This window comes from Pandoraea anhela (genome assembly GCF_902459655.1).
Taxonomy (GTDB): domain Bacteria; phylum Pseudomonadota; class Gammaproteobacteria; order Burkholderiales; family Burkholderiaceae; genus Pandoraea; species Pandoraea anhela.
In genome coordinates this window covers 1-51,207 of the sequence record NZ_CABPSB010000027.1, presented here as the reverse complement: position 1 = coordinate 51,207, position 51,207 = coordinate 1, and the positions used below count along the sequence as shown (strand labels likewise).

Genomic DNA, 51,207 nt, shown 5'->3' with positions numbered 1-51,207 from the left:
AGGGGTGCCGACCTGTCCAATCAGCCTGTACCGCAATATGACGGCCAAGTCGTCGCCGGCATGAACGGGACGCAGACTGGAGCCATTTCTGGCTTAACCGGTGCCGCCGCCAATCAAGCGCAGACCGCAACTGCGGCAAGCAACATTGCACAGCAGCTCGCGGGCGGTTCGGCCTATCAGACCAAGAACCCATACACCGGCAACGTGACCGCTTCGACGGCTGCCAGCGCGTACGCCGATCCGGCGAACAATCCCTATCTCGCGGCGACGGTTGCAGCATCCAACAAGCAGATCACGGATGCGTATCAAAACACCACGGCACCCACCACGCTGGCCCAATTCCGCAATGCCGGCGCATTCGGCGGAAGCGCGCAGGCGCAGGCAACAGGGCAGAACGAGCAAAACCTCGCGACGGCACTCTCGAACAACACCGCGGGCATGTACAACTCGGCCTACAACACGGCCGCGGGCGTAGCGACGCAGAACGCCGCACAGCAGAATCAGGTCAACCTCGCGAATCAATCTGTGGGGACGGCTGCGAATCAGGCGAACAACAGCCAGAACAGCTCGAACTACTACAACTGGCTCAACGCGCAACAAGCGGCGCTGACGGGCGCGTCGAATGCGAACAACGCATCGTCGAACCTCTACCTCGGGCTGGCGCACGGCGGGCAACATCGGCGGCGCAGTCGTGCCTATGCTCTTCGCTGGACCGGAATTGCTGCCGCAGATTGCCGCCGGCGGCGCTTATGGCGCCAGTCAAGGGGCGTTGAACGACACGGGCATACTGCCTGGCGCTGTGGAAGGCGCCGGACTCGGCGCACTCGGATACGGCGCCGGCCAGCTGCTGGGCGCTGGCATTAACGCTGCGCGTCCGCTGGCGTCGCGAGCGTGGTCAGCAGTGCGTGGCGGCGAGCAATCAGCCGCGGGCCGAATCGCTGGCCAGCTTGGCGATGATCTCGCCCCGACGATCGCCGCACTTCGCTCGAACTCCGATGAACTGATTCCGGGCAGTCTGCCGACAGCCGCCGAGGCGGCGAATAGGGTACCGTCACTGATCGGGCGAATGTCACCCCGCACACTTGGGAAGACGTGCCGGAGGGGATCGAAATATTTCGTGTGAGCCAATATTCACGAGGTTATTGGCGTATCAGCGTGATGAGATACCACCAGAAATACCACCGTCAGTGCGCGGCTTGCACCGTACCCGAATCAGCATCCTCCACCAAACCGCCGCGCGCCGCTGCAACCTGTTTGGCGATCCACTGCTGAACCTCAGACTCCAGCCAGCGACTGGCATAGCCGATGTTCACCGGTCTCGGAAATGTGCCGTCCTTCACGCGCTTGTAGATTGCGGTCTTCCCGAAGCCGACTTGATCTACCACGTCTTTCAGTTTCAGTAGGCGTTCCACGTTGTTTGATTTTTCCATCGTTATGACACCTCGTCTAAGGCCACGCGATTACAGATAGGCAGAATGCCGGGCGGCCCATGCTAGGTGAACCGCTGCGTGTGAGTGACCCGTCGCAGGACGCGCCGGAGCCGAGCGCCAGTTAGCCATTCAGAGGGGGCGTTTGGGAGCCTTTCGATATGCGAAGTGGCAGCTTTCCACGATGCTCGTGTGCCCACTTAATGACTTCTCCGGCAAACCAACGAGACTGGGAGTGAGCAGACCCTCCAGGTCGAAAGGGGCGCGGGAAGCCCGGCTGGGAAATGACTCGCTGTTTCACTGCCGAGGCTGGCAATAACATCCACTCAGAGATTTCCTCAATGCTCCACAGCCTGTCCCGCAGTTCGAGTTGGGGGCGCGAAAGCAGTGTTATGAGCGTATCAAGTCGGGACAGGATTGCTTCGGTATCAATGGTGGGCTTGTCGGGCCGAGGCGCTACTGTCACTTGAGTGCGTGATTCGGCCGGGTTATGAGCAGGTGAGAGAAGGTTGGGCGAAGCGTTCGGTGTGACTTTGCCCGCAGGCTTTGCAAGCCAAGCATCGATATCCTCTTCCAGCCACGCAGTACGATTGCCGAAAACAAAGAACGGCTTTGGAAGTACTCCCGCCGCGACCATTCGATAGATAGTGGTCCGGCTAAGAGACAGTTTTTCGGCAACCTGTTTCACACTCAATGCTTTCATCGGAGTTACCCCAACGGACAAGCGGCACTAGTTGATTGAAAGTCGTTGGCAGGTCGATCGTCTGCGGTTCCGTCATCGATCCGACTATGTTGACGGAGGCGCTTCCTGCGTTTGCAGTTGGTCACCCCACCACTGCATCATTTCGCGCCGTTCTTTCAAATACTCAGCGTGCACATAGGCCGCTGTGACTTGATTTCTTTCCGCATGGGCGAGTTGCCTGTCAACGACGTCCCTGGAAAAACCGTTTTCACGAAGTGCAGTAGCAGCTAGGCCTCGGAATCCGTGCCCGGTCATCTTGCCTTTGTAGCCCATACGATAGAGCGCGAACAGCATGGTGTTGTTTGAAATGGGGCCGCCACCTTGGACGCTATAAAAGACGTGAGCCCTATGCCCATTAATTGTTCGCAGTTCTTCGAGAATCGCGATAGCTTGTCGCGATAGCGGAACGATGTGCGGCTCGCGCATCTTCATCCGCTCCGATGGGATACGCCACTCGGGGCTTTCACCCGTCGAAAACTCTGACCACTCTGCACGAATCATTTCCATCGTGCGTGCAAAGGTGAGGGCCATGAACTTGAGTGCTAGCTTGGTCACGACGTCGCCTTGGTACAGCTCGATGTCACGCAGGAGGTGTGGGATCTCCGATGCTTTGACTCGGGCCATGTGCTTTACGCCAGGGCTTTTCTTCAGGATCGTTGCCGCATCAATATCAGCGGCGGGATTCCTTGAGCATCGGCCAGTCATAATCCCGTACTGAAAGACGGCACGCGAACGCTGAAGCACTCTGATGGCGGTTTCGCGAACACCTCTAGCCTCGATTGACCGAACAATTTCGAGCATATCTGGCGCCTCAATTGATGAGATTGCTCGTTGGCCTATGCGTGGAAATGCATCGATCTCCAGTGACTTGAGTACTTTCCCGGCATATACAGCAGTCCAGCCAGGCCGCTGATTTTCGTACCATTCGCGGGCTACAGCTTCGAACGTCGATGCGGCAGCAATAACGCGAGCTCGCCGCATCTCTTTCTTCTGCGTTGACGGGTCTGTCCCGGCGGATATCTTTCGTCTGGCGGCTAAGCATGCCTCGCGTGCTTCCGCTAAAGACGCCTCGGGATAAACGCCAAACGATGCCACTTTTTCTTTGCCGTCGAACCGATATTTCATCCGCCAGTATTTCGACCCATTGGGCATCACTTGCAGATACAGACCCTTGCCATCGGCTAGACGATAGGGTCTTTCTGCCGGCTTTGCCTTCTTGACTTGGAGGTCGGTGAGTGGAGCAATGACTTTGGGCATATGGGGGTATCAATCATTGGGGGTATCGCTCGATCTCCCCATTGATACCCCAAAAAATTCTGTGCGCTGCTGGGAGTTGTTGGGCAATGATGGCAGAAAAAAGCCCCGACAGGCAAGGCTTTGCGGGGCTTTTTAGTAATCCTTGGGTAACGTTGGTTGCTTCATTGGTCCCCCCGACAGGAATCGAACCTGTATCTAGCGCTTAGGAGGCACTCGTTCTATCCATTGAACTACAGGGAGAGACTGGATTCCATCCAGTAGCGCGATGTCCTTTGAAATCAAAGGCATCGCCTTATTCCACGGGGCTTTCCGGCTGATTGCGATACCCCTATAGTATCACTCCAGATCACTCCGCAACCTGCCGTTTCACGTCGCCGTTGCTACACTTTTGCTACAGCAAGGAGGGTGGCAGTGGCATCGATTGTGCAGGTAGGAACGCGTTGGCGCGCTCAAGTCCGACGCGAGGGCAAGAGTATAGCAAAAACAATTCGGACGAAGGCGCAGGCAACTGAATGGGCTTGCGAAATTGAGGTGGCAGTGAATGAGGGTAGGGATCTCGACAGAGTGTCGATGAAGACGCTGGTGTCCACCGTCATTACGCACTATCGGGAGTTGCGAGCGCCGCGTGCTCAAGCGTTTCCGCCACCCATTGATTTAGACTTTGCCCGTGCGCGGCTGCCGCGATTGCAGCCGCCTCGTGAGTCTTCGGCGTCAGGCGAACAACGAATTTTCCGGAAAACTGCTTCTGCGGCTCGATGCCACGTCGCGCACATTCCTCAAGAAAAATTTTCAACGAAAGTTCGCCTTCGGCGCGCAGTCCCGAAACATCGGCGGCATAAAAATCTGCACCGCCATTCAGACCAACAAACTCCCCTCTGAACATGTCGATTTCTGGGCCATAGGCGATGACTGCCTTGTGCCCTTCGATGATCATGATGTTGTTCATGGTTTCACTCCGTTTTCCTCAAGCCACTTGCGAATTGATGCGACTGCGCCCTTATCCATATCGGGAGACGGATGAGGTCGGTGTAGCACCTTGACTTGTTTGAACAGATAGACCGCGACGCGGGATCCTTCTCGTTCGTCCAGCTCTCCGCCAAGGTCATGGAACAGCGCGACGACGTCGCCCCACTTCACGTTAGCCGGCGTTGGGCGAGAGAAAAGCAGATCAAGAGTTCGTCTTGATTTGGATTTCATGTGGCTTATGGTATTAAAAAATAGTATCAAAGTCAACGGTGCAACGGCCGAGTTGCCGGCGCGTGCGCGTGTCACTGGTGCTGGTAGATCTAGACGGGAGGGTCAGTATGAGGCAGCGAATCGGTGAAATTCGACGCTGAGCGCGCCATCGCCGATGGTTATTTTTCGGAGCGGGTCACTGAAGCGTTACTGAGATTGAGGATGCGGGGAGGTGCTTTCGGGTGGTCGGGCGGCGGTGAGGGCTATAGAGTCAGACCGATCCCGTCGAATGTCGTCCGGATCCTAAGTGCCCTGAGGTCTCTCGCCCTGAGATGAAGTTGAGCCACTCGATGCAGGAGGGGCCTTGCCGGGCCATCGTCGTATCAGGTCCGACGCATAGAAATGATGCTCAGGTGACGTGCAGAAGGTCCATGCTGGGTGTTGTGGCGGCTCTTCTTGGGGGGGGGCGCGAACGGGGCAAGCGTCTTGCCCCATGCCGAGCGTCAAGTTCCAATACGCATCAGGATCGCTTAGGGGCAGTTGCAACGGCAGGCGTCGGGCCGCCGGCGCGTCGACGCCGATGACGCCGATGACCCGATGGGGCGGTGACGTGCGGCGAAATCCCTTGCCACGCCGCCCCTCGCGAGTTGGGGGCCGAAGCCGGCATCGAGACGACGACGGTTTCCTATCGCTTGCGCGAAACTCCGGCATGCACGGTCAGTGAAGACCGTCGGAGATGGCTGGGTCGTGCGGTCACACCACGCCGTCGGCGCGCAATTGCGCAATCCTCGTCGCATCGAACCCGAGGCGCTCGCGCAGGATGTCATCGCTGTGCTGGCCGAGTGTCGGCGGGGCGCTGCGGGCGACAGGCGGTGTCTCACTCATCTTCATCGGACTCGCGACGACCCTCGCCATGCCGCCCGACGCATGCGGCAGCGAGACCTCCATACCGCGTGCCTTCACCTGCGGATGGGCGAACACTTCCGGCAACGTATTGATCGGCCCACAGGGTACGCCCGCCGCTTCGAGTTTGGCGATCCAGTCGTCCTTGCCGAATTTGCGCACCATCTGCGCCAAAAGCGGCACCAGCACCTCCCGGTGACGCACGCGAGAAGGATTCGTCGCGAACCGTTCGTCGTCCGCCCATGCCGGTTCTTCACCGACTTCCACGAACTTGCGAAACTGCCCGTCGTTGCCCACGGCCACGATGATCCAACCGTCGTCGCCCGTCTGGAACGTCTGATAAGGCACGATGTTCGGATGCGCATTTCCCCAGCGCACCGGCGCCTCACCGCTCGCGAGATAGTTCGTGTTCATGTTGGCGAGCATCGCGACCTGAGTGTCGAGCAACGCCATGTCGATGTACTGCCCCACGCCCGTGCGATCACGATGGGTGAGGGCGGCCATGATGGCGATGGTCGCGTACATGCCCGTCATCAGGTCGGCAATGGCGACGCCCGCCTTCTGCGGACCGCCACCCGGCAGCGCATCCCGTTCGCCCGTAATGCTCATGAAGCCGCCGATGCCCTGCACGATAAAGTCGTAGCCCGCGCGCGATGCGTACGGGCCGTCCTGGCCAAACCCCGTCACCGAGCAGTAGACGAGATCCGGCTTGATCTCGCGCAGCGACGCATAATCCAATCCGTACTTCGCCAACTGCCCGACTTTGTAATTCTCGACCACGACATCGCTCTGCGCGGCCAACGCCTTCACAATGGCCTGCCCCTCGCCCGACGAAATGTCCAGCGTGAGCGAACGCTTGTTACGGTTGGCCGCGAGGTAGTACGCCGCTTCCGCAGTGTCGCGCCCCTCGGCGTCGCGCTGGTAGGGGGGACCCCAGCGACGCGTGTCGTCGCCGGCGCCGGGACGCTCGACCTTGATGACGTCCGCCCCCAGGTCCGCCAGATTCTGGGTGGCCCACGGGCCCGCGAGCACGCGCGAAAGGTCCAGTACCCGGATATGACTCAGCGCGCCCATCGTTGTCTCTCTCCTCGGTTGCGTCCGTCGTGTGACGGAGGGGTGCCGCTGATGCAAAACGTTGTTTTGCATTGCGGAACTTGTGGCCGAGAGTCTACGTCCGTCGGCTGGTGCATGACCAGCGCCGTTTCGCACTGCGGTTAGCGGCGCAACGCTGTGGATAGATCGATTTCCCGTATAATCAAAAGTTTGCAAAATACCCGCCAGGCTTAGCTCGCCCGGTCCCCACGCTCCCAAGCACGCTATGAAAGTCGCAGACATTCGGGAAAAATTCCTAAACTTCTTCGAGTCGAAGAGGCACACCATCGTGCGCTCGTCGAGCCTCGTGCCGTCCAATGACCCCACGCTGCTGTTCACGAACTCCGGCATGGTGCAGTTCAAGGACGTCTTCCTCGGACTCGAATCGCGCCCCTACACGCGCGCGACCACGGCCCAGCGCAGCGTGCGCGCCGGCGGCAAGCACAACGACCTCGAGAACGTGGGCTACACCGCCCGCCACCATACGTTCTTCGAAATGCTGGGTAACTTCTCGTTCGGCGACTACTTCAAGCGCGAAGCGATTCAGTACGCGTGGGAATTGCTGACGACCGTCTACCAGTTGCCGAAGGAAAAGCTCTGGGTCACCGTCTATAAGGAAGACGACGAAGCCTACGACATTTGGGCCAAGGAAGTGGGCGTGCCGACCGAGCGCATCATCCGCATCGGCGACAACAAGGGCGCTCGTTACGCCTCGGACAACTTCTGGCAGATGGCCGATACCGGCCCGTGCGGTCCGTGCTCGGAAATTTTCTTCGACCACGGCCCGGACGTGTGGGGTGGACCGCCGGGATCGCCGGAGGAAGACGGTGACCGCTACATCGAAATCTGGAACCTCGTGTTCATGCAGTTCAACCGCGACGAGCAGGGCAACATGACGCCGCTGCCCAAGCCGTGCGTTGACACCGGCATGGGGCTGGAGCGTATTGCAGCGGTGCTGCAACACGTTCATAGCAACTACGAGATCGACCTGTTCCAGCACCTGATCAAGGCTGCCGGTCGCGAGACGGGCGTGACCGACCTCACGGCGAACTCGCTCAAGGTGATCGCCGATCACATCCGCGCGTGCTCGTTCCTGATCGTCGACGGCGTGATTCCGGGCAACGAAGGCCGCGGTTACGTGCTGCGCCGTATCGTCCGTCGCGCCATCCGTCACGGTTACAAGCTCGGCTGCAAGACGCCGTTTTTCTACAAGCTCGTGCCGGACCTCGTGGCCGAGATGGGCGTCGCTTATCCGGAACTGGCTCAGGCACAACAGCGCGTGACGGACGTGCTCAAGCAGGAAGAAGAACGCTTTGGCGAGACCATCGAGAACGGCATGGAGATTCTCGAGGGCGCGCTGGCCGATCTGGCCAAGCGCGGCGTGACCACGCTCGACGGCGAACTCGCGTTCAAGCTGCACGATACGTACGGCTTCCCGCTCGATCTGACGGCGGATGTCTGCCGCGAGCGCAGCATCTCGGTCGACGAGGCCGGTTTCGACGCCGCGATGGCGCGTCAGCGCGAACAGGCGCGCGCTGCCGGCAAGTTCAAGATGGCAACAGCCCTCGAATACACCGGCGACAAGACGCGCTTCGAAGGCTACGACAAACTCGCGATCGAAGGCGCGAAGGTCACGGCGCTTTACGTCGACGGCACCAGCGTCGGCAAGCTGTCCGCCGGCCAGCAAGGTATCGTGGTGCTTGACACCACGCCGTTCTACGCCGAGTCGGGCGGTCAGGTCGGCGACCAGGGGGTGATCGTCGCGGGCGGCGCGCGTTTCGGCGTGTCGGACACGCAGAAGATCCAGGCCGACGTTTTCGGTCACTACGGTGCGCTCGAGTCGGGCGAACTGAAGGTCGGCGACGCCGTGACCGCCCAGGTGGACGCCGTGCGCCGTGCGCGCACCGTGCGTAACCACTCGGCGACCCACCTGATGCACAAGGCACTGCGTGAAGTGCTCGGCGGCCACGTGCAACAGAAGGGCTCGCTCGTCGACGCCGACAAGACGCGTTTCGACTTTGCTCACAATGCGGCGATGACCGCCGACGAAATCCGTCGCGTAGAAGACATCGTGAACGCCGAAGTGCTGGCCAACGCCCCCACGCAAGCCGCGCTGATGTCGTTCGACGACGCCGTGAAGGGCGGTGCCATGGCCCTGTTCGGGGAGAAGTACGGCGACGAAGTGCGCGTGCTCGACATCGGGACGTCGCGCGAGCTGTGCGGCGGCACGCACGTCTCTCGCACGGGCGATATCGGCCTGTTCAAGATCGTGATGGAAGGTGGCGTGGCTGCCGGTATCCGTCGCGTGGAGGCGATTACGGGCGACAACTCGGTGCGCTTCGTCCAGAAACTGGACGATCAGATCAACGAGGCGGCCGCCGCGCTCAAGACGCAGCCTGCCGAATTGACCCCGCGCATCGCGCAGGTGCAGGAGCAGGTCAAGTCGCTGGAGAAGGAACTGGCGGCGCTCAAGTCGAAGCTGGCGTCGAGCCAGGGTGACGAACTGGTCGAGAAGGCTGTCGACGTGAACGGGCTTAAGGTGCTGGCCGCGCAACTCGAAGGCGCCGATGCCAAGACGCTGCGCGAGACGATGGACAAGCTCAAGGACAAGCTCAAGCACGCCGCCATCGTGCTGGCAGCCGTCGAAGGCGGCAAGGTGACGCTGATCGCCGGTGTGACCGCTGACGCTACGGCCAAGGTCAAGGCGGGCGAACTCGTCAACTTCGTCGCGCAGCAAGTCGGTGGCAAGGGCGGTGGCCGCCCGGATATGGCGCAGGCGGGCGGTACCGATCCGTCGCAATTGCCGCAGGCCCTCGCCGGCGTGCAAGGCTGGGTCGCAGGCAAGCTGTAACGATTCATCGTGTCGGCATCGCCTGGCGTGACATGGGTCGCGACAGGCCGACCGACTCGGATGGAAACGAGCAAAACGCGCACTTCGGTGCGCGTTTTGCCTTTCCGGCGCCGCATGCACGTGAGACGATCTGGCGGTGCCGGCAGCACGGTTTCGTTTCGAGAAACGATGCGCCGGGGGTTGGCGTGAGTGTTGCAAACGGCGCGTCCGATTGCCCTGCGGCGCGCAGGGGAACCGTCGCATCCGGCAATGGTTTGCATGTAAAGTATTCGGTACGTTGCGCGCGCACAAGCAATCTACGGTGGACGTATTAAGAATCGCTGCGCGCCTGTCGTTTGTGCGAACGCGTTCTCGTTCGCTTTCCTCCGCCTGCGGACCCGTCATCGCCATGCCAGCCACACTCGCCAGCCCCGACCCGGTTTCTTCGAAGTTGCACTCGCCCTCGCCTGAGCGGGCGGCATGGCGTATTGCCTTGTCTTGCATGCTGGCGTTGTCGATCGCCATGGGTATCGGACGATTCGCTTTTACGCCGATGCTGCCGCTCATGCTGCACGAGCGCCTCACCGACATTCAACACGGCAGTTGGCTCGCGTCGCTCAACTATGCGGGGTACTTCGTCGGGGCGCTCTCGTGCATGTGGCTGCATTTTTCTCCGACGCGCCTCATTCGTTTCGCGCTGGTCGCGACCGTCGCGCTGACGCTGGCGATGGGCCTGCTCGACTCGTTTGCGGTGTGGGCCGTCGTGCGCACACTTGCCGGGGTGATGAGCGCGTGGGCGATGGTGTTCTCGGCCGGGTGGGGCTTTCGCAAGCTGGCAGAATTGCGCATGCCGAGTCTGGGGGGCGTGATGTTCGCCGGGCCGGGCGCGGGCATCGTCGTGACGGGGTTGCTCGCGAGCCTGAACGAGGCGCTCGGCTGGCCTGCGCGCGGCGGCTGGTTGCTGTGCGGCGTTCTCGCATTGCTCTTGCTTGCGGTGATCTGGCGCACGTTCGTGGCCGATGCTCCCGATGCCCCCGGCGCTGAAAAATCGACGGGCCCCGATAAGCCTGCTGCGGCATCCGTCGTCCATCATGGCAGCGGTGAGAGCGTGATCCCCGTCACCCTCCTCTACAGCTTCGCCGGGTTCGGCTACATCATTACCGCGACCTTCTTGCCGGTGATCGCGCGCCAGGCGTTGCCCGGCTCGCCGTGGCCCGATCTTTTTTTCCCGCTGCTCGGCCTTATGGTGATTCCGGGCGCCATCATCGGTGCACGCGCGCCGCTCACGTGGGACAACCGCCTGTTGCTCGCGGTCTGCTACATCATGCAAGGACTGGGCGTCGGGATCGGCATCGTGTTTCCGAACGTCGCGGGTTTCGCGTTGGGCAGTGTGCTCGTGGGGCTGCCGTTCACGGCGATTACGGTGTACACCGTTCGCGAATGCCGACGCCTGCGTGGGGACAACGCCAATGGCCTGATCGGTCTCGTGACGGCATCCTACGGGATCGGGCAGATCGTCGGCCCGTTGGTGGCCGCACCGCTCGTCGCAGCGACCGGCGGCTTCACGACAGCGCTCCTGTGTGCGAGCGGGGTGCTGGTGCTCGGTGCTGCCGGCTTCGTGTGGGACTGGCGGCGCTCGCTCGAACACGCGCCCTGAGTCGTATCGGCAACGCCCCACGATGCGCCCCGCTGGGATGTCGGCGACATCCGCTGCGGGACTTTCCCAGAGAACATCGATGTCTTTTACCCTGAAGGCCGGCAAAAAAGCCGCCACGGCGATGCGCGACGAGGAACGCCGCATGCGCGTCGATCTTGCCGCCTGCTATCGTCTCGTCGCCCTCAACGGCTGGGACGACCTCATCTACACCCATATTTCCGCGATGGTGCCGGGCGAGCCGGGGCACTTCCTTATCAATCCCTTTGGATTGACGTTCGATGAGGTGAGCGCGTCGAATCTCGTGAAGATCACGATGAACGGCGAGATCGTGGGCGAGAGCGAACATCCGGTGAACGTGACGGGCTTTGCGCTGCACGGTGCGGTGCACGCGGCGCGGCCTGATGCCGTATGTGTCATGCATCTGCACAATACGGCGGGAATCGCCGTATCGATTCAGCCGCATGGCCTGTTGCCCATCTCGCAGCACGCGTTGCGTTTTCACGAGCGCATCGGGTATCACGATTACGAAGGACTGGCCTTCTCGCCGTCTGAGGGCGAACGGCTGACGACGTCGCTCGGCACGCATGCGGCCATGTTGCTGCGCAATCACGGCACGTTGACGCTCGGCCGCACGGTGGCGGAGGCGTACGTGCTGATGGCGACGCTCATCAAGGCGTGCGAGATTCAGCTACAGGCGCTTGCGGGCGGCGCGGCACCGAATCTGCCGAGTCCGGCGGTGCAGGACAAGACAGCCGTTCAACTGGAAGACGGCGGCGCGATCGAGGGTGTGCTGGAGTGGCCCGCGCTGCTGCGCAAACTCGATAGAATAGACGCCTCGTTTCGTGATTGACGGCGCGGTATCGTGGAACGTTCTCGATATGTCGAACGTTACCGAATCCGGCGCCGCCATCGAGAACGAGCGGCAACGCTGCGGATCATGCTGATGAGCGTGCGTAGCGCGGCTGACGTCTGATTCAGGATTCCAAGAACGACACAAGGAGATAGATCGCAATGCCAACGTTTCACGTCGAGATGTTCGAGGGGCGCACCGTCGAGCAAAAGCGCGCGTTCGTCAAAGCCGTCACGCAAGCGGCTGTCGAGACGATCGGTTGCACGCCAGAGTCCGTCGATATCATCATCACCGACGTCAAGCCGGAGAACTGGTCGACGGGCGGCACGCTCTGGTCGGATCCGCGTTGAGCGGGACGGCCGACGTCAGTCCGCCGAATTGCGGTAGGCCGGCGCTTCTCGCCGGACAAGTCTGAGACGGGGGCGCTTGCGGAGTCCCCGTCGCTTTGAAGAGGTCGTTATGTCGCAAGTCCCGTCCGTATCGAACATCCCCGCCAACGCAGCAAGCGCTGCCACCGCTACCGCCATCGACGGTGCGCTGCAAACGCCACAACACTTTGCGTCGGACAACTACGCCGGTATTTGTCCCGAAGCGATGCGCTATCTGGTGGAGGCGAACGCTAGCGGTCACGAAGTTTCTTACGGCGACGATACCTGGACGCAACGTGTGTGCGACGGCATTCGTCAACTGTTCGACACGGACTGCGAGGTGTTCTTCGTCTTCAACGGTACGGCGGCGAATTCGCTGGCGCTCGCGTCGCTGTCGCAGTCCTATCACTCGGTCATCTGCCATGAACTGGCGCACGTCGAGACGGACGAGTGCGGTGGTCCGGAGTTCTTCTCCAACGGCGCGAAACTGCTCACCGCGCGCGGCCGCGAGAATAACGGCAAGCTCACGCCGGATGCCGTCGAGTCCGTCATCAATCGTCGTTCCGACATCCACTTTCCTAAACCGAAGGTCGTCACGCTCACCCAAGCCACCGAAGTCGGCACGGTGTACACCGTCGACGAGATCAAGGCGATTTCGGCGGTTGCCAGGCGCCGAAATTTGCGCGTCCATATGGATGGTGCGCGTTTTGCGAATGCCGTGGCAACGCTGGGCTGCCATCCGGGCGATGTTACGTGGCGCGCAGGCGTGGACGTGCTCTGCTTCGGCGGCACGAAGAACGGCCTGCCCGTAGGCGAGGCGGTGGTTTTCTTCAATCGCGCGCTGGCGGAGGATTTCGCGTACCGGGTGAAGCAGGCCGGTCAACTGGCGTCGAAGATGCGCTTCATCTCCGCCCCATGGCTCGGCATGCTGGAGAACGATACGTGGCTGCGCCATGCGCGCCACGCGAACGACATGGCGCAATTGCTCGCAAGCCGAATTCGCGACGTGCCCGGGGTCTCGGTTATGTTCGAGACGCAAGCCAACGGCGTATTTGCAGAACTGCCGGCGCATGTGATCGAGGCGCTGCGCGCCAAGGGCTGGCGCTTCTACACCTTCATCGGCGCAGGCGGGTGCCGTTTCATGTGTGCATGGGATACGCGACCGGAGACGGTCGAGCGTCTGGCCGCCGACATTCTTGCCTTGAGCACGAAAGCCTGAACCTTTTCGCGCCGGCCCGGATCGCTGCCCGACGTCGAGCCCGACCTGATGCCTGACGTCGGCGCCTCTAATGACATCGACATCGACATCGACATCGACCATCGATCGTCAACCTACCCGACATTACGCCTGACGCGGCGCGGGCACGGTCGGTGTCAGGAACCGGTGCGCCAGCGTGTGGTAGAACGACGGCGCAATCGCCCGCGAAACCTGCGTGGACAGCAGAGCGACGGCCATGAGCGGAATCACCATCTGATGACCGTCGATCATCTCCATGACGATCACGAACGACGTGATGGGCGACTGCGTGACCGCCGCCAGATAGCCGACCATGCACAGGGCAGCCATGGCCGGCAGCGGCACCACCGACGTGACGTGCGCCATGACGTTGCCCAGCCCCGCACCAATCGCGAGCGATGGCGCGAAGATGCCCCCCGGAATGCCGGAAAGGTACGACACGCACAATGCAGCGAATTTCAGCACGGCGTATAGCGGGGAGAGCGTCGCGTGCGATTCGAGCAGGCCGCGCGCTTCGGCGTAGCCGCTGCCGAATGTCGTGCCTCCCGAGACGACGCCGATCACTGCAATCGCAAGACCGCAAATCAACGCGAAACGCACCGGATACGTGCGGCGCATATCCACCAGCGGCTTGGGCATCCAGCGCGGCACATTGAGCATCAGCCAGCCGAACAGGCCGCCGGCCACACCGGTGAGCAAACTCGCTGCAACGAGCACCGGAATGAGCGCCCACCGGAATTCGCTGATCGCCTTGATCTGACCGAAATACAGATAGTTGCCTTGCAGGCCGAGCGCTACGACGCCGGAGAAAATGATGGCGGTAATGAGCGTGCCGCTGTTGCGCGCAACGAAACTGCGACTCAGTTCCTCGATGGCGAACACCACCCCTGCGAGAGGCGTGTTGAACGCCGCTGCCAGACCTGCCGCTGCGCCGGCCAACGTCAGCTGGCGCTCGATGTGTACGCTGCTGCGTCGATAGCCGTGGCGCATGGCGTACATGAGCGAGGCGCCGATCTGGACCGTCGGGCCTTCCCGTCCGATCGTGAAGCCGCACAGAATGCCGAGAAACGAGATCGCGATCTTGCCGAACATGATGCGCAGCGTCAGCAAAGACTTCGACAGACGGGAATCCTGAAGCGTGGCGATGACCTGTGGAATCCCGCTTCCCTCGGCCCCCCGGAAAAACTTCTGCGTGAGCCAGATGGCCAACGCCGCGCCGAGCGGCGTGACGATCAGCGGCAGCCAGAAGCCATGCGAGAGCATGCGCTGAAAGAGCTCGAAACCGAAATCCACCAGCTTGGCGTATGCCACGGAAACGAGGCCCACGAGGACCGCGCCGAGCCAGAACACGCCGTAGTTGTGCCAGAGGCGTCGCGAGCGACGCACGCCGCGTTGCGTCAGGCGAGTCGACAATGAGGCGCCGGGTGTGGCGGCAGGCGAGTCGGACGGTGGCGGCGAGGTCGGAGGTGAGGCGGGCGGTGAGGCGGGAGGCGAATTCGGAGGCGAGGTGGACGAAGTTGACGAAGTGGACGAAGTGGACGAAGTGGACGAAGTGGACGAGGTGGACGAGGGCGGTGAGTCCGAGGCAGAGGGCGCAGCGCAGGGCACAACAGCGGGCGCAGAAGAGGGCGCAGAAGAGGATAGGGGAGCGTTCGGCGGAATGTCGGACACGGGCCGGGGCGAAAATTGAAAGACGTTCGTCGATTATACGCCCGGGCATTCCTGGGCTTGGTCCGAAGGCGTCTCGGAATTTACCGAATGTGCAGCGCGTCATGAGTTCATTTAAGATGTTCCCATTCGCTGAAGAACGATCATGAACGAACTCATTTTTTGTCCTCGCTGCGCCTCGGCCCTCGATTCACGCGAAGTTGCCGGGCGCATTCGTCGCGCGTGTCCCGACAACGCGTGCGGTTTCGTCCACTGGGACAATCCGCTGCCGGTGGTCGCGGGGCTCGTCGAGTACCGTGGACAGATTCTGCTGGCACGCAACGCAGCCTGGACCGAAGGCATGTTCGCGCTCATTACCGGTTTTCTGGAGCGCGACGAAACCCCTGAGGACGGCGTTCGCCGTGAGATCAAGGAGGAGACGAATCTGGAGGCCGACGCGATTTCGTTGCTCGGCGTCTACGAGTTCATGCGCAAGAACGAACTGATCATCGCCTACCACGCGGTATGCGACGGCGATATCCGTCTCTCGGAGGAGCTTGCCGAATTCCGGCTGGTGGCGCCGCATCAGGTGCGTCCGTGGCGCGCCGGCACGGGCCACGCCGTGGCCGAATGGCTGCGCCGACGCAATCTGCCCGTCGAATACGTCGATTCCGCCCGGCTATCGATTGCCGAATAGCGTGCTAAGCGTGCTAAGTGGGCCAAGCAAGCCATACCGCGGCCCGGCGCCACGACTACGGTAGAATCGCGGCTTGCGGGGCGAACCCGGCAAAAGAGATTCGAACGAGACCGAAGAGAGGGACATGAGCATGGAATTCCAGAAAGAAGTCGACGCGAGCGGTCTGAATTGCCCGCTGCCGATCCTGCGTGCAAAGAAGGCGCTGGCCGAGATGCAAAGCGGTGAAGTGCTGCACATCATCGCCACCGATCCGGGCTCCGGGCGCGACTTCAGCGCGTTTGCCAAGCAGACCGGTAACGAACTGCTCGAGTCGCGCGAAGAGGGCAAGACGTTCCACTTCTGGATGCGTCGCCGCTGATCGCGCGGCGGCCTCGCCATGCGCTGCCGCCGCCGACATCCACGAACGCGCGGCACGGCAGACGAAAAAAACCGACGGACATGCCGTCGGTTTTTTCATGGGAAGTGCCGATCGTTACGCCAGATCGCCGTGCACTTCGTCTTGCAGGTACTTGCGGAAAGCGTCTTTCAGTTCCGGGTGACGCAGTGCAAACTCCACCGTCGCCTTCAGATATCCCAGCTTGCTGCCGCAGTCGAAGCGCTTGCCGTTGTAGCGATACGCCAGCACGACTTCATCGTGCATCAGCTTCTGGATGGCGTCGGTCAACTGAATCTCGCCGCCCGATCCCGGATCGATCTCGCGGATGCAATCGAAAATGCGCGGGCGCAGCACGTAACGGCCGACCACCCCCAGGTTCGACGGTGCGTTCTCGGGTGCCGGCTTCTCGACGATATCCGTGAGCTTGACGATGGCCTTCTCGCCCCAGTCGGTACCCTTGACGATACCGTACGAGCGACTTTGCTCGATGGGGATCTCTTCCACGCCGATGATCGAGTTGTGATAGTGGTTGTACAGATCGACCATCTGCTTGAGCACGGGCGGCCGACCGTCGAGCAAGTCGTCGGCAAGGATGACCGCAAACGGTTCATCGCCCACGAGCTTCTCTGCACACAGCACGGCATGGCCGAGACCCAGCGCCTTAGGCTGACGCACATAGAAACAATCGATGTGCGCCGGCTTGATCGAATGCACCACGTCGAGCAACGCCTGCTTGTTCTTCGCTTCGAGTTCCGCTTCGAGTTCGAAGGCCGTGTCGAAGTGATCTTCGATGGCGCGCTTGTTGCGGCCCGTGACGAAGATCATCTCCGTGATGCCGGCGGCCACCGCCTCTTCCACGGCGTACTGAATCAGCGGCTTGTCCACGACCGGCAGCATTTCCTTCGGGCTCGCCTTGGTTGCCGGCAGAAACCGGGTGCCGAGGCCCGCGACGGGGAAAACGGCTTTGGTCACAACGGTTTTCATTGGTATCTCCCTGATCAATTTATCGCGTCTCAGGCGGGCAAGCGCGCGAGCTGTGCCTGCAACTTCCCGAGAACGGCTTCAAAGTCGACCAATCGTTGCTTCTCAAGTTCCACCACATTGGCGGGTGCGCGCGCCACGAAGCTCTCGTTAGACAGCTTGCCGTGACATTTCGCGATCTCGCCTTCCAGACGCTTCACTTCCTTGCCGAGGCGCTCGCGTTCCGCGGCGACATCGATTTCCACCTTGAGTGCGAGCTTGTTCGGGCCCACCACGGCCAGCGGCGCACCTGCGGCCTGCGCGTCGAGCGTGGCTTCGTCCGCCAGCACCTGCACTTCGGAGAGCTTGGCAAGCGTTTGCAGATACGGCGCAATCGACGTCAGGAACGGCACATCGCCCGCGACCAGCAGCGGCACGCGCTGTGCCGGCGACAGATTCATCTCGCCGCGCAGATTGCGGCATGCATCCACCGCCGCCTTCAACTGCTGCATCCACGCTTCGTCGCCTTCGTCGATCTTGCTCATGTCCGCGACCGGATACGGCTGCACCATGATACTGGCATCGCCCGGCGCCTTGTCGGCAGGATAACGACCGGCGAGCGGCGCAACCTTTTGCCAAAGGGCTTCGGTGATGAACGGAATGATCGGATGGGCCAGACGAAGTACCGTTTCGAGCACACGCAGCAACGTGCGACGCGTAGCGCGCTGTTGCGCGGGCGTGCCGTTCTGGATCTGCCACTTGGCCAGTTCGACGTACCAGTCGCAATACTCGTCCCACACGAACTTGTAGATCGTGCTGGCGATGTTGTCGAAGCGATAGTCCGCGAAACCCTTGGCCACATCGGTTTCCACGCGCTGGAGCAACGACACGATCCAGCGGTCGGCGCGCGAAAAATCGAGCTGGCCTTCAGGGCCGCAATCGCCCACGCACGGCGCCAGGCCGCAGTCGTGGCCTTCGCAGTTCATCAGCACGAAGCGCGTGGCGTTCCACAGCTTGTTGCAGAAGTTGCGGTAGCCTTCGCAGCGCGCGAGATCGAAGTTGATGTTGCGGCCGAGCGTCGCCATCGAGGCGAACGTGAAGCGCAGCGCATCGGTGCCGAACGGCGCGATGCCCTCCGGGAACTCCTTGCGGGTCTTCTTCTCGATGCTTGCCGCTTGCTTCGGGTTCATCAGGCCCGTGGTGCGCTTGGCGAGCAGGGCGTCGAGCGACACGCCGTCGACGATATCGATCGGGTCGAGCGTGTTGCCCTTCGATTTCGACATCTTCTGACCTTCGGCGTCGCGCACGAGCCCGTGCACGTACACCGTCTTGAACGGCACCTTGCCCGTGAAGTGCGTGGTCATCATGACCATGCGCGCGACCCAGAAGAAGATGATGTCGAAGCCGGTCACGAGCACCGACGACGGTAGGAAGTGCTTCAGTTCCGGCGTCTCCTGCGGCCAGCCGAGCGACGAGAACGGCACCAACGCCGACGAGAACCACGTGTCGAGCACGTCTTCGTCGCGCTTGAGCGCGCCGGTCGAGCCGGCGGCGCGCGCCTTCTCGATGGCTTCGTCTTCCGAGCGTGCGACGAACACATTGCCGTTTTCGTCGTACCACGCCGGGATCTGGTGGCCCCACCAGAGCTGACGCGAGATACACCAGTCCTGAATGTTTTCGAGCCACTGGTTGTACGTCGTCGTCCAGTTTTCCGGGACGAACTTGATTTCGCCGCTGCGCACGACGTCGAGCGCGGTTTCCGTGATCGACTTGCCGGGATGGAACGTGCCTTCGGGGGCCGGCTTGCTCATCGCCACGAACCACTGGTCGGTGAGCATCGGCTCGATGATCGTGCCCGTACGGTCGCTGCGCGGCACCATCAGCTTGTGCGGCTTGACCGATTCGAGCAGGCCGAGGGCGTCCAGATCGGCCACGATCTGCTTGCGGGCGTCGAAACGATCCAGACCACGGTACTTCTCCGGGGCGTTATCGTTGATCTTCGCGTCGAGCGTGAGGATGTTGATCTGCGGCAGGTTGTGACGCTGACCCACGGCGTAGTCGTTGAAATCGTGCGCTGGCGTGACCTTCACCACACCCGTGCCGAACTCGCGGTCGACGTAATCGTCGGCGATGATCGGGATTTCGCGATCGCACAGCGGCAGTCTGGCGGTCTTGCCGATCAGCGCCTTGTAGCGCTCGTCTTCCGGGTGAACCATCAGCGCGGTGTCGCCCAGCATGGTCTCGGGACGCGTGGTCGCGACCGTGAGCGTGCCCGAGCCGTCGGCGAGCGGGTAGCGGATGTGCCACAGCGACCCTTCCTCTTCCTCGCTGACCACTTCCAGATCGGACACGGCGGTGAGCAGCGTCGATTCCCAGTTCACGAGACGCTTGCCGCGATAGATCAGCCCCTGCTCGTAGAGCGTGACGAACACGTCGCGCACGGCCCGGGACATCTTCTCGTCCATCGTAAAGTATTCGCGGCTCCAATCGATGGAAGCCCCGAGACGGCGGATCTGGCGCGTAATCGTGCTGCCGGACTGCTCTTTCCACTCCCAGACGCGCTCGACGAACGTCTCGCGGCCCAGGTCATGGCGAGACACCTTCTTGGCGTCCAGTTGGCGCTCGACGACGATCTGCGTGGCGATGCCCGCATGGTCGGTGCCCGGCACCCACAGGGTGTTGGCGCCCTTCATGCGGTAGTAGCGCGTCAGACCGTCCATGATCGTCTGGTTGAACGCGTGCCCCATGTGCAGCGTGCCGGTGACGTTCGGCGGCGGCAACTGGATGCTGAAATCTTCACGGGCGTCGTCGAAAGTCGGCCGGGCATAGCCGCGGCGTTCCCATTCGGGGCCCCAGTGGGCTTCGACGTCCTGCGGCTCGAAGCTCTTGGCAAGCGTATTGTCGCTGTCGCTCATGGATTGAATGGACCGTGTAATGCGTGAAACCCCGAATTATAAAAGATTCGGTGCCATTTCCGCGCCGCGGCAGGATTTATAATCGGGCTTCACTCGAATTTCGCTCCCGACATGCCCGATCTGCTCGCCAATCTGAACCCCGAACAACTGGCCGCCGTCACGCTTCCCGACGAGCCGGCCCTCATCCTCGCGGGCGCGGGTTCCGGCAAGACGCGCGTGCTCACGACCCGCATCGCCTGGCTGATCCAGCAGGGGCACGTCGGTCCGGCGGGCATTCTGGCGGTGACCTTTACCAACAAGGCGGCCAAGGAAATGCAGGCCCGCCTGGGCGCGATGCTGCCGATCAGTACGCGCGCCATGTGGATCGGCACCTTCCACGGGCTGTGTAACCGCATGCTGCGCGCGCATTTCCGCGATGCCGGGCTGCCGCAGAGCTTTCAGATTCTGGATCAGTCCGACCAGCTCTCCGCCATCAAGCGAATGATGAAGGCGGCGAATGTCGACGATGAGAAATTTCCGCCCAAGAATCTCCAGTATTTCATCAACAACGCCAAGGAACAGGGGCTGCGACCGCACGAGGTCGAGGCCAACGACGCCTTCAACCAGAAGTTCGTCGAGCTGTACGCAAGTTATCAGGAGCAATGTCAGCGCGAGGGCGTGGTCGATTTCGCCGAATTGCTGCTGCGCTGCTTCGAACTGCTCAAGCACAACGAGCCGCTGCGCGTGCACTATCAGTCGCGCTTTCGCCACATCCTGGTCGACGAGTTTCAAGACACCAACAAGCTTCAGTACGCGTGGCTCAAGATGCTCGCCGGCGCGAACGCCGCCGTGTTCGCCGTCGGTGACGACGATCAGAGCATCTACGCGTTTCGTGGCGCCAACGTTGGCAATATGGCCGACTTCGAGCGCGAGTTCCGCGTTCGTCACCTGATCAAGCTGGAGCAGAACTATCGCTCGCACGGCAACATTCTCGACGCGGCGAACGCGCTGATCTCGAATAACGCGCGGCGGCTGGGCAAGAATCTGCGTACCGACGCCGGGCACGGTGAACCGATTCGTGTGTATGAGGCCGCGACGGATTTGCAGGAGGCGAGCTGGCTGGTCGAGGAGATCAAGGCGCTTGTCGCGCAGGGGCTCTCGCGGCAGGACGTCGCCATCCTTTACCGCAGCAACGCGCAGTCGCGGGTCATGGAGCATGCGCTCGTGGGCGCGGGCATCGCGTACCGCGTGTACGGCGGACTGCGCTTTTTCGAGCGTCAGGAAGTCAAGCACGCGCTGGCGTACCTGCGGCTGATCGAGAACCCGAACGACGACACCGCGTTCGTGCGTGTCGTCAACTTCCCGACGCGAGGCATCGGCGCGCGCTCCCTGGAGCAACTGGCCGACGCCGCCCGTCTCTACAACTGCTCGATGTATGCCGCCGTGCCTTATATGACGGGCAAGGCGGGGACGAATTTGCTGGCTTTCGTCCGGATGATCGAGCAGATGCGTCACGACACCGAGCGCCTGACGCTGCCGGAAGTGGTGACGCATGTCATCGACGCGAGCGGCCTGATCGCGCATTACCAGACGGAGAAGGAAGGGCAGGACCGCATCGAGAACTTGCAGGAACTGGTGCATGCCGCCACGGCCTTCATCGCCGAGGAGGGCTATGGGCTGGACGCGCCCGCGCGTCTGATCGCATTGCGGCCGGCGCTGCCCGGTGCGCCCGATGTGCTAGCGTCGCCCGATGGTGTGGTCGATGCCGACACGCCGGTCGAGATGACGCCGCTGGCGGGGTTCCTGTCGCATGCGTCGCTCGAAGCCGGCGACAATCAGGCCGAGGCGGGGCAGGACGCCGTGCAACTGATGACGGTGCATGCGGCCAAGGGGCTCGAATTCACGGCGGTGTTCGTCACCGGTCTGGAGGAGGGGCTGTTCCCGCACGAGAACAGTGCGCTCGAACTCGACGGCCTGGAAGAAGAGCGACGTCTGATGTACGTGGCGATCACGCGTGCCAAGGAGCGTTTGTACCTGTCGTTCACTCAAAGCCGCATGCTGCACGGCCAGACGCGTTACAACGTGCGGTCGCGCTTCTTCGACGAAATTCCCGAGACAGTGCTGAAATTCCTCACGCCGCGTGCGCAACCGGGCGCGCGTCTGGGGCAGGCCGAGCCGGCCTGGGGCCGGGACTGGTTCGCCCGTCCGCAAACGAGCGCTCCCAAGGACGAGTGGGCGGCCACGAAACCGGAGAAAGCGCTGGCGGACCGTTCGCGCGCGTCGGAGACGGGCTTCAAGCTCGGGCAGGGCGTGTTCCACACCAAGTTCGGCGAAGGCAAGATCATCGGACTGGAAGGCACGGGCGACGAGGCGCGGGCGCACGTGAAGTTCGGCCGTCACGGCGAGAAGTGGCTGGCGCTGGCCGTCGCCAAGCTTCAGCCGATCGAGTGACGAACGACTAACGGCGGCGGGGCTGGTGCGCCGGCACTGCCGTTGCATGAGGTGGTTGTCGTGCATGCCGCACATCTCACCGCAGCGCCGAACGTGAAGAAGGGCACCCTGGGGTGCCCTTCGTTTTTTCCGCTGCGCGGCGCGAGACTCACGCCTCGGGCGGCGCGACGTTCGGATCGATAGCGCCGATCTCCTGCACGCCGAAGCAGCCGCGATAGCTCGCGTAGAACGAGCAATAGACGATGGCGGCGAACAGCAGCGACAGCGGCCAGATCACCAGCATCGCGTATTGGAAGATGCCCAGCACGGCCATGATGACCATGAGGATCATGGACGACACCATCGCGAGCAGCATCACGCACAGGCCGTAGACCACGAACGCGCGGAAATTGCGCGTGCATGCCGTCCAGCTGAAGAAGATGGCTTTGACCGGCGTAATGTCGTGCCATGCCACCAGCACCGGTGCGAACCAGAACAGCATGGCCACCGGAATGTAGGCGACGGCGAACGCCATGGCGGCGACCATGCCGGCGGTGCCGTTCATGACTTCGTCGCGATTCACGTTGCCGTCGAACAGCAGTTTGTTGATCAGATCGCTGCCGTTGAACAGCGACGAAATCAGGTACGCGACCACCGTCGCCGCCATATAGTAGCCGCCGAGGATCAGCAGCCGGCGGGCGATTTCCTTGCCGTGTCCGCGAAAACCGTCGAGCAGCACTTGCGGCAACACCTGCTTGTTCTTGATGATGTCGCGACAGGCGGCCATGAAACCCACCGACAGGCCCGGGACGAGCACCAGCGAGATGAGTCCGCCGATCACCGGAACGAAGGAGATCACCAAAGTACCGAAGAGGTAGGCGAACAGCAGGCTCATGATGGCGAGCGGGTTTTTGCGGAACAGCCAGATGCCCTGGCGCAGCCACACATAACCACTCTTCGGCGGGACTTCAAGCAATTGCATAGGGTTTGAATGACTCCGATTGGGGTCGGGTTACAGCCAGGGAATGGAAACGGCTTCGATGCGTTTGCGCAGGATTCGTTCGAAATGCCCCGGATCATGCGGCTTGAGCATTTCGGCCGCTCGCGGCAGGTGGAAATCATACAGGCGCGACACCCAGAATCGCAGCGCGCCTGCACGCAGCATATCGCGCCAGTGTGACGCCTCGATCGCGGTGAGCGGACGCACGGTTTCGTAGGCACGCAACATGGCGTGCACGCGGGTGTCGTCCAGCGTGCCGGTCGCGAGATCGCAGCACCAGTCGTTGACCGTCACGGCAAGATCGAACAGCCACTTGTCGCAACCGGCAAAGTAGAAGTCGAAGAAGCCGCCCAGGCGCGGCGAGCCGTCCTGGGCCGTATCGAACAGTACGTTGTCGCGGAACAGATCGCAATGGCACGGGCCGGCCTGCATCGCGGAGTAATCGCTTGAGGCGAAGAACGCTTCCTGATGCGCCATTTCGCTTTCCAGCAGCGCGCGCTCGGCGTCGCTCAGGAACGGCAGCACGGCGGGCGTGGCTTCGCGCCACCACGGCAGGCTGCGCAGATTGGCCTGTTCGAGCGTGAAGTCGCGCCCGGCCAGGTGCATGCGAGCGAGCATGGCGCCCACATGCGCACAGTGTTCCGGCGTGGGGGCCAGTTCGGAGCGTCCGGAGAGCTTGGTAACGATGGTCGCCGGCTTGCCGTTCAGCTCACCCAGAATTTCACCGGAACGATCCGGAATCGGATCGGGCACCGGCACGCTATGATGCGCGAGGTGCCCCATCAGTTGCAGATAGAACGGCAGTTGCGTGGCCGTGAGCTTCTCGAACAACGTCAGCACGAACTCGCCGCGCTCGGTGGTCAGGAAATAGTTGGTGTTCTCGATGCCCGAGCTGATGCCCCGGAAGTCGAGAACTTTCCCCAAATCGTAGCGTCGCAGCCACTGTTCGAGCTGCTCGGGCGAGACGGAAGTGAAAACGGCCATGCGTGCGTTGAGTGGATGAGACTCAGACAAACGGCCCGTGCACGTGCAGCGGGCCGCTGGTTCGAGACAAACAGGAAGCTGGCGCGCCGCAATGAGACGCGCGAAAGAGTCAGATTACCAGAGACGTCAGAACTTCAGTCCGACGGACGGCAGACGGTCGTTTTGCGATGTGTTGTCACGTGCGCGCGGCGAGTTGTCCGGCGGCGTGGTCAACTGGTAGTTGGTGCCGAAACGGGAGTGGACGTCGATCTCCGTGGGCTTGCCGCGATCACGGTACTCGGTCACGGTGGTGCCCTGGTCGTTGACGTAATAGCTCGGCTTGCGTTCCTGATTGACGTCGACCGACTGGTTGCTGCTGGCGGCGGCACGGGCATCGGCCTCGCGTTTGGCGGCTTGAGCGGCGGTCTCCTTGCCTTCCTGGGCGAAAGCCTGACCGGCGAGCAGCAGACCGGCACCGATCAACAGGGGCAGGGCACGGGAAAAGCGCGTTTTCATCATTATTCTCCGAGGGCGGGAACGCATCTGCGACGCACAGGCGGGGCCGACGCGTCGCAGTGGCATCCAATGTGTGACCATTCTATCAAACGTGCCCCGCTTCGCATTGTGGAATCGCGTTGAATGCGCCGTGGTTGCTCGCCTGCATGACGGCGGTGGGTCCTCAGTGAACGTTCCGTGACAGCGCTGCATTCCGAAATGTCGATGCTTGAGGGGGAGCTCGGACGGCGGGATCAGGCCGTAAGTCGACGACGTGAACGAGTATTCTCATATTTCTGTGAGTTATAAGAAAATAACGAATCGGTAGTTTTCATCGATGACGCCTTCTGGCACCCTGCAACGTTGTCTCAATGGGTGGCCAGGTGCCACCCATCTGCATTCTGGAGTCCGAAAGTCATGTCGTCTTCCGCCGCATCGGCCGGTCTGAAAACCGCGCCGCCTTCCCCCTCTTCCTACAATGCGCGCCCGCTGACGGTCGCGTTGGTGCTTATCGTCATCGGTATCGCCTACCTTCAGGCGACCGTCGGGCCGAAGCAGGCTGCGCTGGCGGGCGTCGGCGCACTGCTCGGCGTCGCGCTCTATCACGCCGCGTTCGGTTTTACTTCGGCGTGGCGCGTGTTCATCGCGGATCGTCGCGGGGCAGGGTTGCGTGCGCAGATGGTGATGCTCGCCGTCGGTGTTGCCCTGTTCTTCCCGGCGCTGGCCGAAGGCACGTTGTTCGGCAACAAGGTGGTCGGCCTCGTCTCGCCGGTCGGTGTGTCGGTCGCGTTCGGGGCGTTCATCTTCGGTATCGGCATGCAGCTCGGTGGCGGTTGCGCGTCCGGCACGCTGTATACCGCAGGCGGCGGCAACACGCGCATGATCGTCGCGCTCGCGGCCTTCATCGTCGGCTCGGTCGTGGCGACGGCGCATTTGCCCTGGTGGGAGTCGCTGCCGCACATCAAACCGGTTTCGCTGGTGAAGGCATGGGGGTTGTGGCCGGCGCTCGTTGCCAATCTGGCGTTGTTCGCTGCGATCGGTGGGTTCACGTTGTGGGCGGAGAAGCGCCGGCACGGTCGCGTGGTCGGGGTGCCGATGACGCGCAGCGCCAAGGGTACGCCGGCACTGCTGCGCGGACCGTGGCCGTTGCTGTGGGGCGCCCTCGCGCTCGTGTTGCTCAACTATGCGACGCTGGCGCTGGCCGGTCGTCCGTGGGGGGTGACGTCGGCCTTCGCGTTGTGGGGCGCCAAGGCGTTCATGGCGCTGGGTGTGGATGTCGCGTCCTGGCCGTACTGGGCCAAGCAGGTCAACGTGCTCAAGGCGCCGGTCTCGCAGGACGTGACCACGGTCATGGACCTCGGCATTATTCTGGGCGCCTTGGTGGCGGCGTCGCTGGCCGGCAAGTTCGCGCCGGTGTGGAAGATTCCCGTGCGTTCGCTGATCGCGGCCGTCGTGGGCGGTTTGCTGCTCGGCTACGGTGCGCGTCTGGCATATGGCTGCAATATCGGCGCGTACTTCAGCGGCATCATCTCGGGCAGCCTGCACGGTTGGCTGTGGCTGGTGGCGGCCTTCTTCGGCAATGTGTTCGGCACGCGTCTGCGGCCGTTGTTCGGTCTGGAAGTCGAGACCACGCCGCGCGAAAGCGGCTGCTGAAGCCCGCGTGCCAAGGCGGACGCCCGCCCGTGCGCAGACAGGAACGGCGCTTGCGATCGTCTCGCAGCGCCGTTTTGCATTGAGCGACATCGAGCAACTATATCGAGCAACGACATCGAGCAACGATATCGTGCAACGACGTCGGGCATAGCGATCAGAGATAGAACATCTTCTCGCTGGTTTCCGTCTCGGGTTCGATGTGCCCGTCGTAGAACGCGAACACGGCTTTGAGGATTTCGTCCGGGTCGTCGATCACTTGCACCAGATCGAGGTCCTTCTCACTGATGAGGCCCATCGGCAGCATCGACGAGCGCACCCAGTCGAGCAACCCTTTCCAGAATTCCGACCCCACGAGAATCACCGGTACATGGCGTGATTTCTGGGTCTGGATGAGGGTGAGCACTTCGGACAGTTCATCGAGCGTGCCGAAGCCGCCGGGCATGATGACGAAGGCGTCCGAATTCTTCACGAACGTGACTTTGCGCGTGAAGAAGTGACGGAAACGCAGAGATATGTCCTGCCACTGGTTGCCTTTCTGTTCGTGCGGCAGTTCGATGTTCAGGCCGACGGTCGGCGACGCGCCGCCATGCGCGCCCTTGTTTGCCGCTTCCATGATGCCGGGACCGCCGCCGGAGATCACGGCGAAGCCGTTATCCGAAAACTTACGGGCGATGGTCATCGTCAGTTTGTAGAACGGCGATTTGGGCTTGATGCGCGCACTTCCGTAGATGCTCACGGCCGGCCGGATCTCGGACAGGTACTCGGTCGCCTCGATGAACTCTGCCATAATCGTGAACATCTGCCACGACGCGCGGGCCTTCTTGGCGGTGGCGCGCTCATGGTCTGCCAACATGCGCAGACTCGGTATCTCTTTTCTTCTCTTGGTCATATGTCGGAACAGCAAAGTCTGGAAGGTAAGACGCTCTTATTGGTCGATGGTTCGAGTTACCTCTATCGAGCCTATCACGCCCTGCCGGATTTGCGCGGCCCCAGCGGCGAACCTACGGGCGCGCTGCACGGCATCGTCAATATGCTGCGCCGCATGCGTAAGGACGTTCATGCAGAGTACAGCGCTTGCGTTTTCGATGCAAAGGGCAAGACGTTTCGCGACGACTGGTATCCCGAGTACAAGGCGAATCGTCCCGCCATGCCCGACGACCTGCGCGCCCAGATCGAACCGATTCACGAAGCGGTACGCGCGATGGGCTGGCCGTTGCTGATGATCGACGGCGTGGAAGCGGACGACGTCATCGGCACGCTCGCGAAACAGGCCGCCGAGCGCGGCATGCGGGTGGTCGTCTCGACCGGCGACAAGGATCTCGCTCAACTCGTGAACGACCGTGTGACGCTCGTCAACACGATGACGAACGAAACGCTGGATGCCGCTGCCGTCACGGCGAAGTTCGGTGTGCCGCCCGAGCGCATCGTCGACTACCTCACGCTCGTGGGCGATACCGTCGATAACGTGCCGGGCGTCGAGAAATGCGGCCCGAAGACGGCCGTCAAATGGCTCACGCAGTATGGCGATCTCGACAATCTCGTGGCGAACGCTGCCGACGTGAAGGGTGCCGTCGGCGACAATCTGCGCCGCGCGCTCGACTGGCTGCCGATGGGGCGCAAGCTCGTGACGGTGGCGCTCGACTGCGACCTCGCGCCGCAGGTCACGTCCATCGAAGCCAGTCTGCAAACGCAGCCCGAAGACGCGGAAGTCCTGCGCGATTTCTTCTCGCGTCATGGTTTCAAGACGTTGCTGCGCGAAGCCGAGGCCGCCGTGGCGACGCAAGCCGGAGAGCCGGCGCCCGCGCCTGCCGCCGACACCCTCGAGCGTCAGTACGAAGCGGTGCTGACCTGGGCGCAGTTCGATGCATGGATGAAGATCATCGAAGCCGCCGAACTCACGGCGTTCGATACCGAGACGACCTCGCTCGACGCGATGCAGGCGCAACTCGTGGGCCTGTCGTTCTCGTGCGAACCGGGGCGCGCCGCGTACATTCCGGTCGCCCACCGCGCGCCGGGAGACGTCGAGCAATTGCCGCGAGACGAAGTGCTGGCGCGCCTGAAGCACTGGCTCGAAAGCCCGGACCACAAGAAGGTCGGGCAGAACCTGAAGTACGACGCACATGTGCTGGAGAACTACGGCATTGCGTTGCATGGTATCGCTCACGATACGTTGCTCGAATCCTATGTGCTCGAATCGCATCGCAGCCATGACATGGACAGCCTGGCGTCGCGTCATCTCGGCGTGACGACGATCAAGTACGAAGACGTTTGCGGCAAGGGCGCGAAGCAGATCGGCTTCGACGAAGTGAGCGTGGAGCGAGCGACCGAATATGCGGCGGAAGACGCCGACATCACCTTGCGTCTGCATCGTGCGCTGTATCCGGATGTCGCCCGCGAAGGCACGCTCGAATTCGTCTATCGCGATATCGAATTGCCCACGGCGCGCGTGCTTCAGCGTATGGAGCGCAACGGCGTGCTGGTCGACACGGCGCGTCTGGCCGCGCAAAGCGACGAAATCGGTCGCAAGCTGATCGCGCTCGAGAGCGAGGCCTACACGCTCGCAGGACAGCAGTTCAATCTGAATTCGCCCAAGCAGATCGGCGATATTTTCTTCACACAATTGCAACTGCCCGTTGTCAAGAAGACCGCAAGCGGCGCGCCGTCGACCGACGAAGAGGTGCTCCAAAAGCTTGCCGAGGACTATCCGCTGCCGAAGGTCCTGCTGGAGTATCGCGGGCTCGCCAAGCTGAAATCGACGTACACCGACAAGCTGCCGAAGATGGTCAATCCGTCCACGGGGCGCGTGCACACGAACTATGCACAGGCGGTGGCGATCACGGGGCGTCTCGCGTCGAACGATCCGAATCTTCAGAACATTCCCGTGCGCACGGCCGAGGGCCGTCGGATTCGCGAGGCGTTCGTGGCGCCGCCGGGCAGTCAACTGGTGTCGGCCGACTATTCGCAGATCGAGTTGCGCATCATGGCGCATATCTCAGGTGACGAAAGCCTGCTGCGCGCGTTCGCCAACGGCGAGGACATTCACCGCGCGACCGCCGCAGAGATTTTCGCGGTCACGCCGCTGGAGGTGTCCTCCGAGCAGCGTCGCTACGCCAAGGTCATCAACTTCGGTCTGATTTACGGGATGAGCGCGTTCGGCCTTGCCGCAAACCTCGGTATCGAGCGTGACGCCGCCAAGCAATACATCGATCGCTACTTCATGCGTTATCCGGGCGTGGCGCGTTACATGGATGAGACACGCAAGAGCGCCAAGGCGCGTGGCTATGTCGAGACCGTGTTCGGCCGCCGCCTGTGGCTGCCGGACATCAACGGCGGCAACGGGCCTCGACGCCAGGCCGCCGAGCGCGCCGCCATCAATGCGCCGATGCAGGGCACGGCGGCGGACCTCATCAAGCTTTCCATGATTGCGGTGCAGCGCTGGCTCGACGATAGTGGCTTGCAAACGCGACAGATCATGCAGGTGCACGACGAACTCGTGCTCGAAGTTCCGGACCACGAACTGGCGGAAGTGCGCAAGCGTTTGCCGGAGCTGATGTGCGGTGTGGCGAAGCTGAAGGTGCCGCTCGTCGCAGAAGTGGGCGTCGGCGAAAATTGGGAGCAGGCGCACTGAAAGTGCAGGGCCCAAGCGTCAAGTGCGCGTAAGGATGTCTTTCTTGGCACGCTCAGGGCGGTACCACGATCGAGTTCACGCAATAACGGAAATAGGGTGTCGGGTATACCCTAAGTTCGTACTCTGCGGTATGGTGATTGCTATCGCCGGTCGCGCTGATAGCCGACCGGTCGGACGGTTTTCCAAGTACGGGGGAGTGATCGTGAGTGTGCATCGTATCGTTGTGGTCGGCGGCGGCGCCGGTGGTCTTGAACTCGTCACGCGGTTGGGTGACAAGTACGGGCGTGGCAAGGACGTTAAGGTAACGCTGGTCGACCGTTCGCTGTCGCACATCTGGAAGCCGTTGCTGCATGAGGTGGCAGCGGGTGTCATGGACACGGCAACGCATCAACTGTCCTATGTGGCGCAGGCGAACTGGCACCACTTCGAGTTCGCGACGGGCGAGATGATCGGTCTGGATCGGGCGGCTAAGACGATTCGTCTGGCGGCGGTCCCGGCGGCGGCCGACGAAGGCGAGGGCGATCTGTTGCCGGAGCGCACGCTGCCGTACGACACGCTCGTGCTCGCCATCGGCAGCACCACCAACTTCTTCGGCGTGCGCGGCGCGCAGGAAAACACCATCGCGCTCGACACCGTCGAGCAGGCGGAGCGCTTTCGTCGTCGTCTGATGGCGGCTTGCGTGCGTGCGCAAAACGCGGCCGATGCGCCGGCGCAGGGCGATTCGACGTCGGCTGCGGGGGCTCACTCGGGCGGCGCTTTGCTGTCGCCGCCGGCGGCGCAACGTCCTAAGGTGAATCTCGTCATCGTTGGGGCGGGGGCGACCGGAGTGGAGCTCTCGGCGGAGTTGCGCAATACCGCGGAAGTATTGCGCTCGTACGGATTGAAGCTCGATCCGCGCAAAGACGTGCGCATCACCATCATCGAATCGAGTCCGCGTATTCTCAAGGCGCTGCCCGAGCGCGTGTCGGGGGCGGTTGCAGGATTGCTTACCAAGCTCGACGTCGACATTCTGTGCGGCGATTCAGTAGCCGAAGTGCGTCCGAACGAGGTGACGACCACGAGCGGCAAGGTTCTGCCCGCCGATATCACCGTGTGGTCGGCCGGCATTACGGCACCCCCGGTGCTCGGCACGCTGGGGCTGTCCGTCAACCGTCTCAATCAGATCGAAGTGCTGCCGACGCTGCAAAGCAAGACCGATCCGGATATCTTCGCGTTCGGCGATTGCGCGAGCTGCGAGTGGCCGGAGCACGGCTTCGTGCCGCCGCGCGCGCAGGCAGCGCATCAGCAGGCGAGTTTTCTGGTGAAGGCGATCGATGCGCGTCTGAAGGGGCAAAACCTGCCTACGTTCACCTATCGCGACTTCGGGTCGCTCGTCTCGCTGGGCAAGTTCAGCGCGGTTGGCAATCTGATGGGCGGGTTGATCGGCGGCAGCATGTTCATCGAGGGGCTGTTCGCGCGGGTCATGTACACGTCGCTTTATCGGATGCACGTGGCGGCGCTGCACGGTGTCTGGCGCATGATGCTCGACACGGTGGCGAATCGTCTGCGTCGCTCTACGGTACCGCGCGTGAAGCTTCACTGACGCGCCGCCGTCGCCCGTCGTCGGTATTGTCGGTATTGTCGGTATTGTCGGACGGCCGGACCGCAAGGGTTTTCTGCCTTTGCGGTTCGTGCGGCGCGACGCTTGCTCGGCCGCGACCGGTCCCGTCCGCAGGTTTCCCTCCCCCCCCCCGATCCGGTTTCTCTCGCCGCACGCCGTCCTCGCTTTCCCCCTTTTCACGGCGCCTCACAAGTTTTCAGACAGTTCCGAGCGTGAAAGGGCTGCTGTCCGAGTGCACACGGCTTCCCTCTCTAGTAATATCCGAACGTCCGGCCTCGGGTCGGCGGCGCATCACACTTTTCCTTTTTGGCCGCATCCCTGACCATTCTTTCATCGACGCTTTCTCTGGAGTGCGACATGTCGCAAGCGGATCTGGATAGTCTCGTGCCCGAAGTGGCGCCGCGCAATCGCCGCGATTTTCTGAAGACCGCCGTTGGTTCGGCGTTTGCGCTGGCGGTGTTGCCGGTGGCTGCCGAAACGATCACCACGGACACGCAAGGGTTGGACGCGGGTGAGCATATGCTCGATGTGCCCGGTATCAAAATGCCGGTGTACTACGCGAAGCCCGCCGGGAAGACCCATCTGCCGACGATCGTTGTCGTCTCGGAGATCTTTGGCGTGCATCAGCATATCGCGGACATTTGCCGTCGCTTCGCGAAGCTCGGTTATCTGGCGGTCGCGCCGGAACTGTTCGCGCGCGCGGGCGATCCGCAAGCGCTGGGCACGATTGCCGAAATTCAGTCGCAGATCGTTGCGAAGACGCCGGACAAACAGGTGTTGAGCGATATCGACGCGACGGTGAAATGGGCGGTGGCGAATGGTGGTGACGAGAAGCGTCTGGGCATTACTGGCTTTTGCTGGGGTGGACGTGTCACTTGGCTGTACGACGCGCACAACCCGAACGTGAAAGCGGCGGTGGCGTGGTACGGGCGTATCGTCGGCGACAAGAGCGAGTCTTTCCCCTACAACCCGATCGACATCGCGGGCAAACTGCACGGCCCGCTGCTGGGGTTGTACGGCGGCAAGGATACGGGGATTCCGGTGGCAGGCGTGGAGCAGGCGCGCGAGGTGCTGGCAAAGGGCAACGCGGCGTCGAAGGGCTCCGAACTGAAGGTCTTCCCGAATTCCGGGCATGCTTTCTTCGCGGATTACCGGCAGAGCTACGTCGAGGCAGACGCCAAAGAGGGCTGGGCGCTGGCGCAGGATTGGTTCCGCAAGCACGGTGTGGTCTGACCGGCTTCCGCGTTGGTGGGCCGGTGGGGGCGGCGGCTCGGGGTGAGTCGATGAGCCTTTGCATCGGCCGCGCCCGCGTCCCGGAAAAGGGTCGGCGGGCCGCTGAACGACGTGGGGTCCAGTGCGTCGGCGGCGCGTGACGGCGAGCAGAGGGAACTGCCGCCCCTATGTCTCTGTGCCCGTTCGTTCCTTTGCCTCTTTGCCTCTTCGTCCCTTTGTCCCTTTGTCCCTTCGCCCCTTTGCACCTTTGCACCGCATGGGCCGACGGTTTGCCTGACGCGGTAAAAGCTGGTTAAATCGCCGGCTTGCCTGCGGGAGAATCACCATCGACGCCATCTTTCTTTTCATCGTTATCGCCACGCTGGCTTCCGGCGTATTGAGCCTGTTCGGCGCGGCGTCGTTGTCGCTCGGCCTGCTCTCGAAGCTCATCGACAAGATGGTCAGCTTCTCGGCGGGGGTGCTGCTCGGCACGGCGCTGCTGCATTTGCTGCCCGAGAGCCTGGAGTCGCACGTCGACGCTCATGTCATCACGCGCTGGTTGTTAGGCGGATTGCTGGGGTTCTTTCTGCTGGAGAAGCTCGCATTGCTGCGTCATAGCCACCATCACGAGGGAGACGGGCATCATCACGAGCATGGGCATGACGCGCACGAGGCGGGCAAGGGCGGTTGGATGATTCTGGTCGGCAGCGCGATCCATAATTTCGCCGACGGCGTGGTAATCGCGGCGGCGTTCCTCACGGATCCGCGCCTGGGGGTAGCGGCGACGGTATCGATTACGGTGCACGAAGTGGCGCACAAGCTCGGCGACTTCATGGTGTTGCTCAATGCCGGCTTCAAGCGCCGCAAGGCGCTGGTGCTCACGCTTGCCTCGAGCCTGACGGCGCTGCTGGGCGGCGTGCTCGGCTACTTCATGCTCGATCGTCTGCAAAGCCTGATTCCGTACCTGTTGGCGCTCGCTGCAAGCAGCTTTATCTACATTGCCGTGTCCGACCTGATGCCGCAGATGCAGCGTCGTACGTCGCCGCGCGATGCGCTGCCGCAGATCCTGCTGATCGCCGTGGGACTCGCGTTGGTCGTCTGGCTCAATGGTCACGATCATGAGCACGGTCATGGACATGACCGCGACAACGGCGGTAGCGCGCTTGCGCTGTCGGCGGTGGCGGCAAGCGTAGGCGAGACTTCGACGGGCGCCGACGCAAAGCGCTGACGGCCTCGGCAATTTGGGTGCTTCGGGCCTTTCGGGCCCGTTGTGTCTTTTGTGTCCTTGTGTGCTTTTTGCTCTTTGTGTCTTTTAGGTCTTTGTGCCTCTTAGGCCTTTGGGGCCCCATTGATCGTTTGGGGCCTGCTTGCAGTTCAGGCAGTTTCGGCCATACGAGATCGCGTCGCCCGAGCGCGTCTGCCGCCGCGAGTATCGATTCTCAACAAAAAAGCCGCTTCGATGACGGTCGAAGCGGCTTTTTCGTGGCCGGTCGTTGGCGACGGCTACGTGATTCGTCCCGAGGGCGACACCCGTAGCGTTGTCCTTCGACGATCGGGTTTTACGGCTGCGCGCCCGTCGCTACCGGGCGGCGTTTGTCGGCGCACCACTCGCTCCACGATCCAGGATAGAGGCTGGCGCCGTGCAGGCCGGCGACTTCCATCGCGAGCAGGTTGTGGCAGGCTGTGACGCCCGAGCCGCATTGCGAGATGACGCGTTCGGGCTGGCGGTCATGGCCAATGACCTGCACGAACGCTTCCCGAAGTGCGGCCGCGGGCTTGAAGCGTCCATCCGGCCCGAGATTGTCTTTGAAGAAGCGATTGGCCGCGCCCGGGATATGGCCGCCGATCGGATCGAGCGTTTCGTTCTCGCCGCGATAGCGGTCGGGGGCGCGCGCGTCGATGACCAGGCGCTCATGCGATGTGAGGTTGCGCTCGATCGCTGCGGCATCTGCGGTCGTCGCCAGCGGCTCTCCCGGGGTGAAGTCCCCAGGGGGCGGCTCCTCCGGCGGGGCGGCGTCCAGCTTGAAGCCTGCGGCTTCCCAGGCTTGCAGACCGCCGTCCAGCACCGCGACGGATTCATGCCCCAGCCAGCGGAGCAACCACCACAGGCGCGCTGCGTACATGCCGCCTTGCGCGTCGTAAGCCACGACCTGCTGGCCTTTGGACAAGCCGCACGCGACGAGATGACGCACGAGCGTGTCACGATCGGGGAGCGGGTGGCGGCCGTTCTTGCCGGTCGTCTTGCCGGAAAGGTCGCGTTCGAGGTGCGCGTAGAACGCGCCGAAGAGATGGCCGCCCACGTAGGCGGCTTCGCCTGCCGTCGGGTCAGCGAGATCGAATCGGCAGTCGAAGATGACCACCGGGGCGCCGCCATCGGCGGCGGTTTGCATCAGCGCGTCGAGATTTTGCGGACTGATGAGCGTGGTGAAATGCGTGTGAATCATGACGTCTCCGCAAGCGAGCGTGGGGGAATCGTTCGGCGGCGATCAGGCGGAGGGTGACGGTCGGCGAAGCGCGGTCATGCCGCTCGCCACGATGAGCAGCATGCCGATCCAGCCGGCCAGCGCAGGCCAGTCGCCCCAGACAAGCATGCTGATCAGTGTAGCGAAGATTACGCCCGAGTATTGGAGATTCGCGGTAACGAGCGTGTTGCCCAGACTGAACGCCCGGGTGAGCGCGGTTTGCGCAATGAGCGCCGCAATACCGACACCGAGCATCAGCCCGGCGCCATGCCAGGTAAGCGCATGCATTCCGTCGATCGCTACCCACGCGAGGCCCAGCAGTACACCGCCGGTCGAGAAATAGAAGACGATGCGCCAATCGGGTTCGCCCGCGCGGCCCAGTTCCTTGACCTGCATGTAAGCCACGGCCGAAAACACGCCTGAGACTACCCCGGCGACGCCGCCCCCCCAAGCCTGACTGTCGATCGTCGGCTGCAACAGCAGTGCAACGCCGACGAACCCCGCGAAAATGGCCGCGACCAGACGAAAGTCGGTGCGCAGGCTTCCGCGAATGGCGGCGGTCCCCATGACGATCAGGGAAATCCAGATCGGCGACATGTAGTTGAGCGTCATCGCCGTGGAGAGCGGCAGTTGCGTGAGGGAATAGAACCAAAGCCCGAGGGAGACCACGCCGGCCACGCTGCGTTTGATGTGCGAACCCAGATGCCGCGTGCGGACCGACTGCCCTCGCGCACGTGAAATCGCAAGCAGGACGATGACGCCGATAAGACTGCGATAGAGCACGATTTCGCCGGTGTTGTACTCGCTTGCCGCCAGTTTGATGAAGAGCCCCATCAACGTGAACATGAAGGCGGAGACCAACATCCAGAGCGATTGCATGGCGAGTTGTGGCCGATGACGGCGAGAAAGGGGGCGGGCGCAATAGCGCAAACGAACGCGTTTTATGCCGTGCGCAGATGACTGTGCGGCACAAACGCCTCGTCCACGGTCATATCGTAAGCATGGCGACGATTCTAACGAAAACGGCGGGCACATGGCCCGCCGTTCAGCGAATATTTCGGCAAATATTTAATTCAGTCTCGCCCAAACCACAACGGGGCTGATGGGCGTCTGAGGTGCGTCAGTGGGCTTCACCGGCTTCTTGAGTGAGATTGCCGGTGTCTTAGCCTCAGAAGTCGCCCATTTGACGACGCAGGAACTCGTGGAAGTGCTGCATGCCGTCTTCCATCGGGCTCTGGTAAGGCCCGACTTCGGAGACCCCGCGCTCGAACAGGGCACGGCGGCCGGCGTCCATGCGTTCGGCGATCTCGTCGTCCTCGCGCGCCGTTTCCATATACGCGGCACGCTCGGCCTCGATGAATTCGCGCTCGAAGAGCGCGATTTCCTCCGGGTAATAGAATTCGACGATGTTGGTCGTCTTCTGCGGACCGCGCGGAATCAGCCACGACACCACCAGCACATGCGGATACCACTCGATCATGAGATGCGGGTAGTACACCATCCAGATCGCGCCGAAGTCCGGCGGCACCCCTTCGCGGTAGCGCAGCAGCACGTCGTGCCACTGGCGGTAGATGGGGCTGCCCGGTTTCGCGAGGCCTTCGTGAACGCCAACGGTCTGGACGCTGTACCAGTCGCCGAACTCCCAACTGAGGTCTTCGCATGAGACGAAACTCCCCAGACCCGGATGGAACGGGACGACGTGGTAGTCCTCGAGGTACACCTCGATGAACGTCTTCCAGTTGTAGTTACACTCGTGCACTTCGACGTGATCGAACATGAAGTTCGAAAAGTCGAGATGGTGCTTCACGCCAAGCCGTGCGAGATCCTTCTGTACGTCGCGGCCTTCGGCTTCGAACAGCAGCCCATTCCAGCGTTGCAGCGGGAATTTGCCGAGGTTCAGGCAGGGCTTTTCCGGAAAATGCGGCGCGCCGAGCAGTTCGCCCTTTGTGTCGTAAGTCCAACGGTGAAGCGGACACACGATGTTGGGCGTATTCCCGCGCCCATTGAGCATGACCGCCTGTCGATGGCGGCAGACGTTGGAAAGCAGTTCGATGCCGTTATGCTCGCCCGCGCCATTGCGGACCAGCATGCGGCCTTCCTGCTCTGCCGGAAGGGCGAAATAATCGCCGGCTTCCGGGACCATCAATTCATGGCCCACGTAACGCGGGCCGTGCTTAAAAAGGACTTCACGCTCGCGGGCGAGGAGCGCCTCGTCGAAATACGTGTAGACCGGCAGTTGGCTCGAGGCCGGTTTCAGTTGCAAAGCGCTGCTTAGATTGGACATTCCCACTCCCGTCTAGCTTGAAAGCAGTGAACAACCCAACCATCGAAAAATCGATTTAGGGGAACCGACGATTATACCCGGTCTAAGCTTCCGGGGGCTGCTAAGTCCATGATTTACGTTAAATAATGTCCGAAAATTGTCAGTGCGAGCCGTTTTGAGGCAATTTACGCTCTGCGAGCTAGTGCGCTTTTGCCGTAAAATGGAACATTCGACCCGAATTTTGCGTTTATGGCCAAGACTGCAAAGTCGCAAGACGCGGCACCCGACGTGCCGCAAGACCTGCCCGAGACCTACGAGGCTGCGCTAGCCGAGCTGGAAACGCTCGTCGGGCGCATGGAGGGCGGTGATCTGGGACTGGAGGACTCGCTTGGCGCCTACCGGCGCGGCGCCGTGCTGGTGAAGTACTGCCAGGGCCTGCTCGAGAAGGTGGAGCAGCAGGTGAAGGTGCTCGAAGGCGAGACGCTCAAGCCGCTCGACGCGACGACGCGCGACGAGTTTTGAGCCGCTCGCCCCGGATTCGGCAACACGGCAAGACGACCCACGACCCACAGCGTTCCCGCGACACCGGGGCGCTTCAATAACACGCACGGCCCAAGGGGCACGTGCAGGACGAAGACGATGGCGGATCAGAATATCAAGGCCTGGATGCAGGCAGTGCAGGCCCGTGTGGAACAGGCGCTCGACGCCGCGCTGCCGCAGGCTGCCGATGGCGGCTCGGCACGCCTCAACGAATCGATGCGTTACGCCGTGCTCGGCGGCGGCAAGCGGGTGCGTCCGTTGCTGTGTTTCGCTGCGGGCGAAGTCACGCAGGCGAGCGAAGCGGCGCTCGACCGTGCCGCATGTGCCGTCGAAATGATTCATGCCTATTCGCTGGTGCACGACGATCTGCCGTGTATGGACGACGACGATCTGCGCCGCGGCAAGCCGACGGTGCACGTGCAATACGACGAAGCGACCGGGCTGCTCGCCGGCGACGGTCTGCAAACCCAGGCGTTCGCGTTGCTGGGGGAGGCCACGAGCGATCTGAGCGCCGCGCAATCGCTGGCGCTGGTGCGCGAACTGGCGCTGGCCTCGGGTGCGCTCGGCATGGCGGGTGGACAGGCGATCGATCTGGAAAGCGTCGGCATCAAGCTCACCCAGGCGCAACTGGAAAACATGCACCGTCTGAAGACCGGGGCGTTGCTGCGCGCGTCGCTGCGCATGGGCGCGATTTGTGGTCGTGCATTGTCGGACGACGAAACCGTTGCGCTCGATGCGTATGCGGCGGCCGTCGGCCTTGCTTTCCAGGTGGTGGACGACATTCTCGATGCGACGGCCGACTCGGCCACGCTGGGCAAGACGGCAGGCAAGGACGCCGCGAACGACAAGCCGACGTATGTGTCGCTCATGGGGCTCGACGGCGCCCGCGCGTACGCCGAGAAGCTGCGTGCGCACGCGCATGCCGCGAGCACTTCGCTGGGTAATGCGGAACGTCTGCGTGCGCTGGCCGATTACGTGGTCGATCGCATCAACTGATGGGTGTAGGCGGGCGGTTCGCCGCAGAAGCGGCGAAAATGCCGGCCTGCATTGCAAGATCATTCATGGTTGTCTGAACGGTCCCGGCGGCACGTCAATCATGTCAGGCGCGTCAGTTGGGCGTAAATCTGGCGTGAGTGGTGTTGGCGGGACGGTATGCAGTAGGAATTGAGCAAGGGGCAAGGAGGGTCGGCGCGATCTCCCCACAGAACGCACCGGCAGGAGATCGGGAAACGCTCACAGGGGGAGCGGCCCGGTAAGGAACGCCTATATATGGAACGACGATGTACGAACTTCTAAATACTATCGATGACCCGGCCGATCTGCGGCGTCTGGAGCGTCGTCAACTCGCGCCGCTGGCCGAGGAGCTGCGCGCTTTCGTGCTCGAGAGCGTGTCGCGTACGGGCGGCCACCTGTCGTCCAATCTCGGCACGGTCGAGCTGACGATTGCGCTGCACTACGTCTTCAACACGCCGGAAGATCGCATCGTCTGGGACGTGGGGCACCAGAGCTATCCGCACAAGATTCTGACCGGCCGTCGCGACGCGATGGGCTCGCTGCGTCAGCTTGGCGGCATCTCGGGTTTCCCGAAGCGTGACGAATCGCCTTACGACACGTTCGGCACGGCGCACTCGAGCACGTCGATTTCCGCCGCGCTCGGTATGGCGCTCGGCGCACGCACGAAGGGTGAGAACCGCTTCGGCATCGCCGTGATCGGTGACGGTTCGATGACCGCCGGTATGGCGTTCGAGGCGATGAACAATGCGGGTGTGCACGAAGACGTGCCGCTGCTCGTCATCCTGAACGACAACGACATGTCGATCTCGCCGCCGGTCGGTGCGCTCAACCGATATCTGGCCCGCCTGATGTCGGGGCGTTTCTACGCGGCGGCGAAGAAGGGCGTGGAAAAGGTGCTGAGTGTGGCCCCGCCGGTGCTGGAACTGGCGCGCAAGTTCGAAGAACATGCCAAGGGCATGGTGGTGCCGGCCACGATGTTCGAGGAGTTCGGCTTCAACTACATTGGCCCGATCGACGGTCACGACCTCGACTCGCTGATTCCGACGCTCGAAAACATCAAGAATCTGAAAGGGCCGCAATTCCTGCACGTCGTCACGCGTAAGGGATACGGCTATAAGCTCGCCGAGGCGGATCCGGTGCTGTATCACGGTCCGGGCAAGTTCAATCCGGCCGAAGGCATCAAGCCGAGCGCGAGCAGCAAGAAGACCTACACGCAGGTGTTCGGCGAGTGGCTTTGCGATATCGCCGCCGTGGACAAGCGCATCGTGGGCATCACCCCGGCCATGCGCGAGGGTTCGGGGCTCGTCGAATTCGAAAAGCGTTTCCCGGATCGCTATTACGACGTCGGCATCGCCGAACAGCACGCCGTTACGTTCGCGGGCGGTATGGCGACGGAAGGTCTGAAGCCTGTCGTTGCGATCTACTCGACGTTCCTGCAACGCGGTTACGACCAGTTGATCCACGACGTCGCGTTGCAGAATCTGCCCGTCGTCTTCGCGCTGGATCGCTCGGGCCTTGTCGGCGCCGACGGCGCCACGCACGCCGGCGCTTACGACATTCCGTTCATGCGCTGCATTCCGAACATGGTCGTGATGACCCCGTCGGATGAAAATGAGTGCCGTCAGATGCTCTACACCGGCGTGCAGATCGACGGGCCGTCGGCGGTGCGTTACCCGCGCGGTGCGGGCACGGGGGCAGCCATCGAGCAAACGATGACGGCGCTGCCGATCGGCAAGGGTGTCGTGCGTCGCGAAAGCGAAGCGCAACCGGGAAGCCGCGTCGCGATCCTGGCATTCGGCAGCATGGTTGCGCCGTCGCTGGCCGCCGCGCAGCAACTCGACGCCACCGTGGCGGACATGCGCTTCGTCAAGCCGATCGACGATGAACTGATTGCGCGTCTGGCACAGACGCACGATTATCTCGTGACGGTCGAAGAGGGCAGCATCATGGGCGGCGCAGGTTCGGCCGTGGCGGAATCCCTGTTGGCCAGTGGGGGTAATCGACCCATACTACAATTGGGCCTGCCCGATCGTTTCATCGATCATGGCGACCCGGCACTGCTTCTGTCGGGGTTGGGTCTCGACGCCGCAGGTATCGCGAAGTCGATCTGCGAGCGCTTCGATCTCCAGCCGGCAGGCGCCTCGAAGGCATCCGATCAAGTGACGACGAAGCTCGTCGCCTGAGCCGCCCGGAAGTCCTGAGTGTCTGAACGATCCGGCGCAAACGCCGGATCGTTTCGTTTGGCATACCGCATTCTGCATCCCGTGCCGGGGGCCCCCGGCACATCCCCGGTGGCACTCGCCATAGGTGCGTGAGTCGCGCAACGGGTGTGTTTTGTCCATTGCCTCCCCCCAGTCGGCTTGCCGGCAAAGAAGGAAATCAGATGAACCAGATGAACCCCGCTTTCGTTATGCCGGACGTACAGAGCAGCGTCGACACCCGGCAGATTCCGATTCAGCGCGTTGGTGTGCGCGGCGTGCGTCATCCGCTGTCGGTGCGTCTTGCCGATGGCGACGTGCAGTCCACCATCGGCTTGTTTAATCTCGACGTGCATTTGCCTGGCGATCAGAAGGGCACGCACATGTCCCGCTTCGTGGCGTTGCTCGAAGCGAATCGCGCGCCGCTGGACCTCAAGGGCTTTCGCGCCATGCTCGACAGCATGCTGGAAAAGCTCGAAGCCGAAGCCGGTCGCATCGAAGTGACATTCCCGTACTTCATCAACAAGACGGCGCCGGTGTCCGGTGTCCAAAGTCTGATGGACTATGAAGTCACGCTCACGGGCGACGTACGCAATGGCGAGACGCGCGTATGGCTCAAGGTGCTCGTGCCGGTCACGAGCCTGTGCCCGTGCTCGAAGAAGATTTCTCAGTACGGTGCGCACAATCAGCGTTCGCACATCACTATCGAGGCCGAGATCGCCAGCGACATCGCCGTCGAGGAGCTGGTGCGTATGGCTGAGGAAGAGGCGTCGTGCGAGTTGTGGGGGTTGCTCAAGCGCCCGGATGAGAAGTATGTGACCGAGCGCGCCTATGAGAATCCGAAGTTCGTGGAGGATCTGGTGCGTGACGTGGCGACGCGTCTGAACGATGACCCGCGCATCGCTGCCTACGTACTTCAGGCCGAGAACTTCGAGTCGATTCACAATCACAGTGCCTACGCAGTGATTGAGCGCGATAAGCGCGATAAGCGCCTTGCGGCGTAACAGGTTGTTGGGTTGACGGGGTTGACTCGCTGCCGGCCGGCGTCGGTCGACAACAAAAAACCGCTCCTCGGAGCGGTTTTTTTATGGGCGTCTGCCTGCTGCACGGGGAGTGCGGCAGGCGCCAGTGACGCTGAGTGAGCGCGCCTGAATCAGACGCTTCGTACGATATCGGCCAGGTCCCAGCGCGGGCGCACGGTGTAGGCGTACTCGCTATCGGCTTCGTCCGGCCAGTGCTTGAGGCGCATGGCGCCGGCGAAGGCGATCATCGCGCCGTTATCCGTGCAGAACGCGAGGTCGGGATAGTGCACGCGATAGCCGCGACGGCGTGCCGCTTCGGTCAGCCCTGCACGGAGTTGCGCATTCGCACCCACGCCGCCGGCCACCACCAGCGTCTTCATGCCGGTTTGCTTGAGCGCGGCCATCGATTTGGCGACGAGCACTTCGACGATGGCGTCGACGAACCCGCGTGCGAGATCGGCCTTTTCCTGTTCGCAGACGTTACCGCCGAGATTGCGCACTTGCGTGAGCACTGCGGTCTTCAGGCCGCTGAAGCTGAAATCGAGGTTGCCCGAATGCTTCATCGGTCGCGGCAGATCGTAACGGCCCGGTGTGCCGAAGTCGGCCAGTCGCGAAACGGCGGGGCCGCCCGGGTAGCCGAGTCCCAGGAGCTTGGCCGTCTTGTCGAAAGCTTCGCCTGCGGCATCGTCGAGCGTCTCGCCGAGCATGGCGTACTGGCCGAAGGCACGAACTTCCATCAGTTGTGTATGGCCACCCGAGACGAGCAGCGCGACGAACGGGAAGGCCGGGGCGTCCGGTGCGAGCAGCGGAGACAGCAAATGGCCTTCCAGATGGTGCACACCGACAACGGGGCGCTCGAGCGCGAATGCCAGCGCGTTGGCCACGCTCGCGCCGACGAGCAACGCGCCCGCAAGGCCGGGGCCCTGTGTGTAGGCGATGGCGTCGACGGCGCTAAGCGCCTTGCCCGCCTGGGCCAGCACTTCCTCGGCCAGCGGCAGCGCGCGACGAATGTGGTCGCGCGACGCCAGCTCGGGCACTACGCCGCCATATTCGCGGTGCATGGCAATCTGCGAATGCAGCGCATGCGAGAGCAGCCCGGCCTCGGTGTCGTAGAGGGCGAGCCCGGTTTCGTCGCAGGAGCTTTCAATGCCTAAAACCAGCATGGCGGGAGGAGAGGCGCGCAGCGTCAATAGAGATGGATAACCCGCAAGTATACCAGTCGACCCCATCGACTGCCGGTTACAATGCGCGCCATGGAAAAGTTCGATGTAGCGATCGTGGGCGCCGGTGCGGCCGGCCTGATGTGCGCGGCCGTGGCCGGGCAGTTGGGGCTGCGCGTGGTGCTCATCGATCATGCGACGCGTCTGGCGGAAAAGATCCGCATTTCGGGCGGCGGGCGCTGCAATTTCACCAATATCAACGCCGGGCCGGCGAATTACCTGTCGGAGAACCCGCGCTTCTGTCGTTCGGCGCTGGCCCGTTATACGCCCCGCGACTTTCTGGATCTGCTCAAGCGGCACCGTATTGCGTGGCACGAAAAGCATCGTGGGCAGCTCTTCTGCGACGAAAGCGCTGAAGACATCATCGAAATGCTGCGAAAGGAGTGTGCGGCAGGCCATGTGCACTGGCGTATGCCTTGCGCAGTCCATACAGTGGCACATACGAATGCGGGCGGCGCGCATCCCTATCATTTGACGACAGATGCCGGACATATCGCGGCTAAACGCCTTGTCGTCGCGACGGGCGGCCTGTCGATTCCGAAGATCGGGGCGACGGACTGGGGTTATCGCCTCGCCCGCCAGTTCGGGCTGGATATCGTCGAGCCGCGTCCGGCGCTCGTGCCGCTCATGTTCGATGCATCGACGTGGGCGCCTTTTGCCGGCTTGTCGGGTTTGTCGCTGGAAGTCGAAGTCGCCACCGGAAAAGGCCAGGACGCCGGCAGTTTTCTTGAGGATCTGTTGTTCACGCACCGCGGTCTTTCGGGGCCCGCGATCCTCCAGATCTCCAGCTACTGGACGCCGGGGCAGCCGATTACGCTGGACCTCGCGCCTTCGTCCGATATCGAGGCGGCGCTGTTCGAGGCGAAGGCGACGTCCAAACGTCAATTGAGCAATCTGCTGGCGCAATGGGTGCCGGCGCGCCTCGCGGACGCCTGGGTGGCCAACAGCGGTCTGCCGCCGCAGGCGCGCGTGCAGGAACTGCCGGATAAGGCGCTGCGTGCGCTGGCGCAGGCGTTTTCGGGCTGGACACTCAAGCCCTGTGGTTCGGAAGGGTGGCGCAAGGCGGAGGTCACGCGAGGCGGCGTCGACACCCGGGCGCTGTCGTCGGCGACGCTGGAGGCGCGCGCGCAGCCGGGCTTGCACTTCGTCGGGGAGGTTGTCGATGTCACGGGGTGGCTGGGGGGCTACAACTTCCAGTGGGCATGGGCGTCTGCCGTGGCGTGCGCGCGGGCGATGTCCGAGAGCATTCAGACGGCCAGGGCGAGCGAAGGCGCGGCTTGACGTGTTTTGGGACGATCCCCTCGCGAACGTCGGGGGGACGCAGGCGGGCATCGGTAGGCGTGAAAGGCCACGCACTGTCATAGACGGCCACTCGTGCGCTGTGCTACGCTCTCTCCTTCGTGGAGACGGCGCTATTCTGGCGGCATCAGTCGTTTCGGCGGGCGCTGAGCACGGCTTCGAGGCGCCTCCGACGTATTGTCCGGAGGATTGCGCCCGACACGTCATCGGTCGCGGGGGTCGATGCCGCTTGCGCGGTGGCGATTCGGGTCTCCGACGAGCCCGCTTGTGATCGCGTGTGTGATCGTTTCCCCAAGCGGGTTTTTGTGCTTTGTGCTCCCGCGTAATTCTGCGCCAGCTTACCGGCAGCGGCTTGGGCAGGACTCAGGCATACCGCCGCCGTCCTTTTCTTTGGGACGGCATGCACTACACTGAAACGTAATCGAATTCCGGAACCCCTGCTCATGAGTCTGAAAGAACGCATCAACGAAGACATGAAGACGGCCATGCGCGCCAAGGCCGCCGATAAACTGGGGACCATCCGTCTGCTGCTTGCCGCCATCAAACAAAAAGAAGTCGACGAGCGCATCACGCTCGATGACGCGGCCACCGTGGCCATCGTCGACAAGCTGATCAAACAACGCAAGGATTCCATCAGCCAGTTCCAGGCTGCCGGTCGGACCGATCTGGCCGACAAGGAGGCCGCGGAACTCGAAGTGCTCATGGTCTACATGCCGCAGCAGCTCTCGGCGGACGAAGTCGCGCAGGCGGTCAAGGCGGCAGTGGCCCAAACGGGGGCCGCCGGTCCGCAGGACATGGGTAAGGTGATGGGCGTGCTCAAGGGCCTACTGGCCGGTCGCGCCGACATGACCGCCGTGTCCGCGCAGGTGAAGGCGGCGTTGGCTGCGTAATCCAGTGGTGCGGTTCGTGACTGTCGCTCGCGCGACGGCCCGGCACCGCGCTGCGATGGCATCGATCCAGTGATTCCCCAGTCGTTCCTGCAGGACCTGCTCAACCGCGTCGATATTGTCGAGGTGGTGGGCCGTTACGTTCAGTTGAAGAAAGGCGGGGCGAACTTCATGGGGCTGTGCCCCTTTCATAATGAGAAGTCGCCCTCATTTACGGTAAGTCCCACCAAGCAGTTCTATCACTGCTTCGGGTGTGGCGCGCACGGCAGCGCGATCAGCTTCCTGATGGAGCATGCCGGGCTCGGATTTGTCGAAGCCGTCGAGGAATTGGCCCGAAATGTCGGGCTGGATGTGCCGCGTGAGGCGCCGATGCCGGGCGCGCCGGCACCTGCCGCGCAGCGAGCGCAAACCCTTGGGCTGGTCGACGTGATGACGCGCGCGTGCGACTACTACCGCAAGCAGTTGCGCGGCGCACCGGTGGCCATCGAGTATTTGAAGCGACGTGGGCTCACGGGGGAGATCGCCGCGCATTTCGGACTGGGCTATGCCCCCGATGCTTGGCAGAACCTCGACGCCGCGTTCGAGAATTACCGGGACGATCAATTGCTCGATGCCGGTCTTGTCATCGACAGCGAGAAGGGCGAGGCGGGCAGCACCAAGCGACGCTATGACCGTTTTCGCGACCGGATCATGTTCCCGATCCGCAATACGAAGGGGCAGGTGATCGCGTTCGGCGGACGTGTTCTCGACAAGGGCGAACCCAAGTATCTGAATTCTCCCGAAACGCCGCTTTTCAGCAAGGGCAGCGAGCTTTACGGGTTGTTCGAGGCGCGTATCGGTATTCGCGATGCGGGGTACGTGCTGGTCGTCGAAGGGTATATGGACGTGGTGGCGCTCGCGCAGCTGGGCTTTCCGCAGGCGGTCGCCACGCTGGGCACTGCCTGCACGCCGATGCATGTGCAAAAGCTGTTGCGCCAGACGGAAACGGTAGTGTTCAGTTTCGACGGCGACGCGGCCGGTCGCCGGGCGGCACGCCGTGCGCTCGAGGCCTGTTTGCCGCACGCGGACGACAACCGCAGTTTCAAGTTTCTGTTCTTGCCGAGCGAGCACGATCCGGACAGTTATGTGCGCGAGTACGGCACGCAGGCGTTCGCGGAAGAAGTCTCGCGCGCCATGCCGATGTCGCAGTTCCTGATCGGTGAAGTGATTGCGGGCAAAGAGATGCACCAGCCGGAAGGCCGCGCGCGGGCGTTGTTCGAGGCAAAGCCGTTGTTGCAACAGATGCCGGCGAACGCGTTGCGCGGTCAGATCATTCACGCGCTTGCCGAACGGGTCGGCAGTTCGGTGGAAGAAGTGGCCGAGTTGTGCGAGTTGCATATCGGTGCGGCACGCCGCCAGAACGCATGGGACAAGGCGCCGGCCAAGCGCGAGAAGCGTCGGGTCGTGGGCACCGAGCACCGGGCATTGCAGAACCTCTTGATGTTTCCGTCGTTGGGAAACGAATTGACGGAAGAAGAGACCAAGATTTTGCGGGAGATGAGTCAGCACGGCGAGATTTTCGCGGAAGTGCTGACGCTTTGCCGTGAAATGGGCGCAGAGGCCGACTTCCGCTATCTGTCGGACCGGCTGCGAATTTCGCCGAACTGGGCGAGTTTCGACGACATCGTTCGCGAAATCCTCTCGTTTGAGGAAAATGCGCGTGATCTGATGCTGTTCGACCCGGAAGACGAGGCACAGGTCGAGCGTCGTGAGGAGCAGATTGCGCTGCGACTCACCGAGTTGCGCAGCGCGATCCGGCGCCTGCATTACGACCATTTGTGCGAAGCACTGGAGACGATTTTCAAGCGGGCGTCGTTGACGTCCGATGAATTGCGCCACGCTCAGGCGCTGTCGCGCGAACGCGACGAATTGAAGCGATGGCTGGCTACGGCTGGCACAGGAGGCGCGCGAAGTTGAGGTAAGCCCGCGTGCTATAATGGAAAGTTTTCAGTGGGCTGTTTTCTGGCAAGCGAGATCGCTATGGCAAAGATGACAACGACCAGCGGAAAAAAGACGGTTATCCCTTCACCGAAGGCAAAGCGCGCGACGAGCGCGGCGGCGGCATCTGGTGGAAAGGGGGCGTCTCGATCTGCGAAAGCTGGCGTTGCAGGAAAGGCCGGTGCGGTGTCGCAAGCGACGAAGAAGACAGCCAGCCAGGTAAGTTCGGCGAAACGTACTACGCAAACCAAGGCAGCCGCCGGTGCCACGAAGGCGACCGGCAAGACGGCTGCGAAGGTGACCGATGTCACCAAGCGCAAGAGTGCGACCGCCACGACGGTGGGGGCTGCGAAGGCAGTCAGGCCGACGGTGAAGTCCGAGCCGCCCGCCAAGGTCAAAGCGACCGGGGCGGCAACGGCCACGAAGGCGACGGCAGGCGGGAAACCGCAGGCCCGACAACCCGCTGAAAAAAGCGCGAAGAGCGCAACCACCGCCAAGGCTTCGAGCCTGGCGGGCCGCAGTACACCTGCGACGAAAGCCCCACGCAAGACCGGGGCTTCCAGCAAACCGGAGGCAGTGGTGGAGGTTACGCCGGCAGCAGTTGAGCCGGTCGTCCCAAAAGCACGCGGCAGAGCCGCGAAGACCACGGCCCCGGTGGAGCAGAACGTCGCAGCGAATACTAATGATCAACCCGTGAACGAAGATCAGACCAAAGTGGAAAAGCAGAAGGCGCGTGATCGCCGGGCAAAAGAGAAAGCACTGCTCAAGGACGCATTTTCCTCGCACCAGCCCGGAACGGCCGAGGAACTTGAGGAACGTCGCGGCAAGCTGCGGACACTGATCAAGCTGGGCAAGGAACGAGGCTTCCTGACCTTTGCAGAGATCAACGACCACCTTCCTGACGACGTGGTGGAAGGCGACGCGCTCGAAGGCGTGATCGCAACGTTTAACGACATGGGCGTTGCCGTCTATGAGCAGGCGCCCGATGCCGAGACGCTGCTGCTCAACGACAATGCGCCGAACGCTGCAACGGACGACGAAGTCGAAGAGCAGGCGGAAGCGGCGCTGTCGACGGTCGACTCCGAGTTCGGCCGCACGACCGATCCGGTGCGTATGTACATGCGCGAGATGGGGACGGTCGAACTGCTCACGCGCGAAGGGGAAATCGAGATCGCGAAGCGCATCGAAGAAGGCCTGAAGCACATGGTGCAGGCCATCTCCGCATGCCCGACGACGATCGCCGAGATCCTGGCAATGGCCGAAAAGGTCGAGCGCGAAGAAATGCGCATCGACGAAGTGGTCGACGGCCTGATCGATCCGAACGCGGAAGCCAACGCGGCAGCCGCCGCCTCCGATGACGAAGACTTCGACGCCGATGCGGACGAAGACGAGGAAGAAGAGGAAGAGGAAGACGGCGACGACGAGGAAGACGGCGGCGGCAGCGGCGGCGGCGCTTCGGCGGCGCAGGTCGAGCAGCTCAAGCGCGATTCGCTCGCCAAGTTCGCCGTGATCGCCGACTGGTTCGGCAAGAGGCGTCGTGCGTTCGAGAAGGAAGGCTATCAGTCCAAGCCGTACGTGAAGGCTGGCGAAGCGATCCAGACCGAGCTGATGACGATCCGCTTCACGGCGCGTACCGTCGAGCGTCTGTGCGACACGCTGCGCTCGCAAGTGGATGAAGTGCGCAACATCGAGCGCGCCATCCTGAACATCGTGGTCGACAAGTGCGGCATGCCGCGCGCCGATTTCGTGTCGCGTTTCCCCGGCAACGAAACCAATCTCGACTGGATCTACACCGTTGTCGCCGACAGCAAGGCATACAGCTCGGTGGTCGAGCGTAACGTGCCGGCCGTGCAGGAATTGCAGCAAAAGCTGATCGACCTGCAAGCGCGTGTGGTGCTGCCGCTCGCAGAGCTCAAGGATGTCAATCGCAAGATGTCGGAAGGCGAGCGCCGTGCCCGCAAGGCCAAGCGCGAGATGACCGAAGCGAACTTGCGTCTGGTGATTTCGATCGCGAAAAAGTACACGAACCGTGGCCTGCAGTTCCTGGATCTGATTCAGGAAGGCAACATCGGCCTGATGAAGGCGGTGGACAAGTTCGAATACCGTCGTGGTTACAAGTTCTCGACGTATGCGACGTGGTGGATCCGTCAGGCCATCACGCGTTCGATCGCGGACCAGGCGCGTACCATCCGTATTCCGGTGCACATGATCGAAACGATCAACAAGATGAACCGGATCTCGCGTCAGATTCTGCAGGAAACCGGTGTCGAGCCGGATCCGGCGACGCTGGCCGAGAAGATGGAAATGCCCGAGGACAAGATCCGCAAGATCATGAAGATCGCGAAGGAACCGATCTCCATGGAAACGCCGATCGGTGACGACGACGATTCGCATTTGGGCGATTTCATTGAAGATACCGGTACGGTAGCCCCTGCGGACGCCGCATTGCATGGTAGTATGCGCGACGTCGTGAAGGACGTGCTCGACTCGCTGACGCCGCGTGAAGCCAAGGTGCTGCGTATGCGTTTCGGTATCGAGATGAGCACGGACCACACGCTCGAGGAAGTGGGCAAGCAGTTCGACGTGACGCGTGAGCGTATTCGTCAGATTGAAGCCAAGGCGCTGCGCAAGCTGCGTCACCCGAGCCGTTCCGACAAGCTCAAGTCGTTCCTCGAAGGCAATTGATTGCTGCTGAGCGAGCGCCGGTAGTTGAGGGCCGTTAGCTCAGCGGTTAGAGCAGGGGACTCATAATCCCTTGGTCGCTGGTTCGAACCCAGCACGGCCTACCAAAGAAGTAAGAAAGCCCCTGACGGTGACGTCAGGGGCTTTTTGTTTTGTAATCAATGGTTTGTGTTCGTAGTTTGCGCGCTTCTTTTGAGTGGAGATGTGTTGGTCGTATCGCTGCACGCAGGACCGTATCCGTAAATATTGCCTCGTCGGTACAGTTTCGGTACAGTAGGCGCAGTCAGTCACAGACGTGCTCACTTATGGCAACCATCGTCAAAACGGAATCCGGAACCTGGAAGGCCGTCATTAGGAAGCGGGGATTTCCAACGACCATCAAGACTTTTCGCCTAAAGCGGGACGCTGATGATTGGGCTCGTCGTACCGAAGACGAAATGGTGCGGGGAATGTTTGTGCAACGAGCTCCGTCTGTGTATTGACCCAGTGAAAACCTGCTCAAGTCATAATCGAGGAAAAGACGATGAGCAAGGCGATGGAAGAAGACAT

41 protein-coding genes, 2 tRNA genes and 1 pseudogene are annotated in these 51,207 nt (G+C 62.3%); 25 read left to right on the top strand and 19 right to left on the bottom strand.

Annotated features, from left to right (window positions below; all coding sequences use genetic code 11):
• The coding region (locus tag PAN31108_RS26540; RefSeq protein WP_174995130.1) for a hypothetical protein at positions 1 to 864 on the top strand (864 nt) is incomplete at its 5' end.
• A gap of 320 nt (positions 865 to 1,184) precedes the next feature.
• Here PAN31108_RS26540 and PAN31108_RS24190 read toward each other — a convergent pair.
• From PAN31108_RS24190 to PAN31108_RS24160, 7 genes are all read right to left on the bottom strand, one after another.
• The gene (locus PAN31108_RS24190; protein ID WP_150671303.1) at positions 1,185 to 1,430 is read right to left on the bottom strand and encodes a helix-turn-helix transcriptional regulator; all 246 of its coding nucleotides are present in this window, start codon (positions 1,428 to 1,430) and stop codon (positions 1,185 to 1,187) included.
• A gap of 121 nt (positions 1,431 to 1,551) precedes the next feature.
• Positions 1,552 to 2,130, bottom strand: coding sequence for a helix-turn-helix domain-containing protein (locus tag PAN31108_RS24185; RefSeq protein WP_150671302.1), 579 nt, complete (start codon positions 2,128 to 2,130; stop codon positions 1,552 to 1,554).
• Positions 2,131 to 2,214: 84 nt separating this feature from the next.
• A complete protein-coding gene (locus PAN31108_RS24180; RefSeq protein WP_150671301.1) occupies positions 2,215 to 3,426 on the bottom strand; it encodes a tyrosine-type recombinase/integrase in 1,212 nt (403 codons plus the stop codon).
• Between the two features lie 165 nt (positions 3,427 to 3,591).
• Positions 3,592 to 3,666 (bottom strand) — tRNA-Arg (locus tag PAN31108_RS24175).
• A gap of 355 nt (positions 3,667 to 4,021) precedes the next feature.
• On the bottom strand, positions 4,022 to 4,372 hold the full coding sequence (locus PAN31108_RS24170; protein WP_150671300.1) for a type II toxin-antitoxin system HicB family antitoxin: 351 nt from the start codon (positions 4,370 to 4,372) through the stop codon (positions 4,022 to 4,024).
• On the bottom strand, positions 4,369 to 4,623 hold the full coding sequence (locus PAN31108_RS24165) for a type II toxin-antitoxin system HicA family toxin (protein WP_150671299.1): 255 nt from the start codon (positions 4,621 to 4,623) through the stop codon (positions 4,369 to 4,371). Before PAN31108_RS24165 ends, PAN31108_RS24170 begins: the two co-directional genes overlap by 4 nt.
• Positions 4,624 to 5,355: 732 nt before the next feature.
• Positions 5,356 to 6,579 (bottom strand): CaiB/BaiF CoA transferase family protein, encoded by a 1,224-nt coding sequence (locus PAN31108_RS24160; protein ID WP_150671298.1) that lies wholly within the window; start codon positions 6,577 to 6,579, stop codon positions 5,356 to 5,358.
• Positions 6,580 to 6,823: 244 nt separating this feature from the next.
• On the opposite strand from PAN31108_RS24160, the gene alaS reads away from it, so the two are divergent.
• The 5 genes from alaS (at position 6,824) to PAN31108_RS24135 (ending at position 13,521) form a co-directional block, all read left to right on the top strand.
• Complete coding sequence (alaS, locus tag PAN31108_RS24155; RefSeq protein WP_150671297.1) at positions 6,824 to 9,448, top strand: alanine--tRNA ligase; 2,625 nt, start codon at positions 6,824 to 6,826, stop codon at positions 9,446 to 9,448.
• Positions 9,449 to 9,836: 388 nt separating this feature from the next.
• On the top strand, positions 9,837 to 11,084 hold the full coding sequence (locus PAN31108_RS24150; RefSeq protein WP_150671296.1) for a YbfB/YjiJ family MFS transporter: 1,248 nt from the start codon (positions 9,837 to 9,839) through the stop codon (positions 11,082 to 11,084).
• 79 nt (positions 11,085 to 11,163) lie between these two features.
• Positions 11,164 to 11,934 (top strand): class II aldolase/adducin family protein, encoded by a 771-nt coding sequence (locus PAN31108_RS24145; protein WP_150671295.1) that lies wholly within the window; start codon positions 11,164 to 11,166, stop codon positions 11,932 to 11,934.
• A 161-nt stretch (positions 11,935 to 12,095) separates the two neighbouring features.
• Positions 12,096 to 12,284 carry a 4-oxalocrotonate tautomerase gene (locus PAN31108_RS24140; protein ID WP_069344166.1) on the top strand — a complete coding sequence of 63 codons (189 nt, stop codon included), beginning with the start codon at positions 12,096 to 12,098 and terminating at the stop codon, positions 12,282 to 12,284.
• A gap of 187 nt (positions 12,285 to 12,471) precedes the next feature.
• A complete protein-coding gene (locus tag PAN31108_RS24135; protein WP_150671307.1) occupies positions 12,472 to 13,521 on the top strand; it encodes a threonine aldolase family protein in 1,050 nt (349 codons plus the stop codon).
• A 123-nt stretch (positions 13,522 to 13,644) separates the two neighbouring features.
• On the opposite strand, the gene PAN31108_RS24130 is transcribed toward PAN31108_RS24135, so the two are convergent.
• Complete coding sequence (locus PAN31108_RS24130; RefSeq protein WP_150671294.1) at positions 13,645 to 14,952, bottom strand: chloride channel protein; 1,308 nt, start codon at positions 14,950 to 14,952, stop codon at positions 13,645 to 13,647.
• A gap of 94 nt (positions 14,953 to 15,046) precedes the next feature.
• Between PAN31108_RS24130 and PAN31108_RS24125 the strand changes: the two genes are divergently transcribed.
• The 3 genes from PAN31108_RS24125 (at position 15,047) to PAN31108_RS24115 (ending at position 16,241) form a co-directional block, all read left to right on the top strand.
• The gene (locus tag PAN31108_RS24125; RefSeq protein WP_150671293.1) at positions 15,047 to 15,229 is read left to right on the top strand and encodes a hypothetical protein; all 183 of its coding nucleotides are present in this window, start codon (positions 15,047 to 15,049) and stop codon (positions 15,227 to 15,229) included.
• Positions 15,230 to 15,352: 123 nt separating this feature from the next.
• Positions 15,353 to 15,883, top strand: a complete 531-nt coding sequence (locus PAN31108_RS24120; protein ID WP_150671292.1) for an NUDIX domain-containing protein — start codon at positions 15,353 to 15,355, stop codon at positions 15,881 to 15,883.
• Positions 15,884 to 16,013: 130 nt separating this feature from the next.
• The gene (locus PAN31108_RS24115) at positions 16,014 to 16,241 is read left to right on the top strand and encodes a sulfurtransferase TusA family protein (protein ID WP_069344249.1); all 228 of its coding nucleotides are present in this window, start codon (positions 16,014 to 16,016) and stop codon (positions 16,239 to 16,241) included.
• Between the two features lie 114 nt (positions 16,242 to 16,355).
• On the opposite strand, the gene galU is transcribed toward PAN31108_RS24115, so the two are convergent.
• Both galU and PAN31108_RS24105 read right to left on the bottom strand, forming a co-directional pair.
• Positions 16,356 to 17,243, bottom strand: coding sequence for a UTP--glucose-1-phosphate uridylyltransferase GalU (galU, locus tag PAN31108_RS24110; protein ID WP_150671291.1), 888 nt, complete (start codon positions 17,241 to 17,243; stop codon positions 16,356 to 16,358).
• 29 nt (positions 17,244 to 17,272) lie between these two features.
• A complete protein-coding gene (locus PAN31108_RS24105) occupies positions 17,273 to 20,134 on the bottom strand; it encodes a valine--tRNA ligase (RefSeq protein ID WP_150671290.1) in 2,862 nt (953 codons plus the stop codon).
• A gap of 111 nt (positions 20,135 to 20,245) precedes the next feature.
• On the opposite strand from PAN31108_RS24105, the gene PAN31108_RS24100 reads away from it, so the two are divergent.
• On the top strand, positions 20,246 to 22,564 hold the full coding sequence (locus PAN31108_RS24100) for a UvrD-helicase domain-containing protein (protein ID WP_150671289.1): 2,319 nt from the start codon (positions 20,246 to 20,248) through the stop codon (positions 22,562 to 22,564).
• Positions 22,565 to 22,712: 148 nt separating this feature from the next.
• Here PAN31108_RS24100 and PAN31108_RS24095 read toward each other — a convergent pair whose 3' ends face one another.
• From PAN31108_RS24095 to PAN31108_RS24085, 3 genes are all read right to left on the bottom strand, one after another.
• Positions 22,713 to 23,525 (bottom strand): BPSS1780 family membrane protein, encoded by an 813-nt coding sequence (locus PAN31108_RS24095; RefSeq protein WP_150671288.1) that lies wholly within the window; start codon positions 23,523 to 23,525, stop codon positions 22,713 to 22,715.
• A gap of 30 nt (positions 23,526 to 23,555) precedes the next feature.
• The gene (locus PAN31108_RS24090; RefSeq protein ID WP_150671287.1) at positions 23,556 to 24,527 is read right to left on the bottom strand and encodes a homoserine kinase; all 972 of its coding nucleotides are present in this window, start codon (positions 24,525 to 24,527) and stop codon (positions 23,556 to 23,558) included.
• 126 nt (positions 24,528 to 24,653) lie between these two features.
• Positions 24,654 to 25,022, bottom strand: a complete 369-nt coding sequence (locus tag PAN31108_RS24085; RefSeq protein WP_246184127.1) for a hypothetical protein — start codon at positions 25,020 to 25,022, stop codon at positions 24,654 to 24,656.
• A 396-nt stretch (positions 25,023 to 25,418) separates the two neighbouring features.
• Here PAN31108_RS24085 and PAN31108_RS24080 point away from each other — a divergent pair, with 396 nt between their 5' ends.
• Positions 25,419 to 26,654, top strand: a complete 1,236-nt coding sequence (locus PAN31108_RS24080; protein WP_150671286.1) for a YeeE/YedE family protein — start codon at positions 25,419 to 25,421, stop codon at positions 26,652 to 26,654.
• 154 nt (positions 26,655 to 26,808) lie between these two features.
• Here PAN31108_RS24080 and PAN31108_RS24075 read toward each other — a convergent pair whose 3' ends face one another.
• Positions 26,809 to 27,543, bottom strand: a complete 735-nt coding sequence (locus tag PAN31108_RS24075; RefSeq protein ID WP_046292526.1) for an LOG family protein — start codon at positions 27,541 to 27,543, stop codon at positions 26,809 to 26,811.
• Here PAN31108_RS24075 and polA point away from each other — a divergent pair, their 5' ends adjacent.
• The 4 genes from polA to PAN31108_RS24055 all read left to right on the top strand — a co-directional run bounded on the left by polA (position 27,544) and on the right by PAN31108_RS24055 (position 34,322).
• Positions 27,544 to 30,282, top strand: coding sequence for a DNA polymerase I (gene polA, locus PAN31108_RS24070; protein ID WP_150671285.1), 2,739 nt, complete (start codon positions 27,544 to 27,546; stop codon positions 30,280 to 30,282).
• A 208-nt stretch (positions 30,283 to 30,490) separates the two neighbouring features.
• Positions 30,491 to 31,864, top strand: coding sequence for an NAD(P)/FAD-dependent oxidoreductase (locus PAN31108_RS24065; protein WP_150671305.1), 1,374 nt, complete (start codon positions 30,491 to 30,493; stop codon positions 31,862 to 31,864).
• Positions 31,865 to 32,239: 375 nt separating this feature from the next.
• Positions 32,240 to 33,115, top strand: a complete 876-nt coding sequence (locus tag PAN31108_RS24060; protein WP_150671284.1) for a dienelactone hydrolase family protein — start codon at positions 32,240 to 32,242, stop codon at positions 33,113 to 33,115.
• A gap of 325 nt (positions 33,116 to 33,440) precedes the next feature.
• Positions 33,441 to 34,322 carry a ZIP family metal transporter gene (locus PAN31108_RS24055; RefSeq protein ID WP_370819723.1) on the top strand — a complete coding sequence of 294 codons (882 nt, stop codon included), beginning with the start codon at positions 33,441 to 33,443 and terminating at the stop codon, positions 34,320 to 34,322.
• Positions 34,323 to 34,653: 331 nt separating this feature from the next.
• On the opposite strand, the gene PAN31108_RS24050 is transcribed toward PAN31108_RS24055, so the two are convergent.
• The 3 genes from PAN31108_RS24050 to PAN31108_RS24040 all read right to left on the bottom strand — a co-directional run bounded on the left by PAN31108_RS24050 (position 34,654) and on the right by PAN31108_RS24040 (position 37,840).
• Positions 34,654 to 35,538, bottom strand: coding sequence for a sulfurtransferase (locus PAN31108_RS24050; protein ID WP_150671282.1), 885 nt, complete (start codon positions 35,536 to 35,538; stop codon positions 34,654 to 34,656).
• A 42-nt stretch (positions 35,539 to 35,580) separates the two neighbouring features.
• Entirely contained in the window at positions 35,581 to 36,435 is an 855-nt protein-coding gene (locus PAN31108_RS24045) for a DMT family transporter (protein WP_150671281.1), read from the bottom strand.
• 289 nt (positions 36,436 to 36,724) lie between these two features.
• The gene (locus PAN31108_RS24040) at positions 36,725 to 37,840 is read right to left on the bottom strand and encodes an aromatic ring-hydroxylating oxygenase subunit alpha (RefSeq protein WP_150671280.1); all 1,116 of its coding nucleotides are present in this window, start codon (positions 37,838 to 37,840) and stop codon (positions 36,725 to 36,727) included.
• Between the two features lie 228 nt (positions 37,841 to 38,068).
• Between PAN31108_RS24040 and PAN31108_RS24035 the strand changes: the two genes are divergently transcribed.
• The 4 genes from PAN31108_RS24035 to folE2 all read left to right on the top strand — a co-directional run bounded on the left by PAN31108_RS24035 (position 38,069) and on the right by folE2 (position 42,575).
• A complete protein-coding gene (locus tag PAN31108_RS24035; RefSeq protein ID WP_150671279.1) occupies positions 38,069 to 38,341 on the top strand; it encodes an exodeoxyribonuclease VII small subunit in 273 nt (90 codons plus the stop codon).
• A 117-nt stretch (positions 38,342 to 38,458) separates the two neighbouring features.
• Positions 38,459 to 39,355 carry a polyprenyl synthetase family protein gene (locus PAN31108_RS24030; RefSeq protein ID WP_150671278.1) on the top strand — a complete coding sequence of 299 codons (897 nt, stop codon included), beginning with the start codon at positions 38,459 to 38,461 and terminating at the stop codon, positions 39,353 to 39,355.
• Positions 39,356 to 39,639: 284 nt separating this feature from the next.
• Positions 39,640 to 41,556: a 1-deoxy-D-xylulose-5-phosphate synthase gene (dxs, locus tag PAN31108_RS24025; RefSeq protein WP_150671277.1), complete on the top strand. Its 1,917-nt coding sequence runs from the start codon at positions 39,640 to 39,642 to the stop codon at positions 41,554 to 41,556.
• Between the two features lie 200 nt (positions 41,557 to 41,756).
• Entirely contained in the window at positions 41,757 to 42,575 is an 819-nt protein-coding gene (gene folE2 / locus PAN31108_RS24020) for a GTP cyclohydrolase FolE2 (protein WP_150671276.1), read from the top strand.
• Positions 42,576 to 42,724: 149 nt separating this feature from the next.
• Here the strand turns inward: folE2 and tsaD are convergent, their stop codons facing one another.
• Positions 42,725 to 43,756 carry a tRNA (adenosine(37)-N6)-threonylcarbamoyltransferase complex transferase subunit TsaD gene (gene tsaD / locus PAN31108_RS24015; protein ID WP_150671275.1) on the bottom strand — a complete coding sequence of 344 codons (1,032 nt, stop codon included), beginning with the start codon at positions 43,754 to 43,756 and terminating at the stop codon, positions 42,725 to 42,727.
• 90 nt (positions 43,757 to 43,846) lie between these two features.
• Here tsaD and PAN31108_RS24010 point away from each other — a divergent pair, with 90 nt between their 5' ends.
• From PAN31108_RS24010 to dnaG, 3 genes are all read left to right on the top strand, one after another.
• A complete protein-coding gene (locus tag PAN31108_RS24010; protein ID WP_150671274.1) occupies positions 43,847 to 45,094 on the top strand; it encodes a BaiN/RdsA family NAD(P)/FAD-dependent oxidoreductase in 1,248 nt (415 codons plus the stop codon).
• A 461-nt stretch (positions 45,095 to 45,555) separates the two neighbouring features.
• Positions 45,556 to 46,002 carry a GatB/YqeY domain-containing protein gene (locus PAN31108_RS24005; protein WP_150671273.1) on the top strand — a complete coding sequence of 149 codons (447 nt, stop codon included), beginning with the start codon at positions 45,556 to 45,558 and terminating at the stop codon, positions 46,000 to 46,002.
• A 69-nt stretch (positions 46,003 to 46,071) separates the two neighbouring features.
• Positions 46,072 to 47,955, top strand: a complete 1,884-nt coding sequence (gene dnaG, locus PAN31108_RS24000) for a DNA primase (RefSeq protein WP_150671272.1) — start codon at positions 46,072 to 46,074, stop codon at positions 47,953 to 47,955.
• A gap of 14 nt (positions 47,956 to 47,969) precedes the next feature.
• Here the strand turns inward: dnaG and PAN31108_RS27300 are convergent, their stop codons facing one another.
• Positions 47,970 to 48,542, bottom strand: a complete 573-nt coding sequence (locus PAN31108_RS27300) for a hypothetical protein (RefSeq protein WP_174995129.1) — start codon at positions 48,540 to 48,542, stop codon at positions 47,970 to 47,972.
• Positions 48,543 to 48,555: 13 nt separating this feature from the next.
• On the opposite strand from PAN31108_RS27300, the gene rpoD reads away from it, so the two are divergent.
• The 3 genes and pseudogenes from rpoD to PAN31108_RS26915 all read left to right on the top strand — a co-directional run.
• The gene (gene rpoD / locus PAN31108_RS23995) at positions 48,556 to 50,661 is read left to right on the top strand and encodes an RNA polymerase sigma factor RpoD (RefSeq protein WP_174995128.1); all 2,106 of its coding nucleotides are present in this window, start codon (positions 48,556 to 48,558) and stop codon (positions 50,659 to 50,661) included.
• 28 nt (positions 50,662 to 50,689) lie between these two features.
• Positions 50,690 to 50,765, top strand: a tRNA-Ile gene (locus PAN31108_RS23990).
• Between the two features lie 198 nt (positions 50,766 to 50,963).
• A pseudogene (locus tag PAN31108_RS26915) lies at positions 50,964 to 51,131 on the top strand (site-specific integrase); the annotation flags it as partial.
• Positions 51,132 to 51,207: the final 76 nt, after the last annotated feature.

Bases quoted from the DNA above. Each gene is read 5' to 3' on its own strand.
- PAN31108_RS24190 (WP_150671303.1), bottom strand. From the start codon at position 1,430: ATGGAAAAATCAAACAACGTGGAACGCCTACTGAAACTGAAAGACGTG.
- PAN31108_RS24185 (WP_150671302.1), bottom strand. From the start codon at position 2,130: ATGAAAGCATTGAGTGTGAAACAGGTTGCCGAAAAACTGTCTCTTAGC.
- PAN31108_RS24180 (WP_150671301.1), bottom strand. From the start codon at position 3,426: ATGCCCAAAGTCATTGCTCCACTCACCGACCTCCAAGTCAAGAAGGCA.
- PAN31108_RS24170 (WP_150671300.1), bottom strand. From the start codon at position 4,372: ATGAACAACATCATGATCATCGAAGGGCACAAGGCAGTCATCGCCTAT.
- PAN31108_RS24165 (WP_150671299.1), bottom strand. From the start codon at position 4,623: ATGAAATCCAAATCAAGACGAACTCTTGATCTGCTTTTCTCTCGCCCA.
- PAN31108_RS24160 (WP_150671298.1), bottom strand. From the start codon at position 6,579: ATGGGCGCGCTGAGTCATATCCGGGTACTGGACCTTTCGCGCGTGCTC.
- alaS (WP_150671297.1), top strand. From the start codon at position 6,824: ATGAAAGTCGCAGACATTCGGGAAAAATTCCTAAACTTCTTCGAGTCG.
- PAN31108_RS24150 (WP_150671296.1), top strand. From the start codon at position 9,837: ATGCCAGCCACACTCGCCAGCCCCGACCCGGTTTCTTCGAAGTTGCAC.
- PAN31108_RS24145 (WP_150671295.1), top strand. From the start codon at position 11,164: ATGTCTTTTACCCTGAAGGCCGGCAAAAAAGCCGCCACGGCGATGCGC.
- PAN31108_RS24140 (WP_069344166.1), top strand. From the start codon at position 12,096: ATGCCAACGTTTCACGTCGAGATGTTCGAGGGGCGCACCGTCGAGCAA.
- PAN31108_RS24120 (WP_150671292.1), top strand. From the start codon at position 15,353: ATGAACGAACTCATTTTTTGTCCTCGCTGCGCCTCGGCCCTCGATTCA.
- PAN31108_RS24115 (WP_069344249.1), top strand. From the start codon at position 16,014: ATGGAATTCCAGAAAGAAGTCGACGCGAGCGGTCTGAATTGCCCGCTG.
- galU (WP_150671291.1), bottom strand. From the start codon at position 17,243: ATGAAAACCGTTGTGACCAAAGCCGTTTTCCCCGTCGCGGGCCTCGGC.
- PAN31108_RS24105 (WP_150671290.1), bottom strand. From the start codon at position 20,134: ATGAGCGACAGCGACAATACGCTTGCCAAGAGCTTCGAGCCGCAGGAC.
- PAN31108_RS24100 (WP_150671289.1), top strand. From the start codon at position 20,246: ATGCCCGATCTGCTCGCCAATCTGAACCCCGAACAACTGGCCGCCGTC.
- PAN31108_RS24095 (WP_150671288.1), bottom strand. From the start codon at position 23,525: ATGCAATTGCTTGAAGTCCCGCCGAAGAGTGGTTATGTGTGGCTGCGC.
- PAN31108_RS24090 (WP_150671287.1), bottom strand. From the start codon at position 24,527: ATGGCCGTTTTCACTTCCGTCTCGCCCGAGCAGCTCGAACAGTGGCTG.
- PAN31108_RS24085 (WP_246184127.1), bottom strand. From the start codon at position 25,022: ATGAAAACGCGCTTTTCCCGTGCCCTGCCCCTGTTGATCGGTGCCGGT.
- PAN31108_RS24080 (WP_150671286.1), top strand. From the start codon at position 25,419: ATGTCGTCTTCCGCCGCATCGGCCGGTCTGAAAACCGCGCCGCCTTCC.
- PAN31108_RS24075 (WP_046292526.1), bottom strand. From the start codon at position 27,543: ATGACCAAGAGAAGAAAAGAGATACCGAGTCTGCGCATGTTGGCAGAC.
- polA (WP_150671285.1), top strand. From the start codon at position 27,544: ATGTCGGAACAGCAAAGTCTGGAAGGTAAGACGCTCTTATTGGTCGAT.
- PAN31108_RS24060 (WP_150671284.1), top strand. From the start codon at position 32,240: ATGTCGCAAGCGGATCTGGATAGTCTCGTGCCCGAAGTGGCGCCGCGC.
- PAN31108_RS24050 (WP_150671282.1), bottom strand. From the start codon at position 35,538: ATGATTCACACGCATTTCACCACGCTCATCAGTCCGCAAAATCTCGAC.
- PAN31108_RS24045 (WP_150671281.1), bottom strand. From the start codon at position 36,435: ATGCAATCGCTCTGGATGTTGGTCTCCGCCTTCATGTTCACGTTGATG.
- PAN31108_RS24040 (WP_150671280.1), bottom strand. From the start codon at position 37,840: ATGTCCAATCTAAGCAGCGCTTTGCAACTGAAACCGGCCTCGAGCCAA.
- PAN31108_RS24035 (WP_150671279.1), top strand. From the start codon at position 38,069: ATGGCCAAGACTGCAAAGTCGCAAGACGCGGCACCCGACGTGCCGCAA.
- PAN31108_RS24030 (WP_150671278.1), top strand. From the start codon at position 38,459: ATGGCGGATCAGAATATCAAGGCCTGGATGCAGGCAGTGCAGGCCCGT.
- dxs (WP_150671277.1), top strand. From the start codon at position 39,640: ATGTACGAACTTCTAAATACTATCGATGACCCGGCCGATCTGCGGCGT.
- folE2 (WP_150671276.1), top strand. From the start codon at position 41,757: ATGAACCAGATGAACCCCGCTTTCGTTATGCCGGACGTACAGAGCAGC.
- tsaD (WP_150671275.1), bottom strand. From the start codon at position 43,756: ATGCTGGTTTTAGGCATTGAAAGCTCCTGCGACGAAACCGGGCTCGCC.
- PAN31108_RS24010 (WP_150671274.1), top strand. From the start codon at position 43,847: ATGGAAAAGTTCGATGTAGCGATCGTGGGCGCCGGTGCGGCCGGCCTG.
- PAN31108_RS24005 (WP_150671273.1), top strand. From the start codon at position 45,556: ATGAGTCTGAAAGAACGCATCAACGAAGACATGAAGACGGCCATGCGC.